Genomic DNA, 55,493 nt, shown 5'->3' with positions numbered 1-55,493 from the left:
GTGATTGATGACTACTCCCGCGTGGTCTACAGCGAGATCCACGACGATGAGAAGGCCGATACCGCCGTCGGAGTGCTCCAGCGCGCGGTGTCATGGTTCAGCGCCCGAGGAGTCAAGGTGGAGCGAGTCCTGTCCGACAACGGTTCTGCCTACCGTTCCCAGGCCTGGCAAGCCGCCTGTCAGCAGCTGGGCATCAAGGCCAAGCACACCCGCCCCTACCGCCCCCAGACCAACGGCAAGATCGAGCGCTTCCACCGCACCCTGGCCGACGGCTGGGCCTACGCCCGCCACTACACCTCCGAGACCCAACGCCGCCAGGCCCTACCCGCATGGCTGCACCTCTACAATCACCACCGACCCCACACCGCCACCCAAGGCCACCCACCCATCACCCGCCTAACCAACCTCCCCGATCAGTACAACTAGGGAACGACGACGAGGACGTCGCACTTCGACTTGCGGAGCACCTGGACGGAGACGGCTCCGAAGATACGGCCGAACAGCGAATCGACGCCTTTGGATCCGACGATGACGAGGTCCGCCTCGGTCTCCAAGGTGACGAGGGTGACGGCATTGACCGCCGTGCCCTCGACGACGACGCCCTGGGCGAGGGCGACGCCGCGCTCAACGGCGGTATCACGCGCCTTCTCGACGACGGCGTAGGCCTGGTCCTCGGTGAGCCCGCCCCGCACATCGGCGACGGGGGCAGACTCGTTGATGCGAGCCTTGTCCCGCGCCGAGACGGGGTCGAAGCCGGCGACGAGGAGAAGAGCGGCGTCGCACAGGCGAGCCATCTCGCAGGCGCGATCGATGACGTGGGTGTTCGCCTCGACATCGCCGACTCCGGCGACAATAGTGGTATAGGTCACGGATGACATCCTTTCGTGGGGCACCCGGTCAGGCCACGGCAGTCTCAGTGGCGGACACGGCGGCGGCGCGCACCCGCGGGTCCGCGTCCTTGACGGTGTCGATCCACTGGATGAGCAGACCGGCGATGACGAGGAAGACTGCGACGAAGAGCATGGCGTTGACCGGGTGATCGCCGAGCAGGTGCTTGTAAATGGGACCGAAGGTGAGGGTCTGGATGAACTGGGGGATGACGATCATCATATTGATAACGCCCATGTAGACGCCTCGGCGCTCCTTGCGGATCATCTCAATGGCCATGATGTAGGGCACGCCCGTAATAGAAGCCCAGGCCACACCAATGCCGATCATGGGCAGGTAGAGGACCGCGGTGTGGCCGGGGCTGCCGATGCGGGTGAGCAGGACCAGGCAGACGGCGGCGAGGAACAGCGCCGCGGTGTGGACGTGCTTGGGGCCGATGCGGTTGGACAGTCGCGCCAGGAAGAGGGCGACGACCGTGCAGGAGACGTAGTAGGCGACCATGAGCCCGGTGGCGAAGCCGGAGGCGTCGTTGAAGGCCTCGGTCTTGGCGTACCCCGGGTCGGACAGGTTCACGCCGAAGTAGGTGACGGCGCACATGAGGCCCAGGTACTGCCAGAAGACGTTCATGGCGTACCACTGGAAGAAGTAGACCAGGGCCATCTTCTTCAGGCCGCGGGGCATCTCGACGATGGCGACGCCGATGTCCTTGAGGAAGCCGAAGGGGCCCTCCTCCCGCTTCTTGCGCTCGAGCTCGACCAAGCCCTCCGGCGTGGGCGGCAGCTCCTTGGTGGAGAGCACCGAGATGAGCACCGAGCCGATGGAGCACACCGAGCCCACCATGAAGGCGCCGAAGACCCAGTAGGGGATGCCGGCGGCGGTGGCGCCCGCCAGGGTCTTCTCCAGAACGACGAGGGTCCCGGCGGCCAGGGCCGAGCCGGCGCCGATGAACAGGGACTGGGCGAGGAAGCCCTTGGCGAGCTGCTTGGAGGGCAGGCGGTCGCCGATGAAGGCCCGGTAGGGCTCCATGGCCGTGTTGTTCGAGGCGTCCAGCAGCCACAGGCACAGCACCGCCATCCACAAGGCGGTGACGAAGGGCATGAGGAACAGGAACACGGAGCAGCCGACGGCCCCGATCAGGAAGAAGGGCTTACGGCGTCCCCACTTCTCGCTCCAGGTCCGGTCCGAGAGCGCCCCGATGAGCGGTTGGATGAGCAGGCCGGTGACGGGTCCGGCCAGATTGAGGATGGGGATCTCGTCAGCGGAAGCCCCGAGGAACTGGTAGATGGGCGACATGGCGTTCTGCTGCATGCCGAAGGAGTACTGGATGCCGAAGAATCCGACGTTCATCAGCAGGATCTGAGCAGTGCTCATCATGGGCTTGTGCGCGATGTCCGCCGCGCTATTCTGGGAAGTCTGTGCCATAGGTCATCCTTGTCCTGGGTCCTGTGGAACTCTGTCGACGCCGCCCGAGACGGACGCCGCACTTCCTGCCCGAGAGAACGCTGTACGGGACGGCGGGGATCTCAGGAAGTCAAGCAGGTCAATGATCCACCCAACAAGACTAACGTTTGACAGGTCTTTAGCCCCATTATCGGATCTCGCACGAGCCGGACCGGGTCATGACTCATGCACGCAGGGCAATCATCCCACAATGCGCACTGAGGGGCACCTCCAGAGCCAGCGCCTCACCGTCCGGGTCCCCGGTGGGCCCCGGTGACCTGAGGCCCGCCGGGAGACGCACGGTGCCGCCTCCCTCCTCGCCGAGCGCGACGGCGGCCACTCCGCCCTCGAACTCGCGCACCCAGGCGCCCGAGGTCCTCCGGGGCCGTCCCAGCGGGCGCCCCAGGTCGGCGTCGAGGGCGGGGAACCAGGGAGTGCGCGAGTAGTCGTCGTGACCGGTGGCCGTGTAGGCGCCCTCCCCTCCCCCGAAGACCCAGAAGGCCGCCAGCCCGTAGAGGCCGGGGGACGTGCGGGCACCGGACATGGAGCCGCCGCCCCCGCCGTCGGGCGTGCGCACGATGGACAGGCCCGGCCCTCGCAGCTCGTGAATCTGGGCCAGGGCCGTGGCCTCATCGAAGAGGTGATGGTCCCCCCAGCCCAGCCAGCACTCGTCGAAGCCACCACCCCAGGCCGAGTGGCGCTCCCAGCGGCCGGGTTCCCGGCGGGCCTCGGCCACGTTGGGGATGAGGATCTTGCCGACGCCGTTGAGGCCGGCACCGGCCTGGTCCACGAAGATGTTCAGCTCGGCGCGCAGGGCGGCGGTGTCGGCGATTCCGTCCAGGGGGAGGTCCAGGCCGTAGTAGTCGTCGAAGACGTCGTTGTCCGCCATGACGCCGTCGAAGGCGGTCTCAGCGGTGGCCTGGCAGACCTCCTCCACCCAGCGGGCGCGGTAGTCGGGGTCCCACACGCGGGCCTGGAAGTGGCCGGGGTAGGTGTTCCACTCGACCAGGTCGCCGTTGTCACGCCTGGCGAGCCAGCCGCGGCGTCGGGCCTCGCGGTAGGACAGCCCGGAGGCGCGCATGGAGTCCGGCTCGAAGTCTCGCGTGGAGGACAGGCACCGGTAGGCCAGGACCGTCATGTCCGGTCGTGCCTCCTTGAGGCGGGCTGCTGCCTCGGTCTCCCAGGGCTGGAGGATGGCCGCCCGGTAGTGGGCGATCGCGAAGTCCAGCTCCCCGGGCTCGAGCGGGTTGCCGTAACGGATCCAGGCTCCGACGCCGCCGGTGCTGCTCCTCATGCTCCTCCTCGGTCGGCGCGGGTACCGGTCTGCTCGCCGGCGCCGCCCTGACGGTAGATCGTGTTGTAGGAGGCGTTGACCTTGACCAGGTCGTAGGCCGCCTCCACTCGGCCGCGGGCGTTGAGGCTCAGACGCTCGTAGAGATCGACGTCGGAGATGACCTCCTGGACCTTGTCCGCCATGACGGTGGGGTCGCCGGGCTCGATGATGATGCCGCAGGGATCCCAGGTCTGTCCGTCATCGGTGACGATCATGTCCTCGACGACCGAGCGCACGGCGCCGACGTCGGTGCTCACCGTGGGGATGCCGGCCCCCATGGTCTCCAGGGAGACGACCGGCAGGCCCTCGTTGTAACTGGGCAGGACGAACAGATCGAACTCGGGCAGGAGCTCGCGGACCTTGACGGTGCCGCGGATGGTGATGACGCTCTCCAGGCCCTGCTCGACGATGCGGGTCAGGCACTGCTCGAAGTAGGAGGGCATGTGCTCGGTGGGCCCGCACACGTCCAGGTGGATGTTCAGGCCCCGGTCCACCATGAGGCGCACCGAGTCGATCATGTCCAGCAGCCCCTTGATGGGTACGACGCGGGCGATGTACACCAGCTTCCACAGGTGCTTGTCCGCGCCCTCCTTCTTGATCTCCTCGATGGCGGCCAGGCGCGCGGCGTAGGAGGCGTCGAACTCCGAGGTGACGATGCCGTTGGGGATGACGATGGCTCGCCCGGAGTCGCCGCCGAGCTCATTGGCCTCGGTGATGGCCCGCGGGTAGAGGTAGGTGGAGGCGTAGGCGTAGGGGTAGCACAGGCGTCCCATCTCCAGCCACCAGGCCATCCACATGCGCTCGCGGCCGGTGACGTCGAAGGTGCGGTAGTCGGTGAGCCTGACGTTGAGGTCCAGCCGGCGTTCCAGGAGGGTGTTGACGGTGTCGCGCACGTAGAGGTTGTGCTCGGTCAGCAGCACCTTGGTGCCGTGCTCGCGGGCGGCGTTGACGCCCAGGAGCATGGCGTAGCCGGTGGTGTGGGCGTGGTAGACCTGGGCGCGCGGGACCGGTTCGGCCAGGACCGCGTAGGCCAGGGAGAAGAAGTCGCGCAGGCACCAGAAGATGTCGGTCATCGACATCCCCAGGTCCGGCATCATGTCGTCGTAGGCCTCCATGAACTCGCGCGTGCCCAGGATCGCCCAGACCGGGTAGCGGCGCGAGGCGCTCAGGCCCTCGCTGATGAGGTCCCACAGCGGCTCGGTCTGACCGTCCTGGGCCAGGGCGAGCAGGGCCCCCAGGATGCGCCGGGACAGCTCGCGGCGCTGGCGGCGGTTCATGCGCAGGTCGCGCGGGCGGGCGCGCAGGAAGTCCTCCTGGTGCTCCTCCATGGACAGGTAGAGGACCTTCACCCAGGCGACGTTGTCCGGCATGCCGTACAGATCCTTGAGGGGCGAGTGGGAGTCCCAGGTGATGTGGATGATCCCGAAGGTAAGGTCCGGGTTGCCGGTGATGATGTCGTGGACCACCGCGGAGACCCCGCCCTTGAGGTAGGGGTAGGTGGACTCCATGACGATGGCGACGTCGACGTCCACGTAGACGCCGTCCTCGGGGACGCCGTCGGGCAGGACCTGCTCATCGGGCTCGGGCTCCGGCTCCTCGGGGGGCAGGAGCAGCTCGGCCGCGCCGGCGGGGGCCTCCTCGTCCTCGGCCTCCTCCTGGGCAGCCTGCTGCTGGGACAGGGGGATGGCAGCGGCGTGAGAGGCGGCCGAGGCCACGGACTCCCAGGCGATGGCGGTGGGTGTGGGGGGCTGCTGGGGATGCTGGGGCTCGGGCTGGTCGGGCTGTGGGAGGACGGACTCCTGCGGGGCGGGCTCAGCGGGGGCTGAGGGCTTCGGCCGGTCCGCCTCCTGCCGGGCCGGCTCGGCGGGGACCGAGGAATCGCCGTGCACCGGGGGCACGGAGGGCTCAGAGGAGTCGGAGGGCCGTGAGGGCGCTCCGGCTGCAGCGGCGTCGGAGGCCCAGGTGGAGGGGGCAGCAGGGACGGCAGGGGCTTCGACGTCAACAAGGGGCGGCGACGCGGCGGAGCGGGGGGCGGCCGGCTCCACCGCCGAGGAGGCCGAGGCGCCCGAGGCAGCCGGTGCGGCCGAGCTCACGGCACCGAAGATCGGGGAGTCCAGGGCGTCGGGGCTCTGCGGGGAGGTCGGCTCCGGGCTCTTGGGGCGGGGCTGGATCACTCCGTAGCCGGCCGGCGCCGGGGTCTGGACGACGCCGTAGATCGGCACGGCCGGGATCTCAGGAGCCGGGATCTCAGGAGTGGAGGCCGAGGCCGGCTCGGCAACCGGCTCGGCGACCGGCTCGGCAACCGGTTCGGTGGCGGGCGAGTCGGTGGATGGGACGGCGGGCGAGCCTGCGGTGGGGGTGGCGGCCGAGGGCCCGCTCGGGGCGCCGCCGGTGGTGACGACGACGCCGTATCCGTCGGGGCCGACCTTGATCCTGGGGCCGGCCTCCTCGCCCCGGTCGCCGATGCCGGGGGCGTCGTCGGGACTGGGCATCGGGGCGTAGCCGCCGGCGGGAGCCGAGTAGCGCAGCGGAAGGCTCTCCAGGCGGGCGCGGAAGGAGGATGACGAGCTCACCAGGACATGGCCTTTCCCCAGAAGAACGAGTACTCGGGTGCGGCCCACCGCTTGCGGTAGAGCAGCAGCCCCAGCGCGCACAGCAGCAGGTCGACGCCGGCCAGCGGCAGGTAGGCGGCGGCGTCGGCCACCTTGAGCAGCAGGGCCGCGGCGATCGCCACGTGGATGCCGGACAGGAGCAGGGCGGTGGTCGAGTCGCCGATGTGGTCGATCTCGTAGCTCAGGAGCGTCAGCACCGTGAACAGGGTCGAGGCGAGGCACACCTCGAGGACCAGCGGGACCTGCTCGGTGGACATGAGCGCCATGGAGCACACGACGACGATGACGCCGGCGACCCCCACGATGCAGGCGCGAATGAGGCTGGCGTCCAGCAGCCGACGCAGCGTGCGTCCGCGCTCGCGCAGACTGGCCATGCCCTCACGCTTGAGAACCGTCTGGAACAGGGCGATCTCGGTGTTGACCCGGGGTGCGGTGACCGCGAAGTAGTAGCAGTAGGCGACGACGGCGGGCTGGAGGCACAGGTAGACCAGCGCCACGTCGAAGTCACGACCGGCGCCCAGGAAGAGGAAGAACTTGTCCGACCACAGCACTCCTCCCAGGATCGCACCGCGCAGCATGTCCTGCACGAGGATGCCGGTGGCGACCCCGCGGGGCCGCAGGATCTTTCCCAGAGAGCGCCCCATGGACAGGAGCTGGCTGAGGGCCCCGACCAGCGGGGGCAGGTACCACCAGGTGGGCTCGGCGACGAGTGCGACGGCGTAGCAGAGCCAGCCCAGCGACCACAGGCGGCGGCGTCCGGCGACGTCGGCGACGATGAGCGACTGGACGAAGACGACGTGCAGGAGAAGCAGGGCGGTGTGGACGCCCAGGACGTGCAGGTTCCAGCCGGTCACGGCGGCCACGACGAGGATCTCCAGCGCCGTGGGCAGGAGCGCCCACAGGAACAGCGCCGGCCAGATGGAGCAGTAGCGTTCCAGGACCGCCCGCGGGCCGCGGCCGATGGAGTCGCCCAGGAGCCGGTAGACGGGGGTGCCGATGATCTGGCTGAGCCAGGGCACGGCCACTGACACGCTCAGGACGATGACCGGCAGGCCGATGCCGCTCACCGTGCTGGCAGCCATCTTCTGGGACACGACGGGGAAGCTCAGGCCCAGCAGGATCGCCGGGGACATGCCCAGGAGCATTGCCGCACCCCAGTGCCAGCGGGCCCCCGGGGCGATGCCGCCGCGCTTGAGCGCACGGGTGGGCGGCGCTGTGACCAGCCCCAGGCCGATGAGGACCGTGAGGACCAGAACGCCGACGGTGACCTGCTTCGGCCAGCCGACCCAGGGCAGCACCGCCGCCACCACGCCGAGGACGCTCAGGGTCGCAGCAGCGTTAGCGGTCCGCAGGCGCGGAAAACGGTGCTGGTGGAAATGTCGCGGTTCGTATCTGAGTTGGGTCATGGGAGTAGCGGCACCAAGAATGCGTGAGCACGCACGGGCGATCCGAGCCGGACATTCCGGCGCCGCGACCGAGGGGTGTCGCGGCAGTCTGAATGAGGGCGGACAGGTACGGACAGTGAGGACGAGTAGGGGCGATAGCGGTTGAGACGGCCCCGCGCGGGGCGGGGTGACGACACCGATCGACCATGTCCGAGGGACGACTTTCGACGGATCGTCACTCCACTGTATCGGGCAGAGGACAGACATGAGACGGTCAAGCCAAACTCTCAGAATATTCTCTTAGTGCATTCAGGCATCATTCACTTTTCATGTGCTTGCTTCGCAGTTCAGGCGACTATAAGGCCCGTGCATATTCGCAGCCGTGAACTGCACCCCGCACACTCCTGCGTCCACGATCATGGTCTCCACCTGGAAAAATGAGCACAGGGGCAAGGCGGCCCCACCACTTCCCCCGAGGTTCGTGCCAACGCGTCTTGCAGTCTGAGGGCTCCCATGCGCGGCGACGACGATGGGCCGCAACCCCAGTGGGGTTGCGGCCCATCGTATGGAACTGATAAGGGAACTGGACCGGGCGGGACCCGGCGAGGTCAGCGCCCGGGCTCGGCAGCCGGCGAGGCGCCGCCGCCACGACTGATGGGCGGAGTGGAGATGCGCAGCGGGCTGGAGGCCCCACCCCCGCCGCCGGCCGCGGCGTCCTCGGCCTCACGCAGTGCGGCGACCTCGGCCTCGCCCTGCTCCCAGGGCTCGCCGCGGAAGATGAACTCACCCAGGATCGACTCGCCCTCGGCGTCGACGATGACCTTCTGGCCCCGCTCGAGCTCGCCGAAGAGGATCTTCTCGCTCAGGGCGTCCTCGATGTCGCGCTGGATGGCGCGGCGCAGCGGACGGGCGCCGAGCACCGGGTCGAAGCCGCGCTCGGCCAGGAGGTCCTTGGCGGCCTCGGTCAGCTCGATGGTCATCTGCTGCTCGGCCAGGCGCTTGTCGAGGCGCACGATCATGAGGTCGACGATCTGGCGCACCTCCTCCTTGGTCAGCTGCGGGAAGACGATGAGGTCATCGACGCGGTTGAGGAACTCGGGCCGGAACTGCTGCTTGAGCTCGCGGTTGACGTGGGCCTTCATCTCCTCGTAGTCCATGGCGCCGGACTCGGTGGACTGGAAGCCGGTGGCCACCGACTTGCCGATGTCCTTGGAGCCGAGGTTGGTGGTCATGATGATGACGGTGTTCTTGAAGTCGACCACGCGACCCTGGGCGTCGGAGAGGTGGCCGTCCTCCAGGATCTGCAGCAGGGAGTTGAAGATATCCGGGTGGGCCTTCTCAACCTCGTCGAACAGGACCACGGAGAAGGGCCGACGGCGTACCTTCTCGGTGAGCTGGCCGCCCTCGTCGTAGCCGACGTAGCCGGGAGGGGCACCGAAGAGCCGCGAGACCGTGTGCTTCTCGGCGAACTCGGACATGTCGAGCTGGATGAGGGCGTCCTCGTCGTCGAACAGGAACTCCGCCAGGGCCTTGGCCAGCTCGGTCTTTCCGACGCCGGTGGGGCCGGCGAAGATGAAGGAGCCGCCGGGGCGCTTGGGGTCCTTCAGGCCGGCACGGGTGCGGCGGATCGACTTCGACAGCGCCTCGATGGCCTTGTTCTGGCCGATGATGCGCTTGTGGAGCTCGGCCTCCATGTTGAGGAGCTTGGCGGACTCGGCCTCGGTCAGCTTGACCACCGGGATGCCGGTGGACATGGCCAGGACCTCGGCGATGAGCGCCTCGTCGACCTCGGCGACCTGGTCGAGGTCGCCGGACTTCCAGGCCTTCTCCTTGGCGGCGCGCTCGTCGGCCAGACGGCGCTCGTCGTCGCGCAGTGAGGCGGCGCGCTCGAAGTCCTGGTCGTCGATGGCCGACTCCTTCTCCCGCTTGACCTGGGCGATCTGCTCGTCGATCTCGCGCAGCTCGGGCGGAGCCGTCATGCGGCGGATGCGCAGGCGGGCGCCGGCCTCGTCGACCAGGTCGATGGCCTTGTCCGGCAGGAAGCGGTCGTTGATGTAGCGGTCGGCGAGCTTGGCGGCGGCCTCAATGGCCTCGTCGGTGATGACGATGCGGTGGAAGGCCTCGTAGCGGTCGCGCAGGCCGGTGAGGATCCCGATGGTCTCCTCGATGCTGGGCTGGTCGACGGTCACCGGCTGGAAGCGGCGCTCCAGGGCGGCGTCCTTCTCGATCTTGCGGTACTCGTCCAGGGTGGTGGCCCCGATGGTCTGGAGCTCGCCGCGGGCCAGCATGGGCTTGAGGATGGAGGCGGCGTCGACGGCGCCCTCGGCGGCGCCGGCACCGACGAGGGTGTGGATCTCGTCGATGAACAGGACGATGTCGCCGCGGGTGCGCACCTCCTTGAGGACCTTCTTGAGGCGCTCCTCGAAGTCGCCGCGGTAGCGCGAGCCGGCCACGAGCGAGCCCATGTCCAGGGAGTAGAGCTGCTTGTCGCGCAGGGTCTCGGGGACGTCGCCGTGGACGATGGCCTGGCTCAGGCCCTCGACGACGGCGGTCTTGCCCACGCCGGGCTCCCCGATGAGGACGGGGTTGTTCTTGGTGCGCCGGGAGAGGACCTGCATGACCCTCTCCATCTCCTTCTTGCGGCCGATGACCGGGTCCAGCTTGCCCTCGCGGGCGGCGGCGGTGAGGTTGCGGCCGAACTGGTCCAGGATGGCGCTGCCCGAGGGCGTGCCCTCCTTGGAGGGGCCTCCGGCGTTGACGGTCTCCTTGCCCTCGTAGCCGGAGAGCATCTGCATGACGGTCTGGCGCACGCTGGACAGATCCCCGCCGAGGTTGGTCAGGACCTGGGCGGCCACTCCCTCGCCCTCGCGCAGGAGGCCGAGGAGCAGGTGCTCGGTGCCGATGTAGTTGTGGCCGAGCTGGAGGGCCTCGCGCATGGAGAGCTCGAAGACCTTCTTGCCGCGCGGCGTGAAGGGAATGTGGCCGGTGGGGGCGGACTGACCCTCGCCGATGATCTCAATGACCTGGCTGCGCACGGCGTCCAGGGAGATATCCATGGACTCCAGGGCCTTGGCGGCCACTCCCTCGCCCTCGTGGATGAGGCCGAGAAGGAGGTGCTCGGTGCCGATGTAGTTGTGGTTCAGGGCGCGCGCCTCGTCCTGCGCGAGCACGACGACGCGTCGGGCGCGGTCGGTAAAGCGTTCAAACATCAGTAATTCCTCCTCGGCACGCGCTCAGTGCGGGACCGCTCGTCCGGTGGTGGCGAGGGATGTCGCAGCGCCGCGGAGAGATGGCGCTGAGAGCACGTGCTGACAAGGCTAACCAGGCCGACGCCCGGGCCATGCCCCTGTTCGCGGTAGGCGTGAGTAAGCCTTGAGCCGGGTCGGCTCAAGATGTGCGGCGCAGGGTCGGCCCGCCTCCCGGCGCCCCACCCCACCCCTGGCGCCCCGCCTCCACCTGGCACCCCGCCTCCACCTGGCACCCCGCCCCTGCCTCCCCGCCTCCACCTGGCGCCCCGCCCCACCGGCCGCGGTCGTAGGTTAGGTCTCGCGGTCGCACCCTGAACCCTCGACCGCGCGGCATAAGGTACGACCGCGGCGGCAGGGACGGCGTCGGCACGTCCACGGGCACCTTGAGGCGGGGCCATTCGAGCGGCAGGGCAAGAACTGCCCGCAATTCTGCCGCACGATCCGGGGCGGCCCGCCACAATAGAGATCATGCCTCCCGTGACTTCTCCAGCCGACGCCGGCCATGACGACACGGCGCCGACTGACATCTCCAGCACGCCCACAGGTCAAGCCCCTGACACCGAGGCGCGGGACGCCGCGCGAGGAACCGCGGACATCGCGCAACGCCTTCTGCACGTCCTGCCGGCGCTGAGAACCGGGGCACTGCTCAGCGTCATTGGCGCCGTCGCACTCTTCTTCGCCTGGGGAAGCGGCGTCCACGTCTTCGCCTTCGACACCCGCAACGCCTGGTGGACACCCATATCCGGGATTCCGGCCTTCTGGGCGATATCCCTCCTTTTCCGCTTGCTACCCCACCGGTCCCAGGATCCTGCCCACGGCAAATCCATCGCCACCGCACATAGGGTGGTCGCCACGCTGGCGATCAGCGGAATCGTGGTGTACGCAGTCCGGCTCATATGGAAGGCTCTTTCAATATGGTCGTCCGTGCTATCCCGCACGGGAATCAACACCGTGGAACTCATCGTCATCGCGGCGGGAACGGCGGGACTGGCCCTTTTGGCTGTCACCGACATTCTCATCCACACACTCTGGGCCACCGCACTATCGCCGAATCCCCCACGGAGGAAAGGCTTGGCCCGCCTCCGGCGGTCCAGAAAGCCGGTTCGGCACCCCGAAGGCCCGCGACGTCGGACGCTCTCACGTGCCGCGCTGGTGCTGGCACCCTCCCTCATCCTTGCCGGGGCGGCGGCCGTACCACTGAGCCGGCGCAGTAAGGCCATTCAGAAGCTGGCTGCACCATCGGTCGCCAAGAACCTTCCCACCTACCCCACCTCCCTAGCCGGCAAGCCGGCCTGGGTCAAGGACATCGACAACGTCCTGGACATTGTGGCGGGGGCCGCCGGACCTGTCATCCACACCGCCGACGGCATCATGGGCCTCAACCCCGCGGACGGCAGTGTCCTGTGGAGCTACGAACGCCCGAGTTCAACATACATTGAGATTTTCGGCAGCCTCCCTAACTTCTCAGGCATAGGAACCCATCGGACACTGGCGGTCAGCCCCGACCACCGCCACATCGCCTTTCGTATCGCCGGCCCCGGCAAATGGACGGATCTTCCATACACCAACCAGACAGCAGTGACGATCGTTTTGGACACCACCACCGGCCAGGTAACCAATGAACATCTCTCCGATGACGGCGTCCTTCAGATCACCGATTCTGCGATCATGGATAGTAACAAGATCTACACCATCGGCAGCGACATCGAGAGATGGGATTTCGACAAGCACGGTACCAGACCCTTTGGGAGAGGGGCGAACTATTCAGGGACGGCGGGACACTCAACCTTCATCGTCAATATCGACATTGACGTCGACGACAGCCACGGCAACAGTAGCCCACAGTACGGTCACCTATCCCTTGTTTCACAGGACAATCCAGATCAGATCCATACCTCTCCACCATCTGTGCTGACAACAGAATCCCCGAATGCAATCAGCATTGATGGCTGGACGGTTATCTATCGAGAAGGAGTCCCCACAAGCACCAACGGCTCCTTCCACCAGGGCTGGGAGATGCAAGCCGCCACCCTGGACTCCCTAGTCTCCGAAAAAGAATCTCAGCAACAACGACATGACCTGGGGCGAGGTGTGGGCATCAACGACAACGCATCAATCACCACAGGAAAGATCATCACATTTCCAGCAACACCCTCGTCGTCAGCGCAAGAGACCTTGACGGAGCACTCTTTCCTCTTCTGGAAGGAACCCACAACGGTCTCAGCAGTCTTCGATCCCTCAACACAGAAGCTCCTACCCATGGACCAGCCCTCAGGCCTCATTCGAGCAATCGGTATATCACCAGAGACCTCACCCGACAGCCTCGAAGCGAGGGTGCGACTCACCCCCATGAGCCACGGAGAGGAGGCCTCCTTCACTATTTCCACAGGAAGCATTTTCCACACACCAGGTTCATATGAATACAACCCCGGAATGAAGGATATCGCCATCCGAAGTTCTTCGAAGGTGTCCGCACTCCACACCCCAGGCGCCAACATCATCATCCTCAACCCCACCGCGCAACCCACATACGAGAACCGCTCCTATCGTCTCTACGGGATCACGGAGGCCACAAAGAAATGAGATCCGCCAACGACAGTCTCTGCTCGCACGGCCAACACTCGAGCCTCCTTCTACGCATCATCGGCGCAATGACGTCACTCTCCCTTGGGCTGACATCCCTCGCAGCATGCGCGCCCACCAGCAGAACCCCCTCCGAGTCTTCCACACCCACAGTTTCTTCACTCACTACAAGTGAAGCCAAGAACATCGAGTTAGGCGACCATTCCGAGTACTCCGGCATCACCCCATTACCGACAAATAGCGGCCCACTCAACATGTATGAAGCACCTCACGGCCAGACAACTTTAATCAAGCACAACACAGAGGGAGGCATGACATGGGCATCCACGATCAGACCTTCTGTTGCTGATATGATCTCGGGAGAGATCACAACACCCCAAAAGGCTGCTAAATTCCAGCTTTTCGAGTCGACATCCGGATACGCAGTCGTCAGTCCTGACGGACGTCACGCTTCGTTCCTCCTACGACCCGCAGACATGCGAGGTCCCCACGAGGCACGGGAGGAGAGGAAGGACTTCACTGTCGCAGACCAGCGCGCTTATGTCCTCGTCATCGAGACCGAGACCGGAAGGACTGTTCGCACTGAGGAGGTCAAGGGGCTGATTCTGGGCCAGGTCCTCACCAATGACACCCTGGCCGTGGAGACCTCTCAGAGCTACTACCCCGGCGGCAACGGGCACGGCACCATCACCACGTTCTCCCTGGACAAGCCAGAGACCAAGGCGGCCACGATCCCCACCGACAAGTGGCTCGTCGGAGCCACCCAGGACACCCTGCTGCTGGCACCGTCCAACATGAGCGAAGGGCATTACAGCGCTCAACCGCTGACCCGCCTGAGCGAGAGCGGCGACGTCGTCGGAACAGCTGCCGGAGTGACCGACGTCTATCGGGGCGGATGGGTTGGACGAGTCAAAGACGGCAACACGCCGCCCACGACGGACAACACCGATGACACACCTCTGGCCACCCCCACCGAGCTGGTCCACCTCGACTCCGGCGTCACGACCGACGTGGCGGGACTCAAGGTGAAGGAGGTCGCGTTGCCGACTGCTGCAGGGCTCCTCGTCTCCCGGGAGACCACCACCGGTGAGGGCAAGAACCGCGAGACCACCTCCACCCCGCAGTTCTGGCTCAGCGCCGCCGACGACGGCCACCCCCACACCGAGAACCTCGAGCAGTTCTCCACCAAGTAACGCCCAAGCCGGCCCCACACCGAAGGACCCTCACGCCATGCCACCTGCCGCCGAATCCCCAGCCGATGCCGACGCTGGCGCCGCCGCAGAGCCCCCTGCTCGTCAGCACCGTCGCGGATGGTCCAGGCGCCTCACCAGCATCCTGAGGTTGCTTCGGGTCGGTTTTCTGCTCGCGTCGGCCACCGCCGTCGGGCTGTACTTCCTGTGGGGTATCGGCCTGTCCCACCTGTTCGCTCCACTGCGCAAGCAGTGCCAGTATCCGGTTGTCATCGCCGTCGGGCTCTGGGCCGTCTGCGCCGCCATCTGCACCAAGAGCTTCAGTGAGTGGGCGGAGCAAACTGTGGGCACCCCCAAGCCACCGAAGATCCCCCTCATCCTCCTGCCGGCGGGCATCGCGGGCGGTGCGGGCTATGCCGTCTGGCGGGTCATCCTGATGTGGCGTGAGGTCCTGGACGCCGGCTTTCATGTCGGCGAGCTGCTGGCCGTGGCCCTCGGTCTGGCCGCCGCTGGATTGTTGGCGACATGCGACGCCGTTCTCCGGGGGATCCGAGCATGTCGCCCTCGTGAATCAGCCCCCACCAAACGAGGCCGTGGCCTGCGCCGTTGGCTCCCGACGCTCAGGCCCGTGACGCTCAGCCGACGCACGGTTGCTGCTGCAGGCGCTCTGATCCTTCTGCCATCTGTTGTCCTGACGGGCATTGCTGCGGTCCCGCACTACCGCTGGACCACTCCCGTGCACCACACGACCGCGGCGCCCATCAGCGACTCGCAGCTGCCGTCGACCCCCTCAGCTCTCGGTTCCCAAGCCGCCTGGAGCAAGGACGTCGATGGGATGCTCGACGTCGTCGGCGGCGCCGCAGGCCCCGTGATCCTCACCACGACCGGCCTCATGGGGCTCAACCCGAAGGACGGCTCCGTTCGCTGGACGTACCAGCGTGATGGCGCCGTGTACTCCGCGCTGGTTTCGGATCGTGCCACGCAATCCTTGGGCGACACCTACCTCATCACCAGCCCCGACCACCGCCATATCGCCCTGCGCCTGAACGGCCCAGGTTTCATCATCAACGGCGGGAAGCAGAATGACGGCAGCCCGGACCGCCAGGACGTCCAGTCTTACGTCTCCCTGGTGCTCGACTCCGTCACCGGCAAAGTGACTCACGAGCACGTCAGCGTAGGAGGGGCACTCCAGCTCACGGACAGCGCCCTGCTCGATGACACAACCGTCTACTCGCTGGACAAGGACACCAAGCTCTGGGACTTCCGGAGCGCCAGGATTCGGGGACTGGGCCTCGATCCGGGCACCTACATCGGTACGGCCGGGCATGCGTCCTTTCTCATCGAAACCGGCAAGGACCGGCGTCTGTCCCTCATCCCACAGGCACACCCGGACCAGATCACTCCAGCTCCCAACCTGCTCGAGAACCATCTAGGGCGGGCGGTGGTCATCGACGGATGGGTCGCCTCCTTCGACAACAATGCGTGGTCACGGGCCACCACCATGACTGAGACCGGCCATGCCTACGCGGCGAACCTTGACGGCCTGGCCGGCGTGCCAGGTGCCGACACCCAGACCTACGACCTGGGCGTCACGCTGGGCGTCAATGCTCTGGCGTCCTACGCATCAGGAACGCTAGCGATGCTGCCATCGAGTCCACCACCCAACAACGCCGACAGGTTTCCTGACTTCAGAGAGTTCTGGGACGGGGTGCCGTCGGTCGGACAGGTCTTCGACCCACACAGCAAGGCAGTGAAACCCGCTCGAGAGTCGGCAGGAATCTCTGGTATCGCCGTCGGCATCACCTCCCGGGCAACAGAGACGAACCCTGGTGGCCAGATCACCGCCCGCACCCCTGACGGCCACTCCGCGTCCCTGCCCATCGCCCCCGGGACAACCTTCTACGCACCGGGGACCGGCGACCCCTCCAACGCGAAACTCAACGACTTGGCGGTCGCGCACGCCGGCGGTTCCTACCTGTCGGCAGTCAACACCCCCGGCGTCACACTCGTCACTCTGAACGCCGCACCTCCAGGAGATGGGGCATCACGATACGTCAGGATCTACGGCATCACGGGAGGGCAATGATGGGCAAGCACCCCCGCAACGCACTCACTTTCATACCTCCTGTCAGCGCCACACCACACGCCTTCTTCATCGCACTGTGCGCCATCACCGCCACTCTGACACTTTCCTTGGGCGCCTGCACCCCTCGCAGCTCACACCCCACTCACGAGTCTCTCGCGATCACCTCGCGCACTCTGAAAAACATCGATGGGCTCGACATGCCATCCACCCCCACCAACGGCGGGGCACATGTTTCAACAGCCCTGAAAAACAACATCCTCACGGTTGCGAGCATCACCTCCACGGAGGACACACCTCAATGGGCTCTCGACATCAGCCTGACCAATAGCCCTGACAGCAGCATCTCGTGGCCGGACTATTCCGACCACAATCTGACAGAGCGACTGATGTCGACAGCTGTCGGCGCCCTTGTCGTGAGCCCCAACGGGAACTACGTCTCCCTCGCGTTACAGGTGACTCGGAAGCAGGAGGACGAGCCGCAGCTCACCGATCAGTCGAGCACTGTGGAACTGGCCTCCCAGCAGCGCGGTTACGTCGTCGTTCTTGATGCCAGGACCGGGAAGACCGTCCTCACCCGGGAGATCTCCGGTTTCATCCTGGCGCAGGCCCTCACCAACGATCACCTCGCCGTCGAGACCGCTCGCGCCTACTTTCCCGCCGGGGAGGGCAAAGGCACCATCACCGCCTTCCCACTTTCCGGCTCTGCCTCCCCCACCTCGACTCCCACCGATCAGTGGCTCGTAGGAGCTGGTCAGGACTCCCTGCTCTTGTCACCGCAACCGCTGTACTACGACATGTGCAGCAGTCCCTGCGGCCCCTTCACCCTGACCCATATCAGTATCAGCGGTCAAAAACTGGGTACTATCACGCATGCAGACGAGGTCTACCGTGGCGGCTGGGTCGAGAGGTACAAAGAGCCCGCCCCAGACGGAGAGGCGTCTGCGCAGGCAGCACGAGAGGTGGTCGATGTCGACACCGGTGCCGCCACCGACCTCAACGGCGACCAGGCCGAGGAGACAGGGCTGTCCACTGGTCCAGGGCTTCTCGTGACGAGGAGAACCGATCCCGACAAGCAGAGCTCGCCGTCGGTGCCGGTTGCCTGGCTCAGCGCCGCCGACGACGGCCACCCCCACACCGAGAACCTCGAGCAGTTCTCCAGCAAGTAGCGGCACGGAAGACAGCACGATGACCGATGAGCACAGTGACCAGTCCCAGGACGCCGAGTCCCCTGCACCCACCGGCTCGGCGGAGGCCGCCGAGGCCACCGAGGCCGCCGAGTCCCGGGAGACCGCTGACTCCGTTGGCGCCTCAGACGGCTCGGTGCCCGATCCTCCGCGACGCATCCTCACGATGCTGCGGGCTCTGCGGGCCCTGCGCCTCGGCTGGCTCCTAGCCGTCGGGGCGATGATCGTGCTGTTCCTCGTCTACCAGAGCGGGATGAGGGATCCCGGTGACACGATGAAGTCGGTCGGAGGCTTTATTGGCGGCCTGGCCGTGCTCATATGGATTGCCGGCTACTTCAAGTGGAGAGAGACCGCGCGTTCTGCCTTGAAGAGCTATCCCACTTCACCGCGAGCGCTCGTCAGGAAGACGGTCCTCTTCCAACCGCTGTGCTTGCTGGTGTTCTCGGGTGGCTTCACCGTCGTCCTTCTGCGCCTGTGGCACGCCCAGCTGCGCAGTACCTCGGTCAGTATCGACCAGCTGCTGACGCTGGCGGTGGGGGCGCTGGGTCTGGGCCTGCTGGCGGCGACCGATCTCCTGGTTCGTGCCGCCCGGGCCACCTACTTCCCGCCGCCGCAGAAGCGGCACCTGAGGGCGCGGCTGGGAGGCCTGCGGAGGATTCGGCTGCCCCGGCCCTCGTGGCGCTCCGTCCTCGGCGCGGTCATTCTCATCGTCATTCCGCCGCTCGCCCTCGGGACAGCGGCCACGGTCCCGCACCTGATCGCAAGCCGGGTCACGCCGTCAACCGCTGCGAGCATCGACACCTCTGCGCTTCCGGCACTGCCCCGGTCCTTCGCCTCGACGGCGGCTTGGTCGCAGGACATCCACAACATGGCGGAGGTGGTGGCAGGTGCTGCCGGGCCAGTCGTCCTGAGCAGCGACGGCGTCGTCGGCCTCAATCCCGCCGACGGCTCGCCCCGGTGGACCTATCCGCGCAAGCACGCGCGCTTCATCCGCTGCCACCCGAGCCCGGACCGCCGTCACCTCGCGATGACCCTCGATGCCACCGACGGCGAGCAGCCGGAGGGCATGAGCGTCGACCCCCTGGTGGTGGTGCTCGATACGGTGACCGGGCGCGTCACCTACGAGGGCTTCATACAGGAAGGCGTCCTCCAGCTCACCGACTCCGTCCTGCTCAACGGCTCCACCGGATACTCGCTCACCGACGGCTCCCGACTGTGGTCCATCGACAAGGATGGATGTCTCCGTCTCACCTGATACCTGGCCCTACTCGGGTACGGCCGGTCACTCCTCCTTCCTCCTGCGGGGCACGCAACGACGCCCCGATGGGAGGGAGTCCAGGGACGGATTGTACGGAACCTACACACTCATGCCCGACACTGATCCCTCAGTACGCCGTGAGAGTGCCCCGATCCTCACCGACGGCCGGGGCAGTCCTCTCGTCGTCGGCGGGTGGGTGGCCGCCTTCACTGAGACTCCTCGGCCGATCGACTTCCAGACCTCCCCCACGGGTTGGGCGGCGCAGGCCGTCAACCTTGACGCCATGGCCGGCGTCGCCGGTGCCGACACCACCACCCACGACCTGGGCCTGACCTCCGGAACCAACAGCGCAGCCTCCCGCGCCACGGGCACGCTGATGACTCTGCCTCAACGGACCGTGGGTAACGGAGTCGGCCGCATGCCGACATCTCCCCAGGAGCTCGAGGGCGGTACAGCCGTTGCCGCGATCTTCGACCCACAGACCCGGACCGTCTCCCACTCGGCGCAGGAGGCGGGGATCCTGTCCTACGCCGGCCTCGCCCGCGCCGAGTCCGGCGGCGGCGTCCTAAGCGTCAGCAGCGGGGAGCGAACCCCGACGACGGTAGACGTGCCCGCGGGCTCCACCTACTACGCGCCCGGAACTCGGCACGTGTGGACCATCGAGGATCCGTCGTCGTCGTCGAATCCACTGCTCACCACCCTGAGCACACCGGGAACGACCCTCGTCATCATGACCACCGGCCCGGACAAGGGCTCCCACTCCTTCCGCATCTTCGGCATCTCAGGAGCCTCGTCATGACCAGCACACGCCCTCACCTCCTTCGCCAACGGGTCATCGGCTCAGCCCTGGCTGCGGCAGTCCTGTTCGCGGGGGCCATGAGCGCCTGCAGCCCGAGCCCCTCGCAGCTGCCGCAGGTGGAGTCCACCGCCCTGAGCGCCTCGCAGGTCAAGGAGCGCGTCTCGGAGACTCCCACCAGCACCGACTACTACTCCACACCCATCGGCGAGGACTTCCTCCACGTCTCCGCCCCAGAGCTGACGGAGAAGGAGAAGGCGCAACGCGGCAGACAGGACCGGTCGGGGGCGAACAGCTCCATCGTCGCCCGGTACCGCGGCGCAGACGGCTCGGTGCTGTGGGCGCGTGAGATCACGCCGGCGGTCATCAACTGGCTCGACGACGACGGCAGCTCCGCCCAGGACGTTGCCCACGACCTCCTCGCGTGGCGGCCGGCCGGCTACGCCGTCGTCAGCCCCGATGGCCGCTATGTCTCCCTCGTCCTGCGTCCGCCGCAGATGAGGCCCGTGCTTCACGACTCGGACGACGACCACACCCCGCTCGACGTCGCCGCTCAGCGCACCCACGTTCTCGTCCTCAATGCCGCCACCGGGGAGACGGTCCGCACCGTGGAGGTCTCGGGGCTCGTCCTGGGGCAGGTGCTGACCAACGACTCCCTGGCCGTGGAGACCGCCCAGACCTACTACCCGGCCGGGGACGGGAAGGGGACGGTCACCGTCTACTCCCTGACCAACACGTCCGCCGCTCCGGCTTCCTTCGCCACCGACCAGTGGCTCACCGGGATCGACGACGGCGCTCTGCTCCTGTCCCCGCAGTCGCTGGCCATCGAACGGCGCGACGACATGTCGGTGACACTCACCCGCGTCGATACCCGGGGACGAAAGCTCGGCACCATTGAGGGCGTCACCGCACCCGACCTGAAGCACTGGGAGCGACCGACGCAGCATCAGTAGCCCGGCCCTCTGGAGCGCTTCTTCCGTTGTCCGTTCAACCGGGCGAATACCGCGCAAACACCAGACATCGTCACGGATGGGTCACCACAATAGGCTCATGCCTCTCACGCCCGACGCCGACGAGAACAGCACCGATCAGCCCGACACTGGTCCCGGCACCCCGGCAGGCGATGCCGCCTCCAAAGACGAGCCCTCGACGGAGCCGGACACGGGTGAAACCGAGGGCAAGAGCGTGAGCGATCCCTTCCCGCCGCACGGCACCCTGACACTGCGTGCCCTGCGCTGGGGCGGACTCCTCGGCGCCGTCGTGCTCGCAGCAACCGCACTGATGCTGCGCCGAGAACTCAAGGATCCCAGCAGCCTCATCCCGAGCAAAGTCTCAGTGCTGACAAGTTGCATGATCGTTGGAGGGGTGCTGGTCTGGCCGTGCCTCACCTTACGGGGGAGGAAGGGCCCCATCCTGACGACGGTCATGATCACGGTCATGGCGGCCTTGGGCGCGACGATGTCAGCATCTCTGATAACGGCGTGGTGGAACACCTATCAAGAGACCGGGTTCTCCGTTCTGTTCCTCCTGGCCCTGGCAGGAGCGGCGCTCTCAACCACGCTCTTCCTCAACGTCGTCCCACTGCTGCACTACCTGCGCATGCGCTCCATCGCGGTCGGTAACAGCGATCCCGATGACCCGAGCCGCTGGGCTCCTCTCCAGCGCAAGACCGGAGAGAAAACCGACAAGGGATTCCCCCACTACGAGCGTATTCGAGTACCTCGCCGTACCCGCGCCTACCTCACGGTCCTGGTCATTGCCCCTGCGCTGACGCTCGGTTCCGCCATCACGGGAACGTGGGCGCTCATCAACCCGATCCACCATGTCATCGCCAAGGCCCCCGCCGATTCCTCACTGGCGCCGCCTACGTCACTGGCGCCGAAGGCCTCCTGGACCAAGGAGATTTCCTCCACCGAGCTGACCACCGCTGCGGGCGCCGGCGGCCCCATCCTCCTCACCGACGACGGCATCATGGCGCTCAACCACAAGGACGGCAGCGTCCTGTGGAGCTACAGCCGTAAGCAGGCCATATTCGCCACCTCCAGTTCCACCCCCGACGAACGTCGGCTCATCACCAGCCCTGCCGGCAAGTACGTGGCCACCCGAATCCTGCTACCCACATTCGTCGTGTCTCCTCAGGGAGGCCAAGCCACCATCACCCTGGTGTTCGACGCCCAGACCGGCAGGATCGTCTTCGAGCGTCAGGGTACCGGTGGCCCGCTTCAGCTCACCGACTCCGCAGTCCTCGATGACGACACCGCCTTCTCACTGACCGACGGGGCCAAGATGTGGACTCTCCCGGGGAGCTCCGGCGCGTCCTACTCCGGCCCGGCCGGACATGCCTCCTTCATCCTGAAGTGTTCCAAGGAGCATTCCGATGAGAAAGCAACTACCAGTGTGCACAGGCCGACAGTAACCACCACGGTCTTTCCTCAGAACGACCCCACCACCGAGGTCAAGGTTCCAAACATCCTGTCAGAGCTGCCGTCTGAACCGAATGCGTTCGACAACTCTTTCAGTTCTTTCATCAACGGATGGGCTGCACGCTACACCGGCGAGACCGATACGTCAGGGCACCCTGTGGCTGAGGTGATCAGTCTGGACGCACTGGCCAAGGTCGACGGTGCCGACACCACGTCCTTTCCCTTAGGGGCGACCTCGGGGACCAATACGGAGGCATCGTATCTCTCGGGCAGCATCGTCACCTATCCCGTCATCAGTCGGGATGCGAATCTCCCCTACCCCCCAAAGGACTCACGAGCAGCGACAGTCTTCGACCCAGTCACCCGTACGGTCACTCCCGTGTCCCAGGATCGGAGCCTCGCTGGAGCGCGCACTGGGATCGTTGAGGTGACGGCCGACGACGGCTCCGCCTCCGCGGCACTCGTCATTCGGCCCAGCGACGGCTCACCCGGCACCACCATCCCCATCACACCCGGTTCCACATATCAGTCATCCCAGAAACTGACCGACACCAAGAACGCTCCAGCCCAGCCGCTCAGCCCCCGGGACGTCAGTTCCGCGAGTCGTGTCAAAGCGGTCAGGACTCCCGGTGCCGTCGTCGCCATTCTCAACGCAACCGATACGTTGTACACCAGCTGTGGTGTCAATTCAGATCACCAAGACCAGATCTGCCGCAGCACATATCGGATCTTCGGTGTCACTGGAGGACAGAAATGAGAGCCTCACATCCCCTGAGTCCCCGCATGTCCTCCATGCTCCGGCGACTGACAGCACTCGCCGCAACCGCGACGCTCACGCTCACCATGGGTTCATGCAGCATTGGGAAGAGTAACGACGATCTAGTCATCTCATCCCTCACCGCACAGGAAGCAGATGCGTCCAAAACGCAGGATTCAAGCAGCCATATTGACAACGGACCATCGTCAACCGTCAGTGGCACCGTCACCATGAGCACATCATACGTAGCCGGAGGGATTGGCTCCACTACCAAAGAACTGACGACCATCGTAGTGAGCCGGGAACGTTCCACTGATAAGTTCCAGTGGGCGGTTTCGATCAAACCTGCAGTCGCCGACCAAGAGAGAACCAAGTACGCAGACAACGCCCAAAGTGCGATGAATAACGCCATGAGCCGTTCGTCGTCGGGGAGCGCCGTCGTCAGTCCTGACGGTCGGTACCTGTCGCTGATTCTCCTTCCCGCCGAGCAGCAGACGGGAGCAACAGCAGCCGATCTGCGCACGCATATCGTCGTCCTGGAGGCAAAGACCGGTAAGACGGTCAGAGACGCCACAGTCTCCGGGGTCGTCCTGGGGCAGGCGCTCACCAACAGCGCCCTCGCCGTCGAGACCGCCCAGAACTACTTCCCGGCCGGCTCCGGGAAGGGAACCCTCACCACGTTCTCCCTGACAGACGCGAGCGCTCAGCCCTCCTCCTTCCCCACCGATAAGTGGCTGGTGGGTGCCACCCGGGAGAACCTCGTGCTCGCACCCGACCTTCTCCCGGACGACTGCATTGGCGGCTGCTCGATGATGACCGTCTCCCTCGTCAACGCCGACGGAACCACGGCCGGGAGCATCTCCGGAGTGACTGCCGTCCACCCCGGCGGCTGGATCCACCGGTTCGCGAACCCCAAAGCAGCCAGCGATTTTCAGCAACGCTCGAAGGCAGCATCAGAGGACGAACAGAAGTCACTCAGTCCCTCCCGGGAGGCAGGTGAGCAACAACTCGTCAATCCCAGCATCAAGAAGACAATCGACATCACCGGAAAGAGCACCTACGAACGTGACGTGCCGACCGGCCCCGGAATGCTCGTCGAGCAGGAGGTCCCCAACGGGAACGGCTCAACGGACCTCAAGCCCGTCTTCTGGCTCAGCTCATCCGACGACGGCCACCCCCACACCGAGAACCTCGAGCAGTTCTCCGTCCACTGACATCACCACGATCCACACACCATCATGGAATCCACATCATCTCCGCCCACCTCGCCCTCACCTTCTGAGGCCGAGGAGACCGCCAGCACTGACACCGAGGCATCTCCGGCGCCCCTGGATCACGACGATGCCGCGCTCAGCGATCACCCACGCCTGCTGGCATGCATGCGCGCCCTGCTCACCGGCAGCATCATCGCCCTGATCGCGGCAGTCGCGCTGTTCTTCGTGTGGAACAGCGGCATCAAAGGCGTGGGTCGGGTAGCGATCGCCCAGTCATGGAAACGATGCGCACTGCTGCTGGTGCTGTGGCTCGTGGGCGCCTCCGTATGGCCCACGCCCTACTACCGTGCTGCCGGGAGGAGCAGGCTCCTGACCGGTGTCATCACAGCCCTCAAGCTCCTGCCCGTGGCCGGGGTTGCAGCATGCACCGTCTACGCCTGCCTTCCGGTCCTGCATCTGTGGAGGGAGACGTCCTCCACCTTCGGTGTCCGTCTTGGCGAGCTCCTGGCTTTCGCGATGGGCATCGCCGCGTTCGGGCTGATCGTGATGTCGCACATCGGACTCTGGGCGGCCCGTTCAGTCACCCTCCCCGCTGAGGAGCCGCACAGCGACGAGTTGTCCCCCGACGAGCTGGATCTCTGGTTCAGCCGCCCTCGGGGTGCCGGGTTACGGCAGAGGTGGCTCCGCGCCCTTCACGGCCACCCCTTCCGCCGCCTCAGTACGGCTGCCATCGCAGTCCTGCCAGCAATCGGCCTTGTGGCCGGCTTCGGCGTCCCCTACTTCACGTTGAGAAGCACGCACGCCAATACCCCCACGATCACGCAGACCACGGCACCCGCTGTCGATTCCACCCAGCTCCCCGCCTACCCCACATCCTTCGGAGCACGGAAGGCGTGGGTGAAGGATGTTGACGGCTTCCTCGACATCGCCGGCGGCGCCGCGGGCCCCATCCTCCTCACCAAAGACACAGTCACCGGAATCAACCCCGCTGACGGATCGGCGCGCTGGCAGTACCGCCGTGCCGGCGCCGAGTTCCGCATCTGGCGACTCGAGACGGATCCCGTCGCGTCGGGCAAGCAGGGTCTTATCACCAGCCCGAACGGGCGATACGTGGCAGTGATCGCCACAGGTCCCATCACTTACACATCCATGAACTCAGAATGGCCAGAACTCGATGGCAAGTCTCCGGTCACGACCTTAGTGTTCGACGCCGTCACCGGGAAGATCGTTGTGGAGCACCCCCGCAAGGCCGGAGACTACGACGACACATTTCAACTCAGCGATTCAGCTCTTCTTGACGGCACCGTCGCCTACTCCCTGAGTGACGGCTCACGGATGTGGGATCTCAAAGACCTCAAACTGGATTATACCTTTTTACCCCCAGTAGCCAACGAGTATGCTGGCACAGCGGGCCACTCCAGTTTCATTCTCGGGTATGACGGCGGCCGTGACTCTCTGGGAGTCATCTCTCAGGCCGACCCCTCACACCCCAGGAGCATCAAAGGAACTCTTCACGAGCAGGAACGGGGAGATGTTGTCACCGCCCGGGGGTGGATCGGCGTCTACGACGACCGTGCCCCGCAGGGCCATCTAGACGAGGAGGCGAAAGCTCGCAGCGCGCACGCCGTCAGTCTGGACGCCCTCAGTGAGGCACCTGAGGCAGACGCCCGCACTTTCGACCTGGGAACAACACTGGGGATCAACGTCCCAGCATCGCTCTCCACCGGCACGATCTCCGTCTTCCCGGCGACGACGCCGGACGGACAACCCACCAAGCTCAGCAACCTTGACGACTCTTCGATATGGAAGGGTTCGAGCAGTGTCGGCACGGTCTTCAATCCAGCCACGATGACGGTTGCGCCACTCGATCAGTCTCCACACTATGTTACGGCAGTAGGGATCACGGCAATGAGCCTCGAAAGCGGCACACCCGCAACACAGAAACCCCAAGACGGCCGCTATATCACAACCACAGGAGACGGCCGCATCACCATCAAAACGGGAGACGGGAATATCACCACAGTCTCCGACGTCGAACCAGGTTCCATCTACTATTCTCCACGATCGAGCGAGTACAACTCCGCCATGGATAACATCGCCTCCTCCTGGGACTCCTCACGACACATCTCGGTACTGAGCACTCCAGGAGCCACTATCGCCATTCTCAACAATTTACCAGAGTATCTTCGATCGTCACGAGCCTTTCGGCTCTATGGCATTCCAGGATGAGCACACATGACCGCACAAGCATCTCATGTCATAAGCGACCTGGAAAGACGAGGTCTCGGAGTACGCCTGCTGACGCTGCCACTGGTGCTTTCACTCATGGTGACCGCCTGCCATTCCAACTCACGTGTATCTTCCTCGAGCACGGCGCCACCCATGTCACCAACGTCTCTCACAGCAGAACAGATGGAGGACTGCCAACACAAGGCAAGCGATTGGATGAGCAACCCTGAATCTCAGGATCCTTCCTATATTCCCGCGCAGGGAGCGGACATCTGCGTCATCCAGTCATTCAACGCTGAGAACCAGGAATCAACACTCATCGCACGGTACGAGGCCTCTGACAAGGAGCCCAAGTGGGCGATGTCCCTGACGCCGAGAATTGCGGCCTACGGACGTGACGAGAACGACGCGGATGTTCAGTCGGCGCAGGAGCTGGCCGGAGACGTCCTCAGATCCCGCGCCGCAGGGTATGCAACCGTGAGCCCGAATGGGAAGTACCTCTCTCTGGTGCTGCGTCCACCGGAGATCGCCGGCGACAGCCCCCAGCACGCCCGGCAGACACCTGCCGTCCCCGCCGAGCAGCGGACGACCGTTGTCGTTCTTGACGCAGTTTCCGGGAAGCCGGTACGCACGGTGGAGGTCGACGGGCTGGTCCTGGGGCAGGCCCTCACCAGCGACTCACTCGCCGTCGAGACCGCTGACGCCTACTATCCCGCGAGGAAAGGCAAGGGACGCATCAGCGTCTTCTCACTGACGGACACAACATCATCTCCGACGTCTTTCAACACAAGCCTGTGGCTCGCAGGCTCCGGAAAGAGCTCTCTTCTCCTGTCCTCGCAGCCTGCCCACTCCCACGACAGCGCGACGACCTCCACGGTGACGCAGGTCGATCTTCACGGCAAGCACCTGAACTCCTTCACCAATTCCAGCGAGATCCTTCTCGGCGGGTGGATCAGGCGGTGCACCTATCTTCCCGATGAGGGTCGAATTCACTGGGAGGTCGTCGACACCAACTCAGGCACGGTCTACAACGAGGACACCGATAGCGCCGTGGCGCGACGAGTCCCCACTGGTCCGGGGCTCCTCGTCAGCCAGGTTGTCATCAACGACAAGGGATACCGGGAGTCAGGCACACCACGCTTCTGGCTCAGTGCCGCCGACGACGGTCACCGCCACATCGAGAACCTCGAGCAGTTCAAGAACAACTGAGGCGCGGGCCAGGACACCCCAACTGGGCGACTGGGGGCGACCGAAGCAACGCTAGCCCCCCCCTGGGGCGCTTTCCCTTGTCCGTTCAACCGAGCGATGGCCCCGCAAACACCTGACATAGTCACGACTGGGTCACCACAATAGGCTCATGCTTCCCACGCCCGACGCCGCCGAAAACAGCACCGATCAGCCTGACACCGATCCCGGCACCCAACCGGGCACTGCCGACTCCGGCGACGATGCCTTGAAGAAACCGGACAAGGGGGAGGCCGAGGACCGTCCCGGCCGCAATGCCACTGAGGCCGACCGGGCCTCAACCAACGCCGGCGACAGCGAGGGCAAGACCGAAGGTGGGAGTGAAGGAGAGGCCTTCCCACCGCGCGGCGTCCTTACCCTGCGCGCCCTGCGCTGGGGCGGAGTGTTAGCGATGTTTGCCTCGTCGAGTATCGCAAAATTACTGAGTTCGATCTACAGGATCGACATCGACGTCCTTCACATGAATTCAGTACGATCTGCCTCCGACTTGGCAACACAACCAATCGTCGCAATGTTCACACTACAGCTCCTCTTATGGTCCATCGCCGCAGTCGCTAGTCAGTTGAGACGAACCGCGACGACCATCATCGCCAGCCTCATTGCACTACTTGGTGCCGCGACGACAGGAATCAATATTCACCACTGGATGACAGCATACGAGCACTCCGGAATCTCCATCCCCATTTTCCTGTGCCACGCAGCAGAGACTCTTGGCTTCACAACACTCATCTGCACGAGCATCATCCTGCATCGCGTGCGAACCCTACTTTCCATACACCCCAGGCAGCTCAGCAATCCGGCCCGCTGGCGCAAGCTGTATCTCCCAGCACGTCCTCAGCCAGGCGAGAGCAGCGTCAAGGTAACCAAGCAAGCATCATTAAAACTCCAACCGATCACGAAGATAAAACTTGCCGCCATATCACTCACGCCAATCATCGCACTTTCATTGCTGACATCAACGGCACACTATTTCGTGACACCTTTTATACACAGCACCTCTGCCGGACCTCACAAGACAGCAGCCATCGCAACGACAATCAACACCAAAACGAGTTGGGTCAAAGATATGGTGGGAGTCGATCGCGTCATTGCCGGATCGACAGGACCTATTGTGATCAGCAGCGAGGGGATCACAGCATTAGAGCCAGCCCACGGCAGCACCCTATGGACATACGAAGCAACCCTTAGCACACTATATGCCTTTACAAGCCCCAACAGAGACTACCTCGCTCTCAGGGCACGAATCCCAGATGATCTGGGCATCAATTCTGAAGAATACTTGTCAGCATCCGATCCACCAGAGACGACACTGGTATTTGATACTCGAACAGGCACTCCCGTCATAAAACACATGAGCCACGGTGGCAGCTTACAGCTCACAGATTCGGCCCTTCTCGACGGGGATACAGCATACTCCTTGAAGGACGGGAGGACGTTGTGGAGCGACAGCGACACCATTGATACCACCTTCATGGGGGCAGCCGGCCACAGTACCTTCATTGTCTCAACCTTCGAACAAGACAATGAGGACACAGATGAAGAAAAATGGGCAGGAACCTCAAGCATCGCTGTAGCTCCCGACACCAACCCGTCCGCAAGCACCCGCATTGACAATCTCCTCATTGATCCGATGGTCGTCGATAACTTACGGTCGCGAAGCTACAGCGATGACATGGGAGTAAATCCGGTCATCATTTCTGGATGGGCCGCCCAGTTCACCAATCAGAGCGACAAGAACGGGAACCCTACCGCACAGGCCATCAACATCGATCAGGCCTCTAAGAGTGATTCCAGCAACATGGACAGAATTCCTCTTGGCGCAGCGTCAGGTATTAACGAAGTCGCCTCCACAGCATCTCAGACTTTGGCGACATACCCTTACTACGGTTCCGACAAGTCCATATATGACGTCATGACTGCCTGGGACACTCCACGAGTCGCCACAGTATTCACGCCCAGAGACCGGACGGCCACATCTGCAGAGCACTACCCAGGCCTAGCTTCTGCTCAGGCAGGGATCGCCCCTCGTCCAGACGGTGACTCCATCATCGCGACCATCTCCCTACGTCCATCGGACGGCTCGGCGGCACTCACTATCCCAGTCAAAGGTGACACTATCGACACGACTCCACTCAGTCTCTCAGAGGGAGTGCGTCAACTTATGGCAGATAAAGGAGAGCCCAGGAGCCCTTACGTGGATTTCAGAAGCACCCCCGGATGCACCACCATCCTTCTGAATGTCAGTGGCCCTAGCGAACATTCTTCGACCTATCGCCTCTACGGAGTTACGGAGCGGAACGCATGAATTCACAGTCGGCCTCTACATCTCACTCATTCATACAACAGGAACTACGGAGAGATGCCAGAGCATTCACCGTTGTAGCCCTTATGGTTACAGTCATGCTAACAATCAGCACCTGCCATTACCATCGCTCTTCGGATTCCGACATTGGACTTACTGTCACATCACTGGATCTTTCGAAAGCTGAGGAGATGGATTCTTCCGAGAATCCCCCTGACCTCACAACGTGGAAGAACTCCATCGCCGCGAACGGATACTACATTACCGGAGTAAGCCAGTTGATAGACGAGGGAACCGGAGGCGAACCTCCCTCGCTCTCCGTGTTCGGAAGGCGATCCTCAGACAAGGGCATGGTATGGGCAACACAGATCAGAGTGAATGATTTCACATATCCTCTTGATGTGCCGACCCACCCAGGTTCTTCGAGTGAACAGTCACCATCGACCAAGACCACCGCCCTTACGAACGACTGGACACTCAGCCCCGACGGGAAGTATGTAGTATTCGAACTCAATAGTTCATCCAAGGCAGTCACATACTTCGCGGTGGTCGACACCTCCACCGGAGCGGTTGTCCGGACAACCCATGTCACTCGCAGAATCATTGGTGTGGCACTCACTGACACACATCTTGCTGTCGAAACATCTGACCAGCCGTTCCCCGGAGGGGGCGGACACGCCACATTAACAATTCTTTCTTTATCACAGCAGGACTCACCTCCAACCACTCTGCCCACAACGCAGTGGCTCATAGGTGCCAGCCACAGGTCTTTTCTTGTGAGTGAGAGCATATATAGGGAACCCTGCACGGGTAACTGCACTCCCAAAACGGTCTCTCGTATAGACGGTACAGGTCACACGATCGATACCATCACTGGCGTCATCGATGTCTACTCCGGGGGCTGGATGTCACGATTTTCCGATCCAGCTGCCGCGTCATCGTTACTGGCTCAAATCTACGACCCCATCGGCATACAAGAACGTCAAGCTGCGGACGAGCAATTAGGAAACATTCGGAGGGAGCTCGTGGATCCCGATTCAGGTCAACACACCGACATCACAGATCTCCTGATGAAAGAAGTCGGCCTCCCCACAGGGCCAGGTCTCCTTGCGCTCAAGCGGGTTCCCTCAGAGGACGTCAACGCCAAGTACGCCCCTGTCTTTTGGCTCAGCTCGACCGATGACGGCCACCCTCACACCGAGAACCTCGAGCAGTTCACGGACGACTGAGGCGCGGGCCGTCGGGGCCGGTCTCCTGTCACCTGCCCCTTGAGGCTCACAAACCTCTGCGGCCGCCGGGAGCGACCTCGGCTCTCGCCCGCTCGTCGAGCCGCGCTTATCCGAAGTGCTGCTCGACTGCAGCGATGTCCCCGTAGGAGGCCTGCGCCCCCACTGAGGTCGTCGCGAAGGCGGAGACGGCCGAGGCCGCACCAGCCGCCTCCTTGAGCCCGGCGCCTGCGGCGAGCGCCGCCAGCAGCGTGCCCAGGAAGGAGTCGCCAGCACCGGTGGTGTCCACGACATTCACCGGGAACGGATCGACCGGGGTGATCTCCTCCCCCTCGATCACCATCGACCCACGGCCCCCCAGAGTCACCACCGCGGAGGGGATCCCCATGGCGGCCAAACGCCTCGCACAATCGCCCCAGTCCGTGGCGTCGTCGGCCCGCTCGCACGCCGGCTCGGCCGCCGTGTCAGGCGTGCCCACCGTCAGCATGTCGGCGAGCTCATGCTCGTTGACGACCAGGACGTCAATGGCCTCCATGAGCCCGACGGACAGGACGGGGTGGAACGGCGAGTTGTTGAAGACCACGCGGGTGCCGGCGTCGTGGGCGATGCGTGCCGCGGCCTCGACCGCCTCGGGGCTGACCTCCATGCACAGGCCGAGCACGCGGGCCTCGCCGATGACGTCGCGGTGGCGCTGCGCCGTCGAGACATCCACTGTCCCGTTCGCACCGGGAGACACCACGATGGTGTTGTCCCCCGTGGAGTCCACGGTGATGATGGCGGTGCCGGTGGCCACGTCCTCGCGCTGAACCGCGGAGGTGTCCACGCCGGCGCGCTGGAGGGACTCGATGAGCAGGTCGCCGTGACCGTCGGCTCCCACGGCCCCGATCATCCTCGCACGAGCTCCGAGAAGACCGGCCTGGACCGCCTGGTTCGCGGACTTGCCTCCCGGCAGGATCACCAGGTCCTCCCCACTGATCGTCTCACCGGGCTTGGGGAAGCGCTCCGTTCGGACCGTCAGGTCAGCATTGAGGGACCCGAAGACGGCGACCTCGCCGGATACGTCACCCAGGACAGCTCGCACACCAGCTCCCATCTCCGGTTCCTCTCTGTGATGCAGCACGGACACACGTCCCATCACACCACACCTCACCGTGAGGCAGCACTCCTGCCGGTCCTGACCATCGGCCGGCGCAGGCTCGTGCGGCGGGCCGCCGCCTGGCAGGCCTCCACCAGGACGTCGATGGCCAGCGGGCGGGGCTGCTCGGCGCGGGTGACCACCTCGACGCGCCGCTGCTCGCGGGCCAGGGGCCGCACCTGAACCCCCTCGTGCCGGTAGGCGTTCAGCGCCATCCCCGGCAGCAGGGCCGCCCCCACCCCGGCGGCGACGAGCGCCTGCACGGCCACGTAGTCGTCGGAGGCGTAGGCGGTCTCGGGCGTGAACCCATTGGCCCGCCCCACGGCGAGGAGCTCCTCGCGGCAGCGCGCGCAGCCGGTCACCCACCGGCACTGGGCGCCGTCGGCGATGCGCGTGATGCCGCCGGGGTGGGTGACGACGTAGAGGACGTCGTCGAGCAGGTGCTCGGCCTGAAGGCCCTCGCTGGCGTCGTCGTCGACGTAGGAGAAGGACAGGGCCGCGTCCACCCGCCCCCGCCGCAACGCGTCGAGGGCCTCGGGCGGCTCGGCGTCGACGAGCTCGACCTCCAGGCCCGGGTACTGCCGACCGACGACGTCGAGCACCCCCGGCACCAGGGAGGCCACGGCGGAAGGGAAGGCGGCCAGGCGTACGCGCCCCGCCTCGGCGCGGGCCATGGAGACGACCTCGCGCTCGGTGCGGTCCAGCAGGTCGAGGACCTCCTGCCCCCGGGTGGCCAGCGCCCGGCCCTCCTCGGTGAGCCGCACACCGCGTCCGGCCCGCGTCAGCAGGACCGCGCCGGTTGCCCGCGACAGCGCGGCGAGCTGGTGGGAGACGGTGGACTGGCTGAAGCCCAGGGACTCGGCGGCGGCCGAGACGGTGCCGAGGCGGGAGAGCTCCACGAGGGCCCGCAGCTGCTGCACATCGATCACACCACCAAGTATGTCTTGTATCGATGGGTATTCGTCAAAAGATTCATTGGACCGATACTCCGGCCGCCCGCATCATGAAGCCATGACCGTCACCGACACCCTGCCCCAGGCTCCTGCCGACACCCAGTCCGGCCTCGACTTCGACGCCGTCCTGCGCACCTACGAGGCCGTCTCGCGGGTCCTGCCCGAGACTCCCGCCTGGTCCTACCCGCTGCTCAACGCCGAGGCCGGGGTGGAGGTCACGGTCAAGCACGAGAACGTCCAGCCCACCGGCGCCTTCAAGGTCCGCGGCGGGGTGGCGCTCATGGCGGCGCTCAGCCCCGAGGAGCGGCGCCGCGGCGTCGTGACCGCCTCCACCGGCAACCACGCCCAGTCCCTGGCCTGGGCCGGCGCCCGCAGCGAGGTCCCCGTGACCGTCGTCGTCCCGGTGGGCGCGCCGGCCCGCAAGGTGGCCGCGGTGCGCGCGCTGGGGGCTCGGGTCGTCGTCGAGGGGGAGACGATGTGCGAGTCGCTGGCGCACGCCGAGGCCCTCGCCCTGCGTGAGGGGATGCGCATGGTTTCCCCCGGGGACGAGCCCGCCATCGTGCTCGGGCACGCCACCGTCTACCTCGAGCTCTTCCGCCGCCACCCGGACCTGGAGGCCGTCTACGCGCCGGTCGGCTCAGGCTCCGGGGCCGCCGGCGCCTGCCTCGTGCGCGACGTCCTGGCCCCCGGGTGCCGGGTCATCGGCATCCAGTCCAGCGCCGCGCCGGCCGCGCACCGCGCCTGGGCCTCCGGGGAGCCGGCCACCGTCCACAGCCGCACGCGCGTGGCGGGTCTGGCCGTCGGAGCGAGCTTCGCCCTCACCCAGTCGGTGCTGGGCCGCAGCCTCAATGACTTCATCCTGGTCGACGACGACGCGATCCAGGGCGCCGTCGGCATCCTGGCCACCCACGCCCACACCCTGGCCGAGGGCGCCGGGGCTGCGAGCCTGGCCGGGCTCATGGCCGACCCCACCCGCCAGGGTCACTGCGCGATCGTCTGCACCGGCGGCAACGCCGACGACCACGAGCTGGCCGGCATCGCCGCCGGCATCTCCGCAAGAGCCGCCGTCGGCACCGACGCGACCCTCAACTGCTGAAGCCGGCCGATCCATACCTGACGGCCGGTTGGGGACCACTCCCCGTTGAGCCGATGCGGAGAATCGGGCGACACTCGGTTGAGGGCCGGGGAGCGCAGTCGGGGGCGCATACCCGGCCCTCTCCTCTGCCCCGGCGACCCGCGCCGCCACAAGCGCCCTTGCGTCACCCCACCACGGGCCCTCCCCCCGCCACGAGTGTCCACAGAAATGACATTAGCCCGCACAAGCCACCCGCCCACCACCTAGAACCACGGAATCACACGGTTTTCAAGCCAGCACCAACGTCGTCGGGCATCCAATGTCATTTCTGTGGACGTCAAGCAGGAGACGCGGCTCGTCAACGCCGGAAGTTATCCACAGGAACCAGCCACTTCCTAGCGCCTCAGCTCCGGCAGTCCAAGAATCGTCTCATGGACGACAATGTGCTGACCCGCATCGGCGACGCGCTTGGCGCCGTTGCACAGGCTGATCTACATCTGAACCGTACCGGGCGCCGCCGCCTCCAGGCCCTGGTAGACGCGGGAGAACTCAAACGGTACCCGCACGGAATCGTAGCGCTGCCCGGCACCGACCGACGCATCCTCATCGCCCGCCTTCACCGAGGTCTTATCACCTGCGAGCATGCAGCCGCCTACTACGGCCTTCCGCTCCCCTCTCCACCGCGCAGTGTCCATGTTCTGACTCCGCAAGGACGTCGATTACCTCCGTTATGGGGTGAGCACAGACACGAGACTCGTGGGCGTTCCGTCCTTCGGCTGGAAGACTTCCCGGTTGTCTCCCTCGCCCGCTGCATCGCCGATCTCCTGTGCTGCGCAGAAGAGTGGACGGCTCTGGTCGCCGCCGACGCCGCCCTGCATCGGGGCAGAACGACTCGCCAGCAGGTATCCGCATATCTGCGCGGTCCTCGCCGTGTTCTTGGCCGGAATCGCCTGAAGCGCACCAGCGATCGCGCTCGCAGCCCACTGGAGACCCTGGCCAGAGTTCAGTTGCAGGACGCTGGAATAGATGTTTCCGACGGCATGGTGCTCTCAGACGTTGGAGAAGTGGACCTGGTGGTGGCCGGGTGGCTTGTCATCGAGCTGGACGGCTACGAGTTCCATTCCGACCGTTGGTCCTTCCACCACGACCGGGAACGCGATCGCGAACTGGTCCGGCAGGGTTATACGCCCATCCGCTTCACGTCCAACAATGTGCGTTCAGGGAAGATCGTCACCGATGTCCAACGGATTCTCTCCACCCACCCATAGGCGATGCATGGAATCGACATACCTCGCCCGGCCACGCCCGATGTCCACAGAAATGACATTGGATGCCCGACGAGGTTGGTGCTGGCTTGAAAACCGCGTGATTCCGTGGTTCTAGGTGGTGGGCGGGTGGCTTGTGCGGGCTAATGTCATTTCTGTGGACACCCGCCGCGGGGAGTCAGCGTCCAGCAGGGCCCGCGTGCACGGCGGGGTCGGTCGCCACGGGCCGGCTCCAGCGCAGGTAGGCGACCGTCGCGGACAGCACCAGGATCCCGCCCACCCAGAAGTGAGGCATCCACAGAACCAGGCGCCACCAACCGTATCGTGAGAGTGGCTCTCCGGACATGATCGTCGGGATCGCCGGCGCCGAGCCGACCAGCCCGTAGGCCATAAGCAGGGCTCCCGAGACCCAGCCAAAGGCCAGACGCATCCAGCGCGGCACCCTGATGACGTCCGGGCGCAGAAGGGCGAAGCCGAAGACGACGAACCCCAGCTTCACCAGCCCGGAGACGAGGACGACCACGATGAACCAGGTGGGCCGCTCTTGGGCGAGCCGCAGCCCCTCACCCTGGAGGACCGTGTCGACCAGCCACGGGGAACCCAGCGCCCAGGACACGCTGATACAGCCGAAGACGGCCCACCACAGCATCATGGCGACCACCACCGCCCGCGAGCGCCCCGTCATCTCAGCGTCTCCTGAACATAGCATCGGCCACGATACTGCATCGTCGTCGACCTCCTTCGACCTAGTTCCTGTTGGCTATGTCCGGGGCAGGCCGGTTCTCGCCGACATCGCGGTCGTACCTTGGGGCGCGCGCTCGAGAGGTAGAGGGTATGAACACGCGGTCGCCTCACCCCAGTTTCACAACAGGCCCTATTCAGCCTCGATGAGGATCGTCACCGGGCCGTCGGCCTCCATGTCGATCTTCATGTCGGCGCCGAAGCGGCCGGTGGCCACCTCCAGGCCGCGCCCACGCAGGTCCTCGGCCACGGCCTCCACCAGGGGCTCGGCCACCTCGCCGGGGGCCGCCTTGTTCCAGGTGGGGCGCCGGCCCTTGCGGGTGTCGGCGTACAGGGTGAACTGGGAGACGACGAGCACCGGCGCTCCGGCGTCGGTCACCGAGAGCTCGCCCTCCAGGAGCCGCAGGTCCGCGATCTTGCGGGCCACCGTGGCCACCTGCGCGGGGCCGTCGTCGTGCGTGGCGCCCACGAGGACCATGAGGCCAGGGCGGGCGATCTCGCCGACCACCTCGCCGTCGACCCGGACCGCCGCGCGGTTGACTCGCTGAATGACGGCGCGCATCAGCGACCAGCGCTCCTGCCGCGCCCATCGCGCCCCGGCCGGCGCTGCGAGGCCCGCCCCGGGATACGGATCGAGGAGCGCACCCGCACCGGCGCCAGCGCCTGCAGGGCGGGACGCACGTCCACCAGGTAGACGGCGCTGGCCACGACGCCCAGCAGGCCGAACATCGAGGCGGCCCCGAGCAGGCCGACCACCACCGTGCCCACCGCGTTGACCAGGTTCCAGAATCGCTTGGTGTTCTTACCGGCCGCCGCGTAGTGCTCCGCGGGCCGCATCAGGGAGTCGATCAGCGCCCAGACCCCCATAACGAGGGAGATGAACTGGGCGGCCAACCAGCTCCACCTGACCGCCTCGGAGAGAAAGAATGACACAGCATAAAGGACGCTCACGCGCCCCAGGCTACCGGTCGCCGGTCACCGATCCCAGAGAGGCGGCCACGCCCAGCGAGAACAGTGGAGGCCTCACACGGCGGCCGACAGTCAGACGGTTGCCGGCCGCTGGCGCAGCCCCGACCATTCCGGGCAGACATCGGGCTCGGGTCCCAGAGCAGCAGTCCCGGGAGCGCCCGGGATCCGGTGCACGACCGGACGGCTCAGAGTCGCAGGCCCTTACGCAGCTCCGCACCGGGACGCTCGGCCGGACTGGCCTGAGCGCGCCCCTCGGGAGAGACCAGCACCTCCTGGGCGGCGTCGACCCTCCCGACCGGGATGGTCTCGCCGGTGGCCTCGTCGACCTCGGTGATCTCCACGGTCAGCTGCTCGCCCGCGGGCACGGCGCGGCGCAGCAGGGCCAGGGCGATGGGGCCGAGCTCGTGGTGGCGCGCCACGGAGGTCACGGCGCCCACGGCCCGCTCCCCCATGCGCACGCTCGCCCCCGGCTGGGGCAGGTCGCCGACGAGGCCGTCGAGCTGGAGCACGGTGAGGCGGCGCGGAGGGCGCCCCAGGTTGAGGGTGCGCGCGATCGTCTCCTGGCCCGGGTAGCAGCCCTTTGTCAGGTGCACGGCCGTGCGCAGCCAGTCCAGCTCATGGGGGATCGCGCGGGCGTCGGCCTCGCGGGCCCAGCGGGGGCGGCCGGCCTCCATGCGCAGGGCCTCCCAGGCCAGGGCGCCGGCCAGGCGCCGCCCCTCCCCGGCGGCGAGGAAGGTGCTCACCACAGCATTCATGCTCTGTACGGGCACGAGGACAAAACCGCCCCGGTAGGTCTCGCCGGGATGCGGCCGGTCCGCTCCGACGTCGTAGCTCGTGCCGCCTTCGACGACGCCCGGCCACGGGTCTCGCCACAGGCCGATGAGTGAGCCCTGAGACTCGGCGTCACCGGCCTCGGCCGGTGAATCGGAGGCGTCCGGCGCGGTGTCGCGCGCCGCCTGGACCAGGGCCTCGAGGCCCTCCCCCAGGGCGCCCAACGCCATGACGTCGGGGCGCTCAGTCACCTCGACGCGCAGCATGAAGCGCATGGAGTCCAGGAAGGTCGCCAGCGCCTCGCCGCTGCCGGCCTCCGTGACGAGCCAGAGCGTGCGGCCGTCGTCGAGGGCCGCGAGCGCGTGGGTGATGTGGCCCTGGGCGTCGAGGAGCAGCGTCTCCGCGCCGCCGTCACCGGGCTTCAGGCCGGTGAGCACCTGGCTGGACAGCGTGGTCAGCCAGCTCAGACGGTCCGGCCCGGCGACGGTGACGACATCGCGCGCCAGGGCGCAGATCGCGCGCCCCTCGGCCAGGGCGGCCTGCTCGCGGCCGGGGTCGCCGAGGTGGGCGGGAACGGCCTGGTCGGGGTCCTCCGGCGCGGAGGCGACGGCGCCGGGGCGGTTCAGCAGCGGGGAGGGGCGCATCAGGCGGTCGGCTCGGCGTCGTCGGAGGCGGGAGAGGAGGAGGTGGAGGACTCGCCCTCCGGCTCAGCCGGGTCGAGGGCGGAGCCGGGCTGGGCGGCGGGGTCATCTAAGTCGTCGACGCGGCCGAGGCGGCCCGAGGCGTAGGTGCTCACCTCGCTCTGGCCGAAGGCGGCCATGTCCTGGGTCCACATGAGGTCGCCGCCCACGAGCCCGAACATGCGGGTCATCTCCTCCACGGGGACGGCGGTGCGGGCCCGGCCCACGGCCTGGGTGCCGACCTGGGCGCGCGGCCCCTGGATCCAGCCCTCCCAGACGGCGACGTGGCCGGCGGGGTCGGCCGAGACGAGCTCGAGCTGGGTGACGGGGACGAGCGGACCGCCAGAGCCCTTGCTGTCGGCGGCGTCCTCGGCGGGCTCAGTGGTCTCGGCGCCGTCGGGTTGCTCCTGGCCGACGGGCCGCCAGTAGGTGGTCTCGGTGGACCAGATCTGGGCGGGGGCCAGGAGGGAGGCGCCCTGGAGGCCGGGCATCTCGAAGTCGAGGTTCTTGGAGCGGGTGGCGTCCACCGTCCAGATGGTGGTGGTCTGGCGCAGGTAAGGGCCGCCGTCGTGGTCGAAGGTCATCTCCTGGTAGACGGCCTGTTCAGGCACGGTCTCGCCATAGGTGAGGATGCCGTAGCCGCGCCAGGTGCCGGCCAGCCAGGACAGCGGGTAGAGCTCGGGAGCCAGGTCGTCAGGAAGCGTGAATGCCATGCCCGCAGCCTACGACGTCACCCCAGCCCGCATCACGCGCGCCACCCGCTCGGGCCGCGCGGATCCGCCGGCGCCCTGAGCCTCCGGCGCGCTCTGGAGCCGCAGATCCGGGCAGGATCGGCACCGCGGTGTCCACATTGGATACAAAGGCGGCGAGGAGCACTGAGTGCGCCAGATGAAACCGCATGATTCTGCGGTTCCTTCGCTTAACCGCAGGGCCTCGGAGTCTCTTTGTATCCGATTTGGACATCCGGCCGCCGTGACGCGGCGCCCTCGGGGTCTCGCGGGACCGGTCAGCTGCCTTCAGCCGGCGATGAAGCCGCCCAGGAGGCGGGCGATGGCGTAGACCGGCACGCCGACCGACAGGATCGGCACGAGCGCCGAGGCCACCGCCGCCCGCCCGCCGGGCACCCAGCGGTGGGTCCACAGGACGCGGTTGCCAGAGGCCATGAGGACCCCTGCCACGAAGCCGACGGCCACGCAGGCCACGGCGCTCTGCAGGGCCGCGGTCGCACTGATGTGGGACAGGCCGAAGAAGCCGGCCGAGGCCAGCACGTAGCCGGCAGCCCCGGCGAACAGGGCCGGCACCGTGACGGTGAGGGCCTCCAGCATCCGGGCACGCACGTTGAGGACGGTCAGGACGGCGCCGACGAACAGCGCCAGGCAGGTGGGCACGACGATGGCTGGGTCGGCCAGTCCCGGTTCCAGGGCGCACCAGGCCGAGCCGGAGACCGCCACGAGGCAGCCGGCCACCGTTGAGGACAGGTCCTCGACCAGGTTGTGCCGGCCGTCGCGGCGCAGCATCTGGCCGACGAAGGCCAGCAGGATCGAGAAGGCCATGACCAGGCCGGCCACCCCCATGTCGTCGAGGAGGTAGACGCTGACGGCGGCCGACAGTCCGCTGATCGTCATGACGATCGTGCCGCCCAGGTCGTGCCGGGCGCGCACGAGCGCGGGCCAGCCCTGTGCGGCGGCCGGCACCAGGACGGCCACGAGGGCCAGCCTCACCCAGCCGGGCAGCACTGAGCCGACCGCCAGCAGCAGCGGCACCACGCCCGCGAAGGCGAGCCGGGTCCAGGCCGGGTCCACCAGGCCCGGCTCCTTGGGGCGGTTGGAGGCGCGACGGGTGGCGTAGCCCAGGTCCTCGGCGAGGTCGGCAGTGTCACCTGAGTCGGCTGAGCGGGCCGCCTCTGGAGCGGCGGAGGAGTCGGCCGGCTCGCCGGAGGTATCCGAGCCGGCCGAGGCCGCGGCTGCCTCCGAACCGTCAGGCCCTGCCGAGGCGTGGGAGTCGCCCGGGCCGATGACGCTGGCCCAGTCCGACGCGCCACCGGCGGCCGTCGGAACGGCTGCGGCATGGGAGTCATGGCGCGAGCCGCGGGAGGCTCTGCGGGTGCGCGCGGCCGGTTGGGCTCGTCGGTGGTGGGTAGTCACAGCACGCATCGTCCCACACCCGGGCGGCCGCAGGGCCCACTGCGACCTCACTGCGGCCCCGCCCCACACTCCTCGCGGACGGTCACTATCCGGACAGTCGTTGCCCCAGGAGATTCCGCCTGCGACCAGGTGTGGTTGACTTATCCCAACAGTATCGCCGCTGCTCAGCTCGACTGCGCCGGCGGTTCCTGGTCGCGAGCCACGGAAGGAGCAGCCTTGCGGATCATCATGTTCACTCGTGAGAGTGACGCCACTGACGTCCTGCCGGCGACCGCCTTCCTCGACTCCCCGGTGGAGTGCCTCCCCCCGATGCCCTCCTCCTACGCGGAGGTGGACAGCGCCGACGTCGTCATGATCGACGCCCGCGGGGACCTGACCCGGGCCCGCGCCCTGTGCCAGCTCTTCACCGGCCCCATGGACTGCCCGCCCATCATCCTCATTGTGGAGGAGGGCGGCGCCGCCGCGGTGCAGATCGACTGGGGAGCCGCCGACTTCGTCATGGCCGGCGCCAAGCCCGCTGAGCTGTCGGCCCGGCTGCGGCTGCTGCGCGCCCACGTCCCGGTCGTGGACGAGGCCGACGACGACCGCATCGACGTGGGTGACCTCGTCATTGACGTCACCGCCTACACGGCCCGACTGCGCGGCACGATCCTGGACCTGACCTACAAGGAGTTCGAGCTGCTGAGGTTCCTGGCCGCCAACCAGGGGCGGGTCCTGACCCGTGACGCGCTCCTGCACGAGGTGTGGGGCGAGGACTACATCGGCGGCTCGCGCACGGTGGACGTGCACATCCGTCGCCTGCGCGCCAAGCTGGGCACCGAGCACGACAACCTCATCGGCACGGTGCGCAACGTCGGCTACCGCCTGGACGCCCCCGAGGACACCTGAGCTCGCCGGCCCCGGGGAGCCTGAGAAGGCCCGGGCCGGCCCAGCCAAGGGGCAAACGCCTGCCCGACCGCCGGGTGGATTCACTGGGTGGACACCGCCGCGGCCCGGAGCCCGGACCTGTAGACTCGTGGGCGGCGTCGGGCCGTGACGGGCCCCGGGCTCCAACTCAAGCCGCCGCGAGCGGCATTCGCGCCGACTGGCGCTCTCCGGCCCGACGTCCTCCCTCTCTCCCCAGCGGCCTGTCGCCCGCTTCCCCCTCGTGTCGCACCGCCGTGTCACGCACGGCGCCCAGAAGTGTCACTCCGGGCGACTTTTACCTGCGCAGCACCAGTTCCCGGATCAACGTGTCACGCGCTGACCTGCGCGAACGTGAATCAGGGGACGCTCGGACCGGCCTCACGCGACCTGAAAAGTCGCCATTCGTGACACGTGGCCCCTCGATCCTCAGCCGAAGCGGCCCGAGATGTAGTCCTCGGTGGCCTGCTGGCTGGGGGCGGAGAAGATCTTGTCGGTGGAGTCGTACTCGACGAGGTGGCCCGGCTTACCGGTGGCCTCCAGGTTGAAGAATCCGGTCATGTCGCTCACGCGCGAGGCCTGCTGCATGTTGTGGGTGACGATGACGATCGTGTAGTCCGTCTTGAGCTCGGAGATGAGGTCCTCGATGGCGAGCGTGGAGATGGGGTCCAGGGCGGAGCAGGGCTCGTCCATGAGCAGGACGGCGGGCTTGACCGCGATGGCACGGGCGATGCACAGGCGCTGCTGCTGGCCGCCGGACAGTCCCAGGCCCGGCCGGTCCAGACGGTCCTTGACCTCGTCCCACAGGTTGGCCCCGCGCAGGGAGGCCTCCACCAGGTCGTCCGCATCGGACTTCTTGATGCGCCGGTTGTTGAGGCGCACGCCGGCCAGGACGTTCTCGGCGATGGACATCGTGGGGAAGGGGTTGGGCCGCTGGAAGACCATGCCGATGGCGCGGCGCACCTGGACGGCATCGACGCCGGGACCGTAGAGGTTGACGCCATCGACGATGACCTGGCCCTCGACGCGGGCGCCGGGGATGGTCTCGTGCATGCGGTTGAGGGTGCGCAGGAAGGTGGACTTCCCGCAGCCGGAGGGGCCGATGAGGGCGGTGACGGACTTGGGCTCGATGACGACGTTGACGTCCTTCACGGCCAGGAAGTCGCCGTAGTAGATGTTCTCGCCGATGACGTCGATGCGCTTGGACACGTCGGTTCCTTTACCTGAGGTGGACTGCTGAGGGCTCTGGGGTCGCTGGGGTCGCTGCGGGCATAGTGGTCCCGGTGGCTCCGGCCGGGCTAGCGCCGGCCGCCCTTGGGGCTGAAGTACTTGGAGATGAGGCGGGCCGCGAGGTTGAGCAGCATGACCAGGATGATGAGGGTCAGCGCCCCGGCCCAGGCCCGCTCCATGGCGGCGGCCTCCCCGCGGGAGTACTGGTCGTAGACGAGCACCGGCAGGGTGGACATGGAGCCGTCCAGCGGGTTGGTGTTGGTGCGGATCGTCAGGCCCACGGTGATGAGCAGTGGGGCGGTCTCGCCGATGACGCGGGCGATGGCGATCATGACGGAGGTGGTGATGCCGGCGACCGCGGTGCGCAGCACGACCTTGACGATGGTGAGCCACTTGGGCACGCCCAGCGCGTAGGAGGCCTCGCGCAGGTGGGAGGGGACGAGCTTGAGCATCTCCTCCACGCCACGGATGACCACCGGCGTCATGAGGACGCTCAGGGCCACGGCCCCGATGATGCCGGCCTGGTAGCGGGGTCCGGCCGCGATGAGGAAGATCGAATAGGCGAACAGCCCGGCCACGATCGAGGGGATGCCGGTCATGACGTCGACGAGGAAGGTGATGACCCGGGCGATCCAGCCGCCGTTGTACTCCACGAGGAAGACGGCGGTGAACAGCCCCAGGGGCACCGAGATGAGGGTGGCGATCCCGGTGATCTGGAGGGTGCCGACGATGCCGTGATAGAAGCCGCCGTTGGAGGCGTCGGCGCCGCGCATGTTCGTGGTCAGGAAGTCGTAGCCGAAGCGGGCCGAGCCACCCGACAGGACCATCCACACCAGGGAGACCAGCGGCACCATGACGACGGCGAAGGACAGGTAGATGAGGAGCGTCACCAGGGTGTTGCGGCCCCAGCGCTCGCCCTCGCGCACCCAGGAGACGGCGGTGGCGCCCACCACCCACACCAGGGCGGTCAGGGCGACGACGGCGGCGATGCTCCACCCGGCCAGCAGGCCGATCCCGCCGACGACGACGAAGGCGGCTCCCAGCGCCGCCCAGATGAACCAGTCGGGCAGGCGGTAGGAGGTCAGGGGCACGCCCTCGATGGTGGGCGGGTCGGCCAGCGGGTCGACGGGGGCGGCCGGGGCCTCGGCGGCCGCGAGCGCGGCCTTGAGGGACTTGGGCGCGGGGGCGCCCTCCGTGGCCGAATCGGACCTGCGGCCGGACGGGGGCTCGGGGGTGTTCGTGGGCGTCATGTCAGCTGGCTCCTGAGAACTCGGAGCGGCGCGCGATGATCCACCGCGCCAGGGAGTTGACCGCGAAGGTGATGATGAACAGGACCAGGCCGGTGGCGATGAGCACGTTGACGCTCAATCCGTAGGCCTCGCGGAACTGCGAGGCGATGTTGGCGGCGATGGTCTGATGCTGGCCGGCCTGGAGGATACGGAGGTTCAGCCCCATGCCGGGCGAGAGGATCATGAGGACGGCCATGGTCTCACCCAGGGCGCGCCCGAGCCCCAGCATGGAGGCGGAGATGATGCCGGAGCGGCCGAAGGGCAGGACGGCCTGGCGGATCATCTCGTAGCGGGTGGCGCCCAGGGCCAGGGAGGCCTCCTCCTGGAGGGTGGGCGTCTGGAGGAAGATCTCGCGGATGGTGGCGGTGATGATCGGCAGGATCATGACGGCCAGGACCAGGGAGGCGGTGGTGATGTTCTTGGCCGGTGCCGTGTAGTCGGCGAACAGCGGGATGAATCCGAGGTGCTCGCTCAGCCAGGTGTTGAGGGGGTCGAGCAGCGGCACCAGCCACAGGAATCCCCACAGGCCGAAGACCACGGAGGGGATCGCGGCCAGCAGGTCCACCATGTAGCCCAGGGCCTGGGCCAGGCGGCGCGGGGCGAAGTGGGAGATGAACAGGGCCACCCCGATGCTCAGCGGCACCGCGACGCCCAGGGCGATGGTCGAGGACAGCAGCGTGCCGAAGACGAGCGGGGCCACATAGCCCCACAGGCTGCGGTCGCGCATGAAGGAGACCGACTCCAGGGTCTCGCTCGAGGCCGTCAGGGCCGGCAGCGCCTCCCGGATGAGGAAGGCGGCCACGAGGGCGAGCACCACCATGATGAAGGTGCCGGCGCCGAAGGACAGGCCGGTGAAGATCCGGTTGCCGGTCTGCCCGGCGGCCTTGCCGGGCTGGATGATGGCGTCGTCGGCGCTGCTGGGGGCGGTCGCGGTGCCCACTGGGGGCGGCGACGACGGCGGTGCGGTGGTGCTGGCCACGGCTGACCCTCCTCGGGGTGTGTGGGGCGGCGGCTGGGCGGGTGGGTGCTGGCTGGTCATGTGGTTCGGTGCGGCGTCGGGCCGGCCGGGCGGCCTCAGGCGGCGATCTTGTCGATGGCGGCGTTGATCTTCTCGCGCATCTGGCGGGTGATGGGGGCGCAGCCGGTGGCCTTGGTGGAGGCGTCCTGCCCCCTGGTGGAGGCGGCGAAGCGCAGGTATGCCTTGACGACGGCGGCGATCTGGGCGTCGTCGTAGCGCAGGCGGGCGGCGAGGTAGGAGACCAGGACGATGGGGTAGGCGCCCTCGGCGTCGTGGCTGGGCTGGTAGAGCAGCCGGGTCTCGTCGGCCTCGGAGCCCAGGGTGGCGGTGTCGAGGGCGGCGGCCGCGGCCTTGGCGGAGACGGGCACGTAGGCCCCGTTGGAGCCGACGGCGACGGTGCCCAGGGTGGCGGGGACCTTGGAGGCGTCGGCGTAGCCGATGGTGCCGGTGGCCGCGGAGACGGTCTGGATCATGCCGGCGGTGCCGTCGCCGGACTGGCCGCCGCGCAGTGGCCAGGTCTCCTCGGGCTCGTGGGGCCAGGCCTTGGGGGCGACGGTGGCCAGGTAGGTGGTCAGGGCCTTGGTGGTGCCGGAGTCGTCGGAGCGGCCCACGACGATGATTCGCAGGTCGGGCAGGGCGGCGCCGGGGTTGAGGGCGGCCAGGGCGGGGTCGTTCCAGCGGGTGATGGCCCCGGAGAGGACCTTGGCGAGGACCTCGCCGGTCATGTTGACGTGGGACTCGCCGGTGAAGCCGGGCAGGTTGTAGGCCACGGCGATGGGCGAGATGTAGAGGGGCAGCTCGACGGCGCCGCCGATCCGGCTGATCTCGTCGGCGGTCATGGGGGTGTCGGTGCCGGCGAAGTCGACGGCACCCTCGACGAGCTTGGTGCGCCCGGCCCCGGAGCCGCCGCCGGCGTAGTCGACGGTGGCGCGCAGGTTGGCGCCCATGAAGGTGTTCATCCAGGCGTCCTGCGCGTCGGACTGGGAGGTGGCGCCCGCACCGCGGATCTCCCCCACCAGGCCGCTGGAGGCGTTGGGGTCGGCGGCGCCGGCGTCGCGCCCGCAGGCGGTCAGCGCAGTCAGGGTGGCCACGCTCAGGGCGCCCAGGGCGCCGCGACGGGTCAGGAGCACAGGCTCTCCTCGCTCAGTCAGAGGGGGTCGGGGGTCCAGTCGGATACCGGGTGATTGTCAGGCAGCGGTCACGATAGGCGCCCCGGATGAAGGTTCCGGGTGACCGGGGTAAACGGTTGGTAAACGATCCCTATGAGGACCGTCACTGTGAGGCACCGTGCGCAGGGCAGTGGTCCGGTCAGCGGCCTTCGGACAGGACGGGGCGCTGCTTCTCGATGGCGACGGCGCGGATCTTGCCGCGGGGGCGGCGGGCCATGTGGACCACGAGGATCTCGCCGGTCTTGAGCCAGGGGTCCCGGTCGGGCACGGAGCGCAGGAGTCGGCCGGGGGCGTACTGGGAGACGACCTCCATGACGGTGGGCAGGACGGGGCGGTGGGTGCACAGCGCCGTCGGCTCCTCGCGCACGCGCAGGACCTTCTTGACCACGGAGCGCACCCCCTTGGGGCTCTCCGCGTGGGCCATCTCGGTGAGCGCCCCGGCCGTCTCCAGGTCCAGGCCCGCGGCCGCGGCGTAGGGGGCGACCGTGTCCACGCAGCGCTTCCAGGGGCTGGTGAGGACGCGCCCCACCCCGTAGGCGGCGAGGATCGGGACGAGGGCGCGGGCCCGGGTCTCGCCCTGGTCGTGGGTCAGGGGGCGGGTGGCCTCGTCGGTCTCCTTGTCCCGCTCCTTGGGTCGGTTCCACACGGAGCGCTTGACGGCGCGGCCGTGGCGCACGAGGACCAGGGTCCAGGTGTCGAGCTTGCCGTCTTCCCACAGGTCGACGAGCTCGCCGAGCAGGTCGCGGTCGTAGGAGTAGGTCAGGCGCTTGCGGGCCTGTCCCACGCGCAGCCACTCGACGGCGTCGATCTCCTTGGTCGAGGCGGGCTTGACGGCGCAGCGGGCGGCGACGGCGGCCGAGGCCTCGGGGGCGACGCGGGCGGCCCAGTAGTGGACCTCCTTGCGGGAGCCGTCGGCGAGCTTGTAGTGCACGCGGCTGAGGGGCTGGCCCAGGATGACCTGGACGCCAGTCTCCTCGGCGACCTCGCGCACGGCGCAGGTGCGCACCGACTCGCAGGGCTCGACCTTGCCCTTGGGGATGGACCAGTCGTCGTAGCGGGGGCGGTGGACCAGGAGCACCTCGAGGTGCTTGCCGTTCTCACGCCACACCAGGGCGCCGGCGGCCTTCACGGTCTCGCGCGACCGGTTCTTCTTGCTGGACGGGCTCATGGCACGGCCGTCTCAGTGCCGGCCCTTGACGCGCGAGCGCGCCCGGGCCATGAGGCTGTCCTGGATGTCCTCGAGGCGGTTGCCCTCGGCGTCGAGGAGGCGACGCTCCCAGGATCCGTCGGGCTGGAGGTGCCAGGAGGCGACGTCGTCGGAGGCGCAGTGGGTGACCAGCCACTCGAGGTCCTCGACCATGGCGGGGTCGGTGATGCGCACCAGGGCCTCGACGCGGCGGTCGAGGTTGCGGTGCATGAGGTCGGCCGAGCCGATGAACAGCTCGGTCTGCCCGCCGCCGGCGAAGGCGTAGATGCGCGAGTGCTCCAGGAAGCGCCCCAGGATCGAGCGGACGCGGATGTTCTCGCTGAGGCCCTCGACGCCGGCGCGCAGGCCGCAGATGCCGCGCACGACGATGTCGACCGGCACCCCGGCGCGCGAGGCGCGGTAGAGGGCGTCGATGACGGTCTCATCGACGATGGAGTTGACCTTGATGCGGATCCAGGCGGGCAGGCCGGCCTTGTGGTTGGCGATCTCCTGCTCGATGTGCTCCACGAGCCCGTCGCGCAGGCCCCGGGGGGCCACGAGCAGGCGGCGGAAGCGGGCGCGCGGGGCGTAGCCGGAGAGCTGGTTGAACAGGGTGGTCAGGTCCTGGGCGACGTCGCGGTCGCAGGTCAGCAGCCCCAGGTCCTCGTAGCCGCGGGCGGTCTTGGGGTGGTAGTTGCCGGTGCCGACGTGGCAGTAGCGGCGCAGGCCGTCGGACTCCTGGCGCACGACCAGCAGCAGCTTGCAGTGCGTCTTGAGGCCGACCATGCCGTAGACGACGTGGACGCCGGCGCGCTCGAGCTTGCGGGCCCAGGAGATGTTGGCCTCCTCGTCGAAGCGGGCCTTGATCTCGACGATGGCGACGACCTGCTTGCCGGCCTCGGCGGCCTCGATGAGGGCGTCCACGATCGGGGAGTCGCCGGAGGTGCGGTAGAGGGTCTGCTTGATGGCCAGGACCTTGGGGTCGGCGGCGGCCTGGGCCACGAACTCCTGGACGGAGGTGGAGAAGGAGTCGTAGGGGTGGTGCAGCAGGACGTCGTGCTCGCGCATGGCGGCGAAGACGTCCGGCGCGGAGGAGGACTCGTAGGCGGCCAGGCCCGCGGCCGTCACCGGCACGAAGCGCGGGTACTTCAGGTCGGGGATGTCCAGGTCGTGGAGCTGGTTGAGGCAGGTCAGGTCCAGGGGCGCGGGGAGCTCGAAGACGTCGTCGCCCTTGAGGCCCAGGGCGCGCACCAGGTAGCGGCGGATGAAGGAGGAGATGGTGTCCTCCACCTCCAGGCGCACGCAGTCGCCGAAGCGGCGCCGCTCGAGCTCCTTCTCCATGGCCTTGAGGAGGTTCTCGGCGTCGTCCTCCTCGACCTCGAGGTCCTCGTTGCGGGTGACCCGGAAGAGGTGGTGCTCCAGGATGTCCATACCCGGGAAGAGGTGGTCGAGGTGCTGACCGATGACGATCTCGATGGGGATGACGGCGCAGCCGGCGGCCTTGTCCGCGGCGTCGAGCTCGCGGCCGGGGACCTGGATGAGGCGCGGCAGGGAGTCGGGCACCTTGATGCGGGCGAAGTGCTCCTTGCCGCTGCGCGGATTGCGCAGGATGACGGCGAGGTTGAGGGACAGGCCCGAGATATAGGGGAAGGGGTGGGAGGGGTCGACCGCCAGCGGGGTGAGGACCGGGTAGATCTGGTGGCGGAAGTAGCGGGTCAGACGCTCCTGCTGGTCGGAGTTGAGCTCGTCCCAGCCCAGGATCTTCACGTTTCGCTCGGCCAGGGCCGGGCGGATGTCCTCCTGGAAGAGGGCGGCCTGGCGGGCGGTGAGCTCCTTGGTGCGGCTGGTGACCTGGGCCAGGACCTGGTGGGCGTCCAGGCCGGAGGCGCGCACCGGGGTGATGCCGGCCTTGATGCGGCGCATGAGCCCGGCGACGCGCACCATGTAGAACTCGTCCAGGTTGGAGGAGAAGATCGACAGGAACCAGGCGCGCTCCAGCAGGGGCAGGGTGTGGTCCTCGGCCTGCTCCAGGACGCGCTCGTTGAAGTCCAGCCAGGTCAGCTCGCGGTCGATGAAGCGGTTCTTAAAGGACTTCAGGGGCGGCAGGAGATCCTCGGGGTCCACCTGGGCGGTGTCGGCGGAGGCGGCCGAGGCCGCGGCGTCGGCGGCGCCGGCACCGGCCGCGCCGGCCGTGCTCAGTGAGGAGGGCGCGGAGGGGGCGCTGGCGGAGCCGGCGGCGGGGCCCGCGCTGGGGGCGCTGCCGGGAGCGGGCAGACCCGGGTCCCTCGGCGCCGTGGCGGCCGGCGCCGCCTGGGCCTCGGCGGCAGACGGGGCCGAGTGCGAGCTGGTGGAGGTGATGGAGGAGGGGGCGATGGCGGGGGTCGCGATGCCGATGGGGCCGGGGGCGGGGGCCGCCTCGCCGTCGACGATGTCGTCGAAGTCCTCATCCTCGTACTGAGGGCCGGAGTCGTCGGCGAAGTCGCGCGGGTCGGCGACCTCGATGACGTGCTCCTCCTCGACCGCCTCCTCAGCGCCCTCGGAGTCGTCGGGGTTGGTGGAGTCGGCCGGGTCGTCGGCGCGCTCGGAGTCGTGCGAGTCGGCCGGGTTGGGGGATTCTCCCGGGGCGTCGGCGCGTTCAGGGACCTCCTGCCCCACGGGGGTCTCACCACTGGTGGAGGAGTCGCCGGGGGCGGTCGGGGTGGCGTCGGGCTCGCCCTGGGCGTCGGGACCGGGGACCTCGGCGGAGACGGCCGGTCCGTCGGTGCTCGCAGCCTCGGGCGAGACTGCCGACTCAGCGGCCTCCGTGGCTTCCGCGGCTTCAACAGTCTCGGCAGCCTCAGTCGCCTCGGTCGCCTCGGCGTCGTCGGGCACCTGCTCGGGCTCCTGGGGGCTGGGGTGACGCATCCACCCGCCCAGGAAGCGGGAGAGCGGGGTGGGGGCGGAGTGGGGCGCGTCGTTGGTCATGGCCACATAGTCCCACGTCCGGGCGGCCTTGTGGGGCGGGGGTCCGCCCGAGTTCAGCGATGATGCGAGGCGCTGCGGCTCACGCCCATTCTTCGGGACTCGCGGCCGATAGGCGACCCCGCCACCTGAGACCGCGCCCCCGCTGCGCGCTCCCCCACGTCTCGTCCAACGAAGCGCGCATGATTTCGCCAATCGTGTCCAAATCGGAGACAAAGGAGCTTGCGCACTCTTCACGGCTTCAACAGATCCGCGGAATCATGCGGTTCTGATCTACCTTCACACACTCACTTCGGGCCTTTGTATCCGATTTGGACATCTCGCGCCCGGATCGCCCCTGCGCAAGGCCCTCTCAGTCGAGGAGGCCGGCGGCGGCGCGGCGGGCGGCGTCGGTGAGCTCGTCGGCGGTGGCCAGGAGGGCGGAGTCGCGGCGGGTGACGCGGTCGGCGAGCTCGTCGGTGTCGTCCTCGATCCACACGGGGTTAGAGCCGGCCGCCAGGGCGCGCAGGAATCCGGCGGTGGCGCTCAGCAGTGGGGCGATCTCGGTCACCGAGCCCTCAACGCTGCCGGCCAGAACGGCGTCGAGGTGCTCGCGCAGGTCGGTCGGGGAGGGCACGGGGCGCGCCTCGCCGAGGGCGGACTCGAGGCGGGCGTTGGTGGTGTCGTCGGCCTCGGTGAGGTCGATGAGGGTGGCGTAGCGGCGGGCGACGAGCTCGGGGTCGCGGCGGATCCACTCGCGCACGAGGAAGAGGCGCCACAGGGTACCGGGCAGGGTGGTGGCCGGGGAGTCGGCCCACAGCTCGGCGATGTCGTCGATGCCGTTGGCGGCGACCGCGGCGACGACGCCGGAGCGGGTGATGGGGTCGTCCTCGGTCTCGGTGCCGGGGAATCCGCCGATGAGGGCCTGGGCAGCGCGGTGGGCGAGCTCGGAGGCGACGGCGGTGTCGGTGCTGCCCTCGATCTGTTCGGCGGCCTCGGGGTCGAGTCGGGCGGGGCGGTGGAACTGGCGGGCCATGGGGACTCCTCACGCGGTGCGGGCGCGCCGGCGACGACGCGCAGCCCCATTGTCTCGCGGGAGCGTGGACGCTCCCCCATGGGTTCACTTCCGGCCAACGGTGGAGGCAGGCCGCAGGCTCAACGGTTGGCGGAGGCAGGTTCAGCGGCGGCGCGGCGAGTTCGACACGGCGGTCGGTTGTCCGGTTATGCTGGTCCCTGCCGATGGCGTCTGGACTCTGCTTCCGGCCGTCGGTGCGCCCCCTTAGCTCAGTTGGTCAGAGCTGCGGACTTTTAATCCGAAGGTCGTGGGTTCGAGCCCCACAGGGGGTACCGAGCCGACCTCGGCCCCGGAAGGGACCGGGGCCTTCTTCATGTCCGGGACGCAGGCAGCTGCGCCAGCCCGCTGCCCTGTCAGCACATGGTTTCGGGATGCGTGATGGCTGCTGGAATCCGGTGAGCTCAGGTGGCGCCGATCCACGTGGGGTGGACACTCCGGCCGACGAGGAAGGTAGAGGCCGCGCGCGTTGAGCCAGGCTCAATCGGCGCCAGCCCAGATGGCCGGATGCGAGTACGGATTACGCAGCCACAGCGACAACCCAGCCCGGGGCCCGCACCGCGCGGATCGCGGACTGCTCCGGAGACTCACCATCCAGCCTCCGCGGCAGCTCAGTCATTTTCCGCTTGCGGCGGCGTCGAGCACGCGCCCGACGTAGCTGCCGAACTTCTCGGTGATGCTGCCGTGGTCATCGTCGGGCCATTCGCTCCAGGTGTGGCCGAAGCCCGCCGAGCGGTAGTAGGCCAGGCTGTTGCGGGCGTGCCCGCTGCCGTCAAATCCGTCGAGGCTGTTGGCAGGCACGTCGCGCGTCCCGGTGACCCAGTTCAGCCAGAGCCGTTCCTTGGTGCCTGAGGAGAAGGCCATCTTCCCCTCGGGCGCGTCGCCGCCCCCGAAGAGCAGGAAGCCCCCGCCCGCCATGCGCTCGGCGTAGGCCGGGAAGAACCACTGGCTGATGAATTCCGAGCCGCCGGAGTAGCCCACGAGCCAGACCCGATCCGTGGTGGCGCCGCACTCGGCGACCACGTAGTCGAGCGCCTGCTCCAGGTAGTGGACCTTGCCGTCCTGATCCTCCAGCCACCAGGTTCCGTCGTCTCCGGGAGCGCGCACCGAGACAACGTCGTACCCGCGAGCGCTCGCCGCCTCGACAACTCCCCCGGCACCGGCCAGGCCACCGCGGGACCTCTCGTCCTGGTCCTGGTTCCCCTGACTGTGGAAGGACTGCCCGTCACCGTCGAGGTAGACGACCAGTCCGACCGGCGCTCCCGCGGTCGCGTAGAAGATGCAGTCGGAGGTCTCGTCCTCATCATCGGTGTAGGAGAACGCGGCGGGAACCGACAGGTCGCCCGACGTCGGCCGCAGGCTTGGCGCAGCGCCGGCCCCGCGCGAGCGCAGGTACGGCGGCGGAGTCGAGTGCGTTGCCGCTCGCTGCGGACCCCGAGAAGCGCAGCCGGCCAGGATGAGACCCGCCATCGCGCCGGTCAGGGCTCGCCGCGAAAGGTGCGCCACCACGCTCTCCACCCACCTTCCCGATCGCCGTCAGCCACTCGACGGTAGCACCGGCATCCCGGTTCCGCTCGGCCGGAGCTGGGACTGGACCGCCGCACCACCGGCGCCGCTCACCAAGGCGGGTAGGGGCTCAGTGCGGGAGCGCGGCGTCGGACACGACCCAGTTGCGTCCGACCTTCTTGCCGGGCAGGCGCCCGGAGGTAATGCGGTCGCGCACCGCCTGCGGAGTGATCCCGAGTCGGACGGCGGCCTCGGACACGCCCACGAACTCGACGTCGTCGATCTTCAGGCCCTCGCGGCGGTCCCACATTCTGGTGGGGATGACCTCGATCCCCACCAGGTCGCCGACCTGGGCGGCCAGGGCGGTGGCTGTGGCCACGGCCTGGGTCAGCGTGTGGGCGGGCAGGGTGATGACTGCATTGAGAGCCCCGGGGCATGAGGGTGCGTCCCCGACGGCGGGGTGGTAGGCGGCGAAGGCCTCCATGACGTCGTCGATGTCGTCGTTCTCAGTGGCGGGCTTGTTCGCGTGAATCGTGAGCGTGGCGTTGTAGTCCACAGATCCCCCTAGGCGCTTTGCTTACACCAAGATCATTTCACCCGAACTTGGTTTACCGCAAGCCTTCAGGCAGGACTGCCCTGACCGCCCTTGGCCCCGCGACCGCGGCCTCCACGTCCACGGGAGCCACCGCTGCGGCCACCCCGACCGGAGGACTACCCGGTGGCCTGCTCGCCGCTTTCGCCGCGTCGCTTCGCACTGCGCCCGCCTTTCCCCGCGCTCCCGCTGCGCCCACCGCGCACTCCCCCGCTGCGACCTCCCCGGCCGCCCTGACCACCCTTGGCCCCACGACCGGACCGACCGCGCCCCGCTTCGCCGTGACCGTGGCCCGGCCGCCCGGTGGAGGCCCGCCCACTGGGGCTTCCGCCCTTGATGGCCACGCCCTCGGGCATGTCCTCCAGCGCGACAGCCTCAGCGACCTGCCCCACGAGGGAGGCCACGGCGTCGTCGTCGGGCCGGATGCGCTCGATGTCGGCACGGATCCGTGCCTTCTTGAGCAGGACCTGCACATCGTGCTTCTGCTCGGGCAGGACCAGGGTGATGACGCTCCCGGCGGCCCCGGCGCGCGCGGTGCGGCCCGAGCGGTGCAGGTAGGCCTTGTGCTCGGCGGGCGGGTCGACGTGGACCACGAGCTCAACGCCGGAGACGTCGATGCCCCGGGCGGCGATGTCGGTGGCGACCATGACGTGCACCTGCCCGGTGGAGAAGGCCCGCATGGCGCGCTCGCGCGCGTTCTGACTCATGTTGCCCTGCAGCTCGACGGCCGGAATCCCGGCCTGGACGAGCTTGCGGGCCAGGCGCCGGGCGAGGTGCTTGGTCCGGGTGAACAGGATGCGCTGCCCCTGTCCGGAGGCCAGGCGCCGCACGATGCCGTCCTTGGCGGTCTTGTCCGCGACCATCCACACGCGGTGGGTCATGGCGTCCACGGGCGAGGTCGAGGGGTCCACGGAGTGCTGCAGCGGGTCGTGGAGGAACTCCTTGACCAGGGTGTCCACGCCGTTGTCCAGGGTGGCGGAGAACAGCAGGCGCTGGCCGCGCTGCGGGGTGGCGCGCAGGATACGGCGAACATTGGGCAGAAAGCCGAGGTCGGCCATGTGGTCGGCCTCGTCCAGGACGGTGATCTCGACCTCGTCGAGGCTGACGAGCCCCTGCCCCATGAGGTCCAGGAGCCGGCCGGGGCAGGCGACGACGACGTCGACCCCCGCCTTGAGGGCCTTCTCCTGGGGCTTGGCGGAGACTCCGCCGAAGATGGTGGTCACGTCCATATCGACGACGCGAGCCAGGGGCTCGATGACTTCGGCGATCTGGAGGGCGAGTTCACGGGTGGGGGCCAGGACCAGGCCGATGGGGTGGCCGGGGCGGGCCTTGTCCTGCTGCGCCAGACGCTGGACCAGCGGCAGGCTGAAGGCCAGGGTCTTTCCCGAGCCGGTGCGGCCGCGGCCGAGCACGTCGCGCCCGGCGAGGGTGTCGGGCAGGGTGGCGGCCTGGATGG

41 protein-coding genes and 1 tRNA gene (1 of these 42 only partly in view) are annotated in these 55,493 nt (G+C 67.4%); 18 read left to right on the top strand and 24 right to left on the bottom strand.

Annotated features, from left to right (window positions below; all coding sequences use genetic code 11):
• The coding region (locus AB7V09_RS07220; protein WP_419143355.1) for an integrase core domain-containing protein at nucleotides 1-426 on the top strand (426 nt) is incomplete at its 5' end.
• Here AB7V09_RS07220 and AB7V09_RS07215 read toward each other — a convergent pair.
• The 6 genes from AB7V09_RS07215 to AB7V09_RS07190 form a co-directional block, all read right to left on the bottom strand.
• Complete coding sequence (locus AB7V09_RS07215; RefSeq protein ID WP_009747803.1) at nucleotides 423-869, bottom strand: universal stress protein; 447 nt, start codon at nucleotides 867-869, stop codon at nucleotides 423-425. The two genes, AB7V09_RS07220 and AB7V09_RS07215, sit on opposite strands and share 4 nt — an antisense overlap.
• Nucleotides 870-897: 28 nt before the next feature.
• Nucleotides 898-2,310, bottom strand: coding sequence for an MFS transporter (locus tag AB7V09_RS07210; protein ID WP_271288529.1), 1,413 nt, complete (start codon nucleotides 2,308-2,310; stop codon nucleotides 898-900).
• Between the two features lie 202 nt (nucleotides 2,311-2,512).
• Nucleotides 2,513-3,622, bottom strand: coding sequence for a putative glycoside hydrolase (locus AB7V09_RS07205; protein ID WP_075414061.1), 1,110 nt, complete (start codon nucleotides 3,620-3,622; stop codon nucleotides 2,513-2,515).
• The gene (pelF, locus tag AB7V09_RS07200) at nucleotides 3,619-6,234 is read right to left on the bottom strand and encodes a GT4 family glycosyltransferase PelF (RefSeq protein WP_419143354.1); all 2,616 of its coding nucleotides are present in this window, start codon (nucleotides 6,232-6,234) and stop codon (nucleotides 3,619-3,621) included. Before pelF ends, AB7V09_RS07205 begins: the two co-directional genes overlap by 4 nt.
• Complete coding sequence (locus AB7V09_RS07195) at nucleotides 6,231-7,679, bottom strand: hypothetical protein (RefSeq protein ID WP_419143353.1); 1,449 nt, start codon at nucleotides 7,677-7,679, stop codon at nucleotides 6,231-6,233. The genes pelF and AB7V09_RS07195 overlap by 4 nt, the downstream gene beginning before the upstream one ends.
• Before the next feature lie 587 nt (nucleotides 7,680-8,266).
• A complete protein-coding gene (locus AB7V09_RS07190) occupies nucleotides 8,267-10,867 on the bottom strand; it encodes an ATP-dependent Clp protease ATP-binding subunit (protein WP_003787373.1) in 2,601 nt (866 codons plus the stop codon).
• Nucleotides 10,868-11,374: 507 nt separating this feature from the next.
• Here AB7V09_RS07190 and AB7V09_RS07185 point away from each other — a divergent pair.
• From AB7V09_RS07185 to AB7V09_RS07125, 13 genes are all read left to right on the top strand, one after another.
• Nucleotides 11,375-13,489, top strand: a complete 2,115-nt coding sequence (locus tag AB7V09_RS07185) for a hypothetical protein (protein ID WP_419143352.1) — start codon at nucleotides 11,375-11,377, stop codon at nucleotides 13,487-13,489.
• Nucleotides 13,490-13,965: 476 nt separating this feature from the next.
• Nucleotides 13,966-14,682 carry a hypothetical protein gene (locus AB7V09_RS07180; RefSeq protein ID WP_419143351.1) on the top strand — a complete coding sequence of 239 codons (717 nt, stop codon included), beginning with the start codon at nucleotides 13,966-13,968 and terminating at the stop codon, nucleotides 14,680-14,682.
• Nucleotides 14,683-14,719: 37 nt separating this feature from the next.
• Entirely contained in the window at nucleotides 14,720-16,765 is a 2,046-nt protein-coding gene (locus tag AB7V09_RS07175) for a hypothetical protein (RefSeq protein WP_419143350.1), read from the top strand.
• Nucleotides 16,762-17,931, top strand: coding sequence for a hypothetical protein (locus tag AB7V09_RS07170; protein WP_419143349.1), 1,170 nt, complete (start codon nucleotides 16,762-16,764; stop codon nucleotides 17,929-17,931). Before AB7V09_RS07175 ends, AB7V09_RS07170 begins: the two co-directional genes overlap by 4 nt.
• 19 nt (nucleotides 17,932-17,950) lie before the next feature.
• On the top strand, nucleotides 17,951-19,204 hold the full coding sequence (locus AB7V09_RS07165) for a hypothetical protein (RefSeq protein ID WP_419143348.1): 1,254 nt from the start codon (nucleotides 17,951-17,953) through the stop codon (nucleotides 19,202-19,204).
• Between the two features lie 112 nt (nucleotides 19,205-19,316).
• Nucleotides 19,317-20,006 carry a hypothetical protein gene (locus tag AB7V09_RS07160; protein WP_419143347.1) on the top strand — a complete coding sequence of 230 codons (690 nt, stop codon included), beginning with the start codon at nucleotides 19,317-19,319 and terminating at the stop codon, nucleotides 20,004-20,006.
• Nucleotides 20,003-20,956: a hypothetical protein gene (locus tag AB7V09_RS07155; RefSeq protein ID WP_419143346.1), complete on the top strand. Its 954-nt coding sequence runs from the start codon at nucleotides 20,003-20,005 to the stop codon at nucleotides 20,954-20,956. Before AB7V09_RS07160 ends, AB7V09_RS07155 begins: the two co-directional genes overlap by 4 nt.
• A 97-nt stretch (nucleotides 20,957-21,053) precedes the next feature.
• Nucleotides 21,054-23,183 (top strand): MFS transporter, encoded by a 2,130-nt coding sequence (locus AB7V09_RS07150; RefSeq protein ID WP_419143345.1) that lies wholly within the window; start codon nucleotides 21,054-21,056, stop codon nucleotides 23,181-23,183.
• A 26-nt stretch (nucleotides 23,184-23,209) separates the two neighbouring features.
• Nucleotides 23,210-24,397: a hypothetical protein gene (locus tag AB7V09_RS07145; RefSeq protein ID WP_279012310.1), complete on the top strand. Its 1,188-nt coding sequence runs from the start codon at nucleotides 23,210-23,212 to the stop codon at nucleotides 24,395-24,397.
• 24 nt (nucleotides 24,398-24,421) lie between these two features.
• Nucleotides 24,422-26,626: a hypothetical protein gene (locus AB7V09_RS07140; protein WP_279012309.1), complete on the top strand. Its 2,205-nt coding sequence runs from the start codon at nucleotides 24,422-24,424 to the stop codon at nucleotides 26,624-26,626.
• 216 nt (nucleotides 26,627-26,842) lie between these two features.
• Nucleotides 26,843-27,835: a hypothetical protein gene (locus AB7V09_RS07135; RefSeq protein WP_279012308.1), complete on the top strand. Its 993-nt coding sequence runs from the start codon at nucleotides 26,843-26,845 to the stop codon at nucleotides 27,833-27,835.
• A 148-nt stretch (nucleotides 27,836-27,983) separates the two neighbouring features.
• Nucleotides 27,984-30,176 carry a hypothetical protein gene (locus tag AB7V09_RS07130; RefSeq protein WP_419143344.1) on the top strand — a complete coding sequence of 731 codons (2,193 nt, stop codon included), beginning with the start codon at nucleotides 27,984-27,986 and terminating at the stop codon, nucleotides 30,174-30,176.
• Between the two features lie 95 nt (nucleotides 30,177-30,271).
• Nucleotides 30,272-31,402 carry a hypothetical protein gene (locus AB7V09_RS07125; RefSeq protein WP_143225292.1) on the top strand — a complete coding sequence of 377 codons (1,131 nt, stop codon included), beginning with the start codon at nucleotides 30,272-30,274 and terminating at the stop codon, nucleotides 31,400-31,402.
• Nucleotides 31,403-31,508: 106 nt separating this feature from the next.
• On the opposite strand, the gene AB7V09_RS07120 is transcribed toward AB7V09_RS07125, so the two are convergent.
• Together AB7V09_RS07120 and AB7V09_RS07115 are read right to left on the bottom strand one after the other, a co-directional pair.
• On the bottom strand, nucleotides 31,509-32,492 hold the full coding sequence (locus AB7V09_RS07120; protein WP_419143343.1) for a ribokinase: 984 nt from the start codon (nucleotides 32,490-32,492) through the stop codon (nucleotides 31,509-31,511).
• Between the two features lie 53 nt (nucleotides 32,493-32,545).
• Complete coding sequence (locus AB7V09_RS07115) at nucleotides 32,546-33,463, bottom strand: LysR family transcriptional regulator (protein WP_419143342.1); 918 nt, start codon at nucleotides 33,461-33,463, stop codon at nucleotides 32,546-32,548.
• An 82-nt stretch (nucleotides 33,464-33,545) separates the two neighbouring features.
• Between AB7V09_RS07115 and AB7V09_RS07110 the strand changes: the two genes are divergently transcribed.
• Both AB7V09_RS07110 and AB7V09_RS07105 read left to right on the top strand, forming a co-directional pair.
• Entirely contained in the window at nucleotides 33,546-34,583 is a 1,038-nt protein-coding gene (locus AB7V09_RS07110; protein WP_419143341.1) for a threonine ammonia-lyase, read from the top strand.
• A gap of 410 nt (nucleotides 34,584-34,993) precedes the next feature.
• Nucleotides 34,994-35,830, top strand: a complete 837-nt coding sequence (locus AB7V09_RS07105; RefSeq protein ID WP_419143340.1) for a DUF559 domain-containing protein — start codon at nucleotides 34,994-34,996, stop codon at nucleotides 35,828-35,830.
• A gap of 175 nt (nucleotides 35,831-36,005) precedes the next feature.
• On the opposite strand, the gene AB7V09_RS07100 is transcribed toward AB7V09_RS07105, so the two are convergent.
• The 6 genes from AB7V09_RS07100 to AB7V09_RS07075 form a co-directional block, all read right to left on the bottom strand.
• Nucleotides 36,006-36,512, bottom strand: a complete 507-nt coding sequence (locus AB7V09_RS07100; RefSeq protein WP_419143339.1) for a DUF3995 domain-containing protein — start codon at nucleotides 36,510-36,512, stop codon at nucleotides 36,006-36,008.
• A gap of 189 nt (nucleotides 36,513-36,701) precedes the next feature.
• On the bottom strand, nucleotides 36,702-37,130 hold the full coding sequence (dtd, locus tag AB7V09_RS07095; RefSeq protein WP_419143338.1) for a D-aminoacyl-tRNA deacylase: 429 nt from the start codon (nucleotides 37,128-37,130) through the stop codon (nucleotides 36,702-36,704).
• Nucleotides 37,130-37,519 carry a DUF2516 family protein gene (locus AB7V09_RS07090; RefSeq protein ID WP_060957317.1) on the bottom strand — a complete coding sequence of 130 codons (390 nt, stop codon included), beginning with the start codon at nucleotides 37,517-37,519 and terminating at the stop codon, nucleotides 37,130-37,132. Before AB7V09_RS07090 ends, dtd begins: the two co-directional genes overlap by 1 nt.
• 203 nt (nucleotides 37,520-37,722) lie before the next feature.
• Nucleotides 37,723-38,952 carry a YgfZ/GcvT domain-containing protein gene (locus AB7V09_RS07085; protein ID WP_419143337.1) on the bottom strand — a complete coding sequence of 410 codons (1,230 nt, stop codon included), beginning with the start codon at nucleotides 38,950-38,952 and terminating at the stop codon, nucleotides 37,723-37,725.
• Entirely contained in the window at nucleotides 38,952-39,701 is a 750-nt protein-coding gene (locus AB7V09_RS07080; protein WP_419143336.1) for an FABP family protein, read from the bottom strand. Before AB7V09_RS07080 ends, AB7V09_RS07085 begins: the two co-directional genes overlap by 1 nt.
• Before the next feature lie 303 nt (nucleotides 39,702-40,004).
• A complete protein-coding gene (locus tag AB7V09_RS07075) occupies nucleotides 40,005-41,141 on the bottom strand; it encodes a hypothetical protein (RefSeq protein WP_419143335.1) in 1,137 nt (378 codons plus the stop codon).
• 207 nt (nucleotides 41,142-41,348) lie between these two features.
• On the opposite strand from AB7V09_RS07075, the gene AB7V09_RS07070 reads away from it, so the two are divergent.
• Nucleotides 41,349-42,020, top strand: coding sequence for a winged helix-turn-helix domain-containing protein (locus tag AB7V09_RS07070; protein ID WP_419143357.1), 672 nt, complete (start codon nucleotides 41,349-41,351; stop codon nucleotides 42,018-42,020).
• Nucleotides 42,021-42,464: 444 nt separating this feature from the next.
• On the opposite strand, the gene pstB is transcribed toward AB7V09_RS07070, so the two are convergent.
• From pstB to AB7V09_RS07035, 7 genes are all read right to left on the bottom strand, one after another.
• Nucleotides 42,465-43,244 carry a phosphate ABC transporter ATP-binding protein PstB gene (gene pstB / locus AB7V09_RS07065; protein WP_003781705.1) on the bottom strand — a complete coding sequence of 260 codons (780 nt, stop codon included), beginning with the start codon at nucleotides 43,242-43,244 and terminating at the stop codon, nucleotides 42,465-42,467.
• Between the two features lie 89 nt (nucleotides 43,245-43,333).
• A complete protein-coding gene (gene pstA, locus AB7V09_RS07060) occupies nucleotides 43,334-44,515 on the bottom strand; it encodes a phosphate ABC transporter permease PstA (RefSeq protein WP_419143334.1) in 1,182 nt (393 codons plus the stop codon).
• Between the two features lies 1 nt (nucleotide 44,516).
• Nucleotides 44,517-45,533: a phosphate ABC transporter permease subunit PstC gene (gene pstC, locus AB7V09_RS07055; RefSeq protein ID WP_419143333.1), complete on the bottom strand. Its 1,017-nt coding sequence runs from the start codon at nucleotides 45,531-45,533 to the stop codon at nucleotides 44,517-44,519.
• Between the two features lie 95 nt (nucleotides 45,534-45,628).
• On the bottom strand, nucleotides 45,629-46,702 hold the full coding sequence (pstS, locus tag AB7V09_RS07050; RefSeq protein WP_419143332.1) for a phosphate ABC transporter substrate-binding protein PstS: 1,074 nt from the start codon (nucleotides 46,700-46,702) through the stop codon (nucleotides 45,629-45,631).
• 178 nt (nucleotides 46,703-46,880) lie between these two features.
• The gene (locus tag AB7V09_RS07045; protein WP_279012289.1) at nucleotides 46,881-47,909 is read right to left on the bottom strand and encodes an NUDIX hydrolase; all 1,029 of its coding nucleotides are present in this window, start codon (nucleotides 47,907-47,909) and stop codon (nucleotides 46,881-46,883) included.
• A gap of 12 nt (nucleotides 47,910-47,921) precedes the next feature.
• Nucleotides 47,922-50,891 carry an RNA degradosome polyphosphate kinase gene (locus AB7V09_RS07040; protein ID WP_419143331.1) on the bottom strand — a complete coding sequence of 990 codons (2,970 nt, stop codon included), beginning with the start codon at nucleotides 50,889-50,891 and terminating at the stop codon, nucleotides 47,922-47,924.
• A 349-nt stretch (nucleotides 50,892-51,240) separates the two neighbouring features.
• Nucleotides 51,241-51,903 carry a hypothetical protein gene (locus tag AB7V09_RS07035; protein ID WP_075414086.1) on the bottom strand — a complete coding sequence of 221 codons (663 nt, stop codon included), beginning with the start codon at nucleotides 51,901-51,903 and terminating at the stop codon, nucleotides 51,241-51,243.
• A gap of 237 nt (nucleotides 51,904-52,140) precedes the next feature.
• On the opposite strand from AB7V09_RS07035, the gene AB7V09_RS07030 reads away from it, so the two are divergent.
• Nucleotides 52,141-52,214, top strand: a tRNA-Lys gene (locus AB7V09_RS07030).
• Nucleotides 52,215-52,554: 340 nt separating this feature from the next.
• Here AB7V09_RS07030 and AB7V09_RS07025 read toward each other — a convergent pair.
• The 3 genes from AB7V09_RS07025 to AB7V09_RS07015 form a co-directional block, all read right to left on the bottom strand.
• The gene (locus AB7V09_RS07025; RefSeq protein WP_075414192.1) at nucleotides 52,555-53,409 is read right to left on the bottom strand and encodes a hypothetical protein; all 855 of its coding nucleotides are present in this window, start codon (nucleotides 53,407-53,409) and stop codon (nucleotides 52,555-52,557) included.
• 166 nt (nucleotides 53,410-53,575) lie between these two features.
• Nucleotides 53,576-54,001: a helix-turn-helix domain-containing protein gene (locus tag AB7V09_RS07020; protein WP_075414115.1), complete on the bottom strand. Its 426-nt coding sequence runs from the start codon at nucleotides 53,999-54,001 to the stop codon at nucleotides 53,576-53,578.
• A gap of 155 nt (nucleotides 54,002-54,156) precedes the next feature.
• On the bottom strand, nucleotides 54,157-55,493 hold the 3' portion of the coding sequence (locus AB7V09_RS07015) for a DEAD/DEAH box helicase (protein WP_419143330.1). It continues 142 nt past the right edge of the window; the window shows 1,337 of its 1,479 coding nt (coding positions 143-1,479); its start codon lies off the right edge, out of view; it ends in the stop codon at nucleotides 54,157-54,159.

The sequence above is a fragment of the Actinomyces sp. SKVG-SVH-4(1) genome (assembly GCF_048514265.1).
In the GTDB taxonomy this organism is placed as follows: Bacteria; Actinomycetota; Actinomycetes; order Actinomycetales; family Actinomycetaceae; genus Actinomyces; species Actinomyces oris.
Note: the sequence above shows the minus strand (reverse complement) of the source record. Positions and strands in the feature narration are given on the sequence as shown.

Excerpts from the sequence above, each read along its gene's own strand:
- AB7V09_RS07160 (WP_419143347.1), top strand. The coding sequence starts at position 19,317 with ATGCCCGACACTGATCCCTCAGTACGCCGTGAGAGTGCCCCGATCCTC.
- AB7V09_RS07195 (WP_419143353.1), bottom strand. The coding sequence starts at position 7,679 with ATGACCCAACTCAGATACGAACCGCGACATTTCCACCAGCACCGTTTT.
- AB7V09_RS07040 (WP_419143331.1), bottom strand. The coding sequence starts at position 50,891 with ATGACCAACGACGCGCCCCACTCCGCCCCCACCCCGCTCTCCCGCTTC.
- AB7V09_RS07130 (WP_419143344.1), top strand. The coding sequence starts at position 27,984 with ATGCTTCCCACGCCCGACGCCGCCGAAAACAGCACCGATCAGCCTGAC.
- AB7V09_RS07165 (WP_419143348.1), top strand. The coding sequence starts at position 17,951 with ATGACCGATGAGCACAGTGACCAGTCCCAGGACGCCGAGTCCCCTGCA.
- AB7V09_RS07190 (WP_003787373.1), bottom strand. The coding sequence starts at position 10,867 with ATGTTTGAACGCTTTACCGACCGCGCCCGACGCGTCGTCGTGCTCGCG.
- AB7V09_RS07210 (WP_271288529.1), bottom strand. The coding sequence starts at position 2,310 with ATGGCACAGACTTCCCAGAATAGCGCGGCGGACATCGCGCACAAGCCC.
- AB7V09_RS07170 (WP_419143349.1), top strand. The coding sequence starts at position 16,762 with ATGATGGGCAAGCACCCCCGCAACGCACTCACTTTCATACCTCCTGTC.
- AB7V09_RS07035 (WP_075414086.1), bottom strand. The coding sequence starts at position 51,903 with ATGGCCCGCCAGTTCCACCGCCCCGCCCGACTCGACCCCGAGGCCGCC.
- AB7V09_RS07110 (WP_419143341.1), top strand. The coding sequence starts at position 33,546 with ATGACCGTCACCGACACCCTGCCCCAGGCTCCTGCCGACACCCAGTCC.
- dtd (WP_419143338.1), bottom strand. The coding sequence starts at position 37,130 with ATGCGCGCCGTCATTCAGCGAGTCAACCGCGCGGCGGTCCGGGTCGAC.
- AB7V09_RS07045 (WP_279012289.1), bottom strand. The coding sequence starts at position 47,909 with ATGAGCCCGTCCAGCAAGAAGAACCGGTCGCGCGAGACCGTGAAGGCC.
- AB7V09_RS07075 (WP_419143335.1), bottom strand. The coding sequence starts at position 41,141 with ATGCGTGCTGTGACTACCCACCACCGACGAGCCCAACCGGCCGCGCGC.
- AB7V09_RS07205 (WP_075414061.1), bottom strand. The coding sequence starts at position 3,622 with ATGAGGAGCAGCACCGGCGGCGTCGGAGCCTGGATCCGTTACGGCAAC.
- AB7V09_RS07175 (WP_419143350.1), top strand. The coding sequence starts at position 14,720 with ATGCCACCTGCCGCCGAATCCCCAGCCGATGCCGACGCTGGCGCCGCC.
- AB7V09_RS07080 (WP_419143336.1), bottom strand. The coding sequence starts at position 39,701 with ATGGCATTCACGCTTCCTGACGACCTGGCTCCCGAGCTCTACCCGCTG.
- AB7V09_RS07135 (WP_279012308.1), top strand. The coding sequence starts at position 26,843 with ATGAGCAACCCTGAATCTCAGGATCCTTCCTATATTCCCGCGCAGGGA.
- AB7V09_RS07185 (WP_419143352.1), top strand. The coding sequence starts at position 11,375 with ATGCCTCCCGTGACTTCTCCAGCCGACGCCGGCCATGACGACACGGCG.
- AB7V09_RS07150 (WP_419143345.1), top strand. The coding sequence starts at position 21,054 with ATGCCTCTCACGCCCGACGCCGACGAGAACAGCACCGATCAGCCCGAC.
- AB7V09_RS07105 (WP_419143340.1), top strand. The coding sequence starts at position 34,994 with ATGGACGACAATGTGCTGACCCGCATCGGCGACGCGCTTGGCGCCGTT.
- AB7V09_RS07145 (WP_279012310.1), top strand. The coding sequence starts at position 23,210 with ATGTCCTCCATGCTCCGGCGACTGACAGCACTCGCCGCAACCGCGACG.
- AB7V09_RS07140 (WP_279012309.1), top strand. The coding sequence starts at position 24,422 with ATGGAATCCACATCATCTCCGCCCACCTCGCCCTCACCTTCTGAGGCC.
- pstA (WP_419143334.1), bottom strand. The coding sequence starts at position 44,515 with ATGACGCCCACGAACACCCCCGAGCCCCCGTCCGGCCGCAGGTCCGAT.
- AB7V09_RS07125 (WP_143225292.1), top strand. The coding sequence starts at position 30,272 with ATGCTAACAATCAGCACCTGCCATTACCATCGCTCTTCGGATTCCGAC.
- AB7V09_RS07120 (WP_419143343.1), bottom strand. The coding sequence starts at position 32,492 with ATGGGAGCTGGTGTGCGAGCTGTCCTGGGTGACGTATCCGGCGAGGTC.
- AB7V09_RS07155 (WP_419143346.1), top strand. The coding sequence starts at position 20,003 with ATGACCAGCACACGCCCTCACCTCCTTCGCCAACGGGTCATCGGCTCA.
- AB7V09_RS07100 (WP_419143339.1), bottom strand. The coding sequence starts at position 36,512 with ATGACGGGGCGCTCGCGGGCGGTGGTGGTCGCCATGATGCTGTGGTGG.
- AB7V09_RS07180 (WP_419143351.1), top strand. The coding sequence starts at position 13,966 with ATGCGAGGTCCCCACGAGGCACGGGAGGAGAGGAAGGACTTCACTGTC.
- AB7V09_RS07085 (WP_419143337.1), bottom strand. The coding sequence starts at position 38,952 with ATGCGCCCCTCCCCGCTGCTGAACCGCCCCGGCGCCGTCGCCTCCGCG.
- AB7V09_RS07025 (WP_075414192.1), bottom strand. The coding sequence starts at position 53,409 with ATGGCGGGTCTCATCCTGGCCGGCTGCGCTTCTCGGGGTCCGCAGCGA.